General features: G+C 56.4%; 42 protein-coding genes (1 of these 42 running past the window's edge). 16 read left to right on the top strand and 26 right to left on the bottom strand.

Going from position 1 to position 57,671, the window contains the following annotated elements; all coding sequences use genetic code 11:
* Window positions 1–366: 366 nt before the first annotated feature.
* Both VGM48_RS10550 and VGM48_RS10555 read right to left on the bottom strand, forming a co-directional pair.
* Window positions 367–2,610, bottom strand: a complete 2,244-nt coding sequence (locus VGM48_RS10550; protein WP_331578799.1) for a M1 family metallopeptidase — start codon at window positions 2,608–2,610, stop codon at window positions 367–369.
* 122 nt (window positions 2,611–2,732) lie between these two features.
* The gene (locus VGM48_RS10555) at window positions 2,733–3,992 is read right to left on the bottom strand and encodes a helix-turn-helix domain-containing protein (protein ID WP_331578801.1); all 1,260 of its coding nucleotides are present in this window, start codon (window positions 3,990–3,992) and stop codon (window positions 2,733–2,735) included.
* Window positions 3,993–4,075: 83 nt separating this feature from the next.
* On the opposite strand from VGM48_RS10555, the gene VGM48_RS10560 reads away from it, so the two are divergent.
* The 8 genes from VGM48_RS10560 (at window position 4,076) to VGM48_RS10595 (ending at window position 14,229) form a co-directional block, all read left to right on the top strand.
* Window positions 4,076–4,822, top strand: a complete 747-nt coding sequence (locus tag VGM48_RS10560) for a hypothetical protein (RefSeq protein WP_331578803.1) — start codon at window positions 4,076–4,078, stop codon at window positions 4,820–4,822.
* Window positions 4,806–7,583 carry a TonB-dependent receptor gene (locus VGM48_RS10565; RefSeq protein WP_331578805.1) on the top strand — a complete coding sequence of 926 codons (2,778 nt, stop codon included), beginning with the start codon at window positions 4,806–4,808 and terminating at the stop codon, window positions 7,581–7,583. Before VGM48_RS10560 ends, VGM48_RS10565 begins: the two co-directional genes overlap by 17 nt.
* Before the next feature lie 30 nt (window positions 7,584–7,613).
* Complete coding sequence (locus tag VGM48_RS10570; protein WP_331578807.1) at window positions 7,614–8,798, top strand: DUF4249 domain-containing protein; 1,185 nt, start codon at window positions 7,614–7,616, stop codon at window positions 8,796–8,798.
* A 24-nt stretch (window positions 8,799–8,822) separates the two neighbouring features.
* Window positions 8,823–11,201 (top strand): hypothetical protein, encoded by a 2,379-nt coding sequence (locus VGM48_RS10575; RefSeq protein WP_331578809.1) that lies wholly within the window; start codon window positions 8,823–8,825, stop codon window positions 11,199–11,201.
* A 153-nt stretch (window positions 11,202–11,354) separates the two neighbouring features.
* On the top strand, window positions 11,355–11,870 hold the full coding sequence (locus VGM48_RS10580; protein WP_331578811.1) for an RNA polymerase sigma factor: 516 nt from the start codon (window positions 11,355–11,357) through the stop codon (window positions 11,868–11,870).
* 9 nt (window positions 11,871–11,879) lie between these two features.
* Window positions 11,880–12,713, top strand: coding sequence for a zf-HC2 domain-containing protein (locus tag VGM48_RS10585; RefSeq protein WP_331578813.1), 834 nt, complete (start codon window positions 11,880–11,882; stop codon window positions 12,711–12,713).
* A gap of 37 nt (window positions 12,714–12,750) precedes the next feature.
* Entirely contained in the window at window positions 12,751–13,521 is a 771-nt protein-coding gene (locus VGM48_RS10590; RefSeq protein WP_331578815.1) for a DUF4097 family beta strand repeat-containing protein, read from the top strand.
* Between the two features lie 18 nt (window positions 13,522–13,539).
* Window positions 13,540–14,229 carry a hypothetical protein gene (locus VGM48_RS10595; RefSeq protein ID WP_331578817.1) on the top strand — a complete coding sequence of 230 codons (690 nt, stop codon included), beginning with the start codon at window positions 13,540–13,542 and terminating at the stop codon, window positions 14,227–14,229.
* A 90-nt stretch (window positions 14,230–14,319) separates the two neighbouring features.
* On the opposite strand, the gene VGM48_RS10600 is transcribed toward VGM48_RS10595, so the two are convergent.
* The 3 genes from VGM48_RS10600 to VGM48_RS10610 are packed head-to-tail and all read right to left on the bottom strand — an operon-like array spanning window position 14,320 to window position 18,595.
* Window positions 14,320–16,233, bottom strand: coding sequence for a DUF3857 domain-containing protein (locus VGM48_RS10600; protein ID WP_331578819.1), 1,914 nt, complete (start codon window positions 16,231–16,233; stop codon window positions 14,320–14,322).
* 1 nt (window position 16,234) lies between these two features.
* Entirely contained in the window at window positions 16,235–18,244 is a 2,010-nt protein-coding gene (locus tag VGM48_RS10605; protein WP_331578821.1) for a DUF3857 domain-containing protein, read from the bottom strand.
* Between the two features lie 12 nt (window positions 18,245–18,256).
* Window positions 18,257–18,595: a metalloregulator ArsR/SmtB family transcription factor gene (locus tag VGM48_RS10610; protein ID WP_331578823.1), complete on the bottom strand. Its 339-nt coding sequence runs from the start codon at window positions 18,593–18,595 to the stop codon at window positions 18,257–18,259.
* Window positions 18,596–18,695: 100 nt separating this feature from the next.
* Between VGM48_RS10610 and VGM48_RS10615 the strand changes: the two genes are divergently transcribed.
* Entirely contained in the window at window positions 18,696–20,732 is a 2,037-nt protein-coding gene (locus tag VGM48_RS10615) for an AAA domain-containing protein (protein ID WP_331578825.1), read from the top strand.
* On the opposite strand, the gene VGM48_RS10620 is transcribed toward VGM48_RS10615, so the two are convergent.
* The 13 genes from VGM48_RS10620 to VGM48_RS10680 all read right to left on the bottom strand — a co-directional run bounded on the left by VGM48_RS10620 (window position 20,671) and on the right by VGM48_RS10680 (window position 40,802).
* Window positions 20,671–22,611: a hypothetical protein gene (locus VGM48_RS10620; RefSeq protein WP_331578827.1), complete on the bottom strand. Its 1,941-nt coding sequence runs from the start codon at window positions 22,609–22,611 to the stop codon at window positions 20,671–20,673. The two genes, VGM48_RS10615 and VGM48_RS10620, sit on opposite strands and share 62 nt — an antisense overlap.
* A 63-nt stretch (window positions 22,612–22,674) precedes the next feature.
* Window positions 22,675–23,571 (bottom strand): heme ABC transporter ATP-binding protein, encoded by an 897-nt coding sequence (locus VGM48_RS10625; protein ID WP_331578829.1) that lies wholly within the window; start codon window positions 23,569–23,571, stop codon window positions 22,675–22,677.
* A complete protein-coding gene (locus VGM48_RS10630) occupies window positions 23,564–24,628 on the bottom strand; it encodes an iron ABC transporter permease (RefSeq protein WP_331578831.1) in 1,065 nt (354 codons plus the stop codon). The genes VGM48_RS10625 and VGM48_RS10630 overlap by 8 nt, the downstream gene beginning before the upstream one ends.
* Window positions 24,615–25,484 carry a heme/hemin ABC transporter substrate-binding protein gene (locus VGM48_RS10635; RefSeq protein WP_331578833.1) on the bottom strand — a complete coding sequence of 290 codons (870 nt, stop codon included), beginning with the start codon at window positions 25,482–25,484 and terminating at the stop codon, window positions 24,615–24,617. Before VGM48_RS10635 ends, VGM48_RS10630 begins: the two co-directional genes overlap by 14 nt.
* Window positions 25,485–25,544: 60 nt before the next feature.
* Window positions 25,545–27,680, bottom strand: coding sequence for a TonB-dependent receptor (locus VGM48_RS10640; protein WP_331578834.1), 2,136 nt, complete (start codon window positions 27,678–27,680; stop codon window positions 25,545–25,547).
* 44 nt (window positions 27,681–27,724) lie between these two features.
* Window positions 27,725–28,243, bottom strand: a complete 519-nt coding sequence (locus VGM48_RS10645) for a hypothetical protein (protein ID WP_331578836.1) — start codon at window positions 28,241–28,243, stop codon at window positions 27,725–27,727.
* Window positions 28,240–31,404: a WD40/YVTN/BNR-like repeat-containing protein gene (locus VGM48_RS10650; protein ID WP_331578838.1), complete on the bottom strand. Its 3,165-nt coding sequence runs from the start codon at window positions 31,402–31,404 to the stop codon at window positions 28,240–28,242. The genes VGM48_RS10645 and VGM48_RS10650 overlap by 4 nt, the downstream gene beginning before the upstream one ends.
* Before the next feature lie 187 nt (window positions 31,405–31,591).
* Complete coding sequence (locus VGM48_RS10655; protein WP_331578840.1) at window positions 31,592–32,182, bottom strand: ferric reductase-like transmembrane domain-containing protein; 591 nt, start codon at window positions 32,180–32,182, stop codon at window positions 31,592–31,594.
* On the bottom strand, window positions 32,172–35,345 hold the full coding sequence (locus VGM48_RS10660) for a WD40/YVTN/BNR-like repeat-containing protein (protein ID WP_331578842.1): 3,174 nt from the start codon (window positions 35,343–35,345) through the stop codon (window positions 32,172–32,174). The genes VGM48_RS10655 and VGM48_RS10660 overlap by 11 nt, the downstream gene beginning before the upstream one ends.
* The gene (locus VGM48_RS10665) at window positions 35,342–38,461 is read right to left on the bottom strand and encodes a WD40/YVTN/BNR-like repeat-containing protein (RefSeq protein WP_331578844.1); all 3,120 of its coding nucleotides are present in this window, start codon (window positions 38,459–38,461) and stop codon (window positions 35,342–35,344) included. Before VGM48_RS10665 ends, VGM48_RS10660 begins: the two co-directional genes overlap by 4 nt.
* 174 nt (window positions 38,462–38,635) lie before the next feature.
* On the bottom strand, window positions 38,636–39,904 hold the full coding sequence (locus tag VGM48_RS10670) for a GNAT family N-acetyltransferase (protein WP_331578845.1): 1,269 nt from the start codon (window positions 39,902–39,904) through the stop codon (window positions 38,636–38,638).
* A 75-nt stretch (window positions 39,905–39,979) separates the two neighbouring features.
* Complete coding sequence (locus VGM48_RS10675; protein WP_331578846.1) at window positions 39,980–40,414, bottom strand: sigma factor; 435 nt, start codon at window positions 40,412–40,414, stop codon at window positions 39,980–39,982.
* Between the two features lie 7 nt (window positions 40,415–40,421).
* The gene (locus tag VGM48_RS10680; protein WP_331578847.1) at window positions 40,422–40,802 is read right to left on the bottom strand and encodes a hypothetical protein; all 381 of its coding nucleotides are present in this window, start codon (window positions 40,800–40,802) and stop codon (window positions 40,422–40,424) included.
* A 233-nt stretch (window positions 40,803–41,035) separates the two neighbouring features.
* Between VGM48_RS10680 and VGM48_RS10685 the strand changes: the two genes are divergently transcribed.
* Both VGM48_RS10685 and VGM48_RS10690 read left to right on the top strand, forming a co-directional pair.
* Window positions 41,036–41,647: a response regulator transcription factor gene (locus tag VGM48_RS10685; RefSeq protein WP_331578849.1), complete on the top strand. Its 612-nt coding sequence runs from the start codon at window positions 41,036–41,038 to the stop codon at window positions 41,645–41,647.
* The gene (locus tag VGM48_RS10690) at window positions 41,634–44,687 is read left to right on the top strand and encodes an ATP-binding protein (protein WP_331578851.1); all 3,054 of its coding nucleotides are present in this window, start codon (window positions 41,634–41,636) and stop codon (window positions 44,685–44,687) included. Before VGM48_RS10685 ends, VGM48_RS10690 begins: the two co-directional genes overlap by 14 nt.
* Before the next feature lie 83 nt (window positions 44,688–44,770).
* Here the strand turns inward: VGM48_RS10690 and VGM48_RS10695 are convergent, their stop codons facing one another.
* Genes VGM48_RS10695 through VGM48_RS10710 form a run of 4 tightly spaced genes read right to left on the bottom strand, consistent with a single transcriptional unit; the run spans window position 44,771 to window position 46,861 of the window.
* The gene (locus VGM48_RS10695; protein ID WP_331578853.1) at window positions 44,771–44,914 is read right to left on the bottom strand and encodes a hypothetical protein; all 144 of its coding nucleotides are present in this window, start codon (window positions 44,912–44,914) and stop codon (window positions 44,771–44,773) included.
* A gap of 23 nt (window positions 44,915–44,937) precedes the next feature.
* On the bottom strand, window positions 44,938–46,116 hold the full coding sequence (locus tag VGM48_RS10700) for a murein L,D-transpeptidase catalytic domain family protein (protein ID WP_331578855.1): 1,179 nt from the start codon (window positions 46,114–46,116) through the stop codon (window positions 44,938–44,940).
* Window positions 46,117–46,169: 53 nt separating this feature from the next.
* The gene (locus VGM48_RS10705; protein WP_331578856.1) at window positions 46,170–46,553 is read right to left on the bottom strand and encodes a hypothetical protein; all 384 of its coding nucleotides are present in this window, start codon (window positions 46,551–46,553) and stop codon (window positions 46,170–46,172) included.
* Between the two features lie 29 nt (window positions 46,554–46,582).
* Window positions 46,583–46,861, bottom strand: coding sequence for a hypothetical protein (locus VGM48_RS10710; protein ID WP_331578858.1), 279 nt, complete (start codon window positions 46,859–46,861; stop codon window positions 46,583–46,585).
* Window positions 46,862–47,169: 308 nt separating this feature from the next.
* On the opposite strand from VGM48_RS10710, the gene VGM48_RS10715 reads away from it, so the two are divergent.
* Window positions 47,170–50,223: an ATP-binding protein gene (locus VGM48_RS10715; RefSeq protein WP_331578860.1), complete on the top strand. Its 3,054-nt coding sequence runs from the start codon at window positions 47,170–47,172 to the stop codon at window positions 50,221–50,223.
* Window positions 50,224–50,297: 74 nt separating this feature from the next.
* On the opposite strand, the gene VGM48_RS10720 is transcribed toward VGM48_RS10715, so the two are convergent.
* Both VGM48_RS10720 and VGM48_RS10725 read right to left on the bottom strand, forming a co-directional pair.
* Complete coding sequence (locus VGM48_RS10720; RefSeq protein ID WP_331578862.1) at window positions 50,298–51,215, bottom strand: AraC family transcriptional regulator; 918 nt, start codon at window positions 51,213–51,215, stop codon at window positions 50,298–50,300.
* A 46-nt stretch (window positions 51,216–51,261) separates the two neighbouring features.
* The gene (locus VGM48_RS10725; RefSeq protein ID WP_331578864.1) at window positions 51,262–52,263 is read right to left on the bottom strand and encodes an AraC family transcriptional regulator; all 1,002 of its coding nucleotides are present in this window, start codon (window positions 52,261–52,263) and stop codon (window positions 51,262–51,264) included.
* Window positions 52,264–52,549: 286 nt separating this feature from the next.
* Between VGM48_RS10725 and VGM48_RS10730 the strand changes: the two genes are divergently transcribed.
* From VGM48_RS10730 to VGM48_RS10740, 3 genes are all read left to right on the top strand, one after another.
* Complete coding sequence (locus VGM48_RS10730; protein WP_331578866.1) at window positions 52,550–53,065, top strand: hypothetical protein; 516 nt, start codon at window positions 52,550–52,552, stop codon at window positions 53,063–53,065.
* Window positions 53,056–53,685 carry a hypothetical protein gene (locus VGM48_RS10735; RefSeq protein ID WP_331578868.1) on the top strand — a complete coding sequence of 210 codons (630 nt, stop codon included), beginning with the start codon at window positions 53,056–53,058 and terminating at the stop codon, window positions 53,683–53,685. Before VGM48_RS10730 ends, VGM48_RS10735 begins: the two co-directional genes overlap by 10 nt.
* A 79-nt stretch (window positions 53,686–53,764) precedes the next feature.
* Entirely contained in the window at window positions 53,765–54,394 is a 630-nt protein-coding gene (locus VGM48_RS10740) for a response regulator transcription factor (RefSeq protein ID WP_331578870.1), read from the top strand.
* On the opposite strand, the gene VGM48_RS10745 is transcribed toward VGM48_RS10740, so the two are convergent.
* Window positions 54,387–55,205, bottom strand: coding sequence for a Cof-type HAD-IIB family hydrolase (locus VGM48_RS10745; RefSeq protein WP_331578872.1), 819 nt, complete (start codon window positions 55,203–55,205; stop codon window positions 54,387–54,389). The genes VGM48_RS10740 and VGM48_RS10745 overlap by 8 nt on opposite strands.
* Window positions 55,206–55,238: 33 nt before the next feature.
* On the bottom strand, window positions 55,239–56,381 hold the full coding sequence (locus tag VGM48_RS10750) for a DUF5009 domain-containing protein (RefSeq protein ID WP_331578874.1): 1,143 nt from the start codon (window positions 56,379–56,381) through the stop codon (window positions 55,239–55,241).
* Between the two features lie 116 nt (window positions 56,382–56,497).
* Between VGM48_RS10750 and VGM48_RS10755 the strand changes: the two genes are divergently transcribed.
* On the top strand, window positions 56,498–57,671 hold the start of the coding sequence (locus VGM48_RS10755; protein WP_331578876.1) for a S8 family serine peptidase. 4,157 nt of this gene lie beyond the right edge of the window; only the first 1,174 of its 5,331 coding nucleotides appear in the window; the start codon lies at window positions 56,498–56,500; its stop codon lies off the right edge, out of view.

Consider the following 57,671-nt stretch of genomic DNA (forward strand, 5'->3'; position numbering starts at 1 on the left):
TGCCCCTGATTTTTCGTTCGTCGGGCGGATTTGCCCTTCGTCGGGCGGAACCGAATGTTTGACGAATAAATTCTGAAAACCTCGCGCCGTTTCTCATCTTTGTATCAGCAACGAACGAAATCCAGGTCCTGCAAAACCAAATGTCCAAATCCGAAGCAAGCAACGTCCAAAACCCTTGAAAACTAAATAAAATTAAATCCAGGAAAAACCCCCAAATCCAACCCCAAAAAAACCGTAAAAGTCCCAAACCCTAAAAAAGCCACATCCAATCCTGGAAAAAATCCGAACTGATTGAGCCCTACAAGATTTTTACCGCCCTGCGCAAGCAGGGCGGTTTTTTTTGTCGTAACCCTCCTGGAAAAAATCCTAAAGCCCCCGCACATCGATATAAAAATCCTCCCTGTCCACCGCAAAATCCTTCGGCCCCATTCCCTTTATCTCCATCGTCTGCGGCGTCGTGGTCGGATAGATAAAGGCAAACCCGCCTTTTGAAAGCGTAACTTTCACCGGCATCCGAAAACCGGGAACATCCGCTTCCCATTTATAGCTCACCCGAAGCCCATCGCCTTCCTGCTGAACACTAAGCACCAGCACCGGGATATGCGGATAACGCAGGTATTCATCGAAAAACCAGCTATAATCCTTCCCCGTAGCCGTGTTGAAATAGGCCTCGATCTCTTTCGAACTCACCGGCGTCTGCCGGAATCGCTGCTGGATCCCGCGGAAGATGCTAAACCAGAGGCTATCGTCACCGATGACGCTGCGGAGCGTTTCCAGCATCAACGCCCCCTTCAGATACATATCGCCCATGTGGAAATGGTTGACATTATAAACCCCGATGATCGGTTCCTTATTTTCAGGGTGATCCCGCGTCAGGTCTTTCAGCGCCGCCGCCCGGCCCCGGAGCGATTCCTCGTTCAGGTATTCGGCATAGGTGGCAAACGCCTCATGGATCCACATATCCGCGTAGTCGCTGCAGCCGACGCTGTTGCCCCACCACTCATGCGCACTCTCATGCCAGAGCGTCCGCCGGACATCACCGTCGTATTTATCGCCGTTGAAGGGCGACCGCATCGAGCCGATGCTGACCGCACCCTGGTGGTCCATCGGGTAAATGGATTCCAACGCGGTAAACCCGTCCCGCGGACAAGGGTAAGGCCCGAAAAGCTTTTCGTAAAGGGCGATCATCCGCTTTGCATCGGCAAAAAGCTTCCGGGCGCTGTCCAAATTGTAGGACATACAGTAGAATTTGAGGGCAAGCGTATCACCGCCCTCACGGACATAGCTATCCGAAAAATGCGTATAGTCCCCGATGTTCATGACCACATTATAGGTAACGATCGGATAGTCCACATACCAGTCGAAGCGCGTCTGGCCATCCGAAAGCTCGGTCCTGCCCAGAAGCCGGCCATTGGAGATATCCATCAGTCCATGCGGAACGGTTATACTGATGCTCATGCTGTCCGGCCGGTCGGATAGATGATCCTTACAAGGCCAGTATACGCTCGCGCCGATGCCCTGCGTAACAGATTCGATCCAGATACGCTTATCGCGGTTGGTCAACCAGAAGATCCCACCCTTCAGCGCATCGATATCCGGTTGCAACGGGATGCCGGAATAGTAGATCCGCAGCTGATCGACACTGCCTTCCGGCAATTCAGCGGGCAGGTCGATGTACACCGCATTGCCTTCGCGGGTAAAGTGCAACGGTCTCCCGTGATAGTCGATCGTGTCCACCGCCAGGTTCTCATAAAGATCGACCTGCATCCGCCGAAAAGAATGCACAGTCCGCCACCGGATGAGATTGCTTCCCCGGATGGATCTGGTCTCCGGTAACACGGTGATCGAAAGCCCGTAGAAAAGGACGTCGTAACAAGTTCGCAAAGGTGTCAGCATCCCCTGCACGGTATCGGCATGCGTAAATCCATTGGTCCGGTTCGAGACATGCGGCAACACGGAAGAGATCTTGGTCAGCAGGTACGGATAGGAACCCCGCGCAACCATACTCACGGCCTTACCTGCAACGGTCTTGAACTCCAGCTGATATTTGTTGCCCTCCCGCACAAACTCATATCGCCCCCGGCCAAGCGGCGTCAGCGGCGTCTCGGCCGAATTGCCCGTCTGCCCGATCAGCCGGCCATCCTTCGCCCGGATATGAAACACATGATACGGATTGATTGCCATCCGGTAGGTCCCGGCAAGGGGTCCATCCCCCCCATCCACCCGCTCCCACGTATAAAGCGGCTCCTTCTGGAAAACGCGGCACCCGTCGATCCTGCCAGAGTCGTTTTTCAGAAATTCCATCGTCGCGGCCGGCCGGACACCTTTCATCGCATAGCGGCCGCCTGATTGGGGCGCCAGCACGGTCCTACCCTGCCCCAGGATCTGCACCAACAACTGGTCTCCGTTGCGGGATATTCGTAATTCCAGCGCCGGGTCGAACTTCGCCCGGTAAACCCCGATGCGCTCATCGGAAGTGGGTGCCGCAGAAGGATGTGATCCGCCCGCCGCAGCCGCAGCATTTTGTGCGCTCCCATTATGCGCCGGCAAGAGAAACAACAAAAGAAAAGACAGAGGAAGGATCCGGTAAAAATGGCAAAAATCTCGCATGGTCTTGTTTTTTACAAAACAAGCCGAACGGCGACGCCGCACCTATTCAAATCCGGATTTGATCAGGCTTTATCGGGTTTGATCACGCTTTATCGTGTTCGATCCCGCTTTATCGTGTTTGATCAGGCTTTCTCCTGGCCGGACGGCATCCTGTCAAGCGGAAACCCATTCTTTTGCCAGTATTCCTTTGGCGTAACCCCGGTAAGGGCCTTAAAAGCCCGCTGAAAGGTGGGAAGGGAATTGAAGCCGCATTCATACGCCAGCCCGGCAATGGTCAGCTCCCTGCTGGCAGGCTCCAGCAGCCGGTGCTTAAAAGCGGCCACCCGGTATTCATTGACAAACTCGCTGAAGGTCTTTTCCAGATGCTGGTTCAGCACCGCCGATAGGGTTTTTGGCGTCAGCCCGCAGTGCCGCGCCAGCAACGTTAGGTTCAGGGCCGGATCGAGCCAGAGCGTATCCTGCTCCATAGCCTTCTTCAGGGCCCGCACCGCGGGTTCCGTCACCTCCGGCGCCGGCGGTGTCCTCGGCCCCGCGGCTTTTGCCTGCACCTTCCGGCCACTGATAAAAAATCCTTTCACCCCCAGCCAATAGATTAGAAAGACAATGGGCAGGTACAGCGGATACCAGTCGAAGCGCGCGAGAAGCTTGTCGCTATAGCGCGGGATCTCATAAGGCACCAGAAAGATCAGCCACAACACGGCAAAGGCCGTAAAACCCCGCACCAGCGCCCGGGGCCACGCCAACTCCTCCCGCGACGCCGCCCGCGATGTCCTGGCTGAAGCCTGTCTCTCCCCCGGTGCCACCCCCGAAACCTGTTTCTCCCCCGAAGCCTTTTTCTCGCCCAACGCCAATTTGCGCGCACGCGCCAAAAACCGAACCGCCAGCCAGAGGTAGACCGACAGGGAAATCCAGCGGGGGATATCCGCATACTGTTGATAATAGTCGAGAAAGCTCCCAAACCCATAGTTGTGGTGGGCATCAAGGAGCCCGAAGATCAGCAGAAGAAGGTAGACGAAGGCCGCCGCATGAGGAAACAGATCAAGCCCCACGGAATAGAAATGCGGCCGGTATTTACGGCTTAACCGGAACTCCGGCTCCCCAATGCACCGAACATAAAAATAAAGCAACGGGCCTATCGGCATCACGATGACCATCGGGATAAGAGCACTCAGCAGGTTGCCCACCGGCGTATCCATCAGGGCCGGCGTCTCGAAGAGATAGATGTTCAGACAGGCCATCGCCAGCAAAAGGATCAGAATCGCCAGAAGCCGGTTTTGTCTTGCACTCCCAGGATCACGCCGCGCAGCGGAGAGCAGCAGGGCCACAACGATAAAACCCTGGATGGCGCCCAGCAGGATGATGCTTCTGAGAATACCGACCATTAATACCGTTTTAATGCCCAATTTACCGAAACATCCTCCTAATATAAAAGAGTTTATTTATTTTAAAGGATTAAACTGTGTACATGCGACGAAAGTCCAAAACTATTTGCTTCCTGCTGCTTTTTTATGCCCTATGGGGTCCGGAACTAAAGGCCCAGACCGCGAACAAAGATAGCCCGATCCTGGATTCCGCCTCCGCTTTCGCCCTCCGCCAGTATCATGCCTATGTCGCTCCCGAAACGGATCTGTTCAGAGGCATTGTCTACGTCGATTATGCCTATCAGATAGCGACCGGAGATCCTTATTTCGTCGATTCCACCATCGCGGGCTCGCTCCTGTACAACGGTGTGCTTTACGAACATATCCCCCTGATCTATGATGTCGTACAGGATATCGTCGTGATCCACGACCCTTACGACGTTTGGAAAATAGGCCTCAACCGCCAGCATCTCGACAGCTTTACCATCGAAGACCATTCCTTCATCCGCCTCGGCGACAGTCTCAATCCCACCGCGCCGCGCAACGGCTTTTATGAGCAGCTCTACCGGGGCCGGGTCCGCCTGCTCAAAAGAACGTCCAAAACGATCCAGCAGCAAGCCTCCTTCCTCACGAATGGATTTGAAAAATATACCCTGACGTCCATTTCCTACTACCTGCAGAAGGGATCGGCCTATTACGCCGTAAACAATAAACGCTCACTGCTTTACGCCCTAAAGGACAAAAGCAAACAGGCAAAGAAATTTATCCGCAGCAACCATCTGGGAATACGAAAGGATAAGGAAAACACTCTCATAAAAGTCATAACCTGGTACGATGGCCTTACTCAATAATAAAGGATTTCTTCTCGCCTGTTTGTTACTCGCCGGTATCGCCGTCCGCGCTCAGGACCCTGGGAGCAAGCCCGTCACCGTCCATCTCACCCACGCCTCCTTTGCCGATCTTCTGAATGACCTGGAAAAACAGACCAGCTATCGCTTCTACTACGATACAACGGATCTCGACAGCACGAAGATCGACATCAACGTCAACAACGCCCCATTGGACAAAGTGTTGGAACAGGCATTTGCAGGAACGGAGATCAGCTATTCGATCGACAGCCATCAGCATGTCTTTGTCACAAAGGGCGCGGCGATCCGGACCGATCTGCCGCCCGGCTATTTCGACAAACCCGGCCAAAAAGGGTCTCTCGCCGCCGGGGACAGCGTCAGAGACTACCTGGAAGACGTCGGTAAGCAACAGGTCGCTACACTGGAGAACAAGCTATACCTCATCGGCGACAAGGGCAACTCCAACGCGAACCGCGTCGCCAACCTTGCCGGCTATGCGCGGGACGCCAAATCAGGCGAGCCCATCGTCGGAGCCTCCATCTATGTAGAGAATCCGCGGATCGGGGTCACCTCCGACCAATATGGCTATTTTTCCATCTCCCTGCCAAAAGGCAGACACGTCCTCAATATCCAAAGCATCGGGATGCGGGATACGCGAAGGCTGATCATGGTCTATGGCGACGGCAAACTGAATATCGACCTCCAGACACAGATCGTCACGCTCAAAAAGGTGATCGTCTCCGCAGAGAAGGCCAGCAACGTCAAGCGGACCGAGATGGGTGTGCAAAAGCTGGACATCAAAACGATCAAACAGGTGCCCGTTGTCTTTGGCGAGGCCGATGTCCTCCGGGTGCTGACGACCCTGCCCGGAGTGAAAACGGTCGGCGAAGCAAGCACAGGTCTCAACGTTCGCGGCGGGTCGACCGACCAGAACCTGATCCTGTTCAACGACGCCACCATCTATAATACCGCTCACTTTTTCGGCATGTTCTCGGCCTTTAACCCGGAAGTGGTCAAGGATGTGGAACTGTATAAAAGCAGCATCCCCGCCCGTTTTGGCGGCCGCCTCTCCTCCGTGGTGGACATCACCACGCGGGAAGGAAACAAAAAGAACTTCGAAGGCTCGGCGGGCATCGGCCTGCTGACCAGCCGGCTCAACATCGAAGGGCCGATCGTCAAAGACAAAACCTCCTTTATCCTCGGCGGCAGGAGCACCTATGCCAACTGGCTGCTGGCCCGTCTGCCCGATCAATACAAGAACAGCCGCGCCTCCTTCTATGATATAAACCTGAACATCAGTCACCAGATAAATAAAAAGAACGATCTCTACCTCACCGGCTATCTCAGCCAGGATCACTTCAACCTCAACAACGACACCACCTACGGATACGGCAACCGGAACATTTCCCTGAAGTGGAAGCATATCTACAATAACAAACTCTACAGTCTGATCTCCACCGGGTACGACCGCTACCAGTATTCTATTTCGAGCCGGGATAACCCCGTCAATGCCTATAAGCTCGGCTTCGATATCAACCAGCTCTATTTCAAGACGCATTTCAACTATTTCCTCAGCAGCAGCCATACCCTCGAGTTCGGGGTGAGCACGCTCAAGTATGCGCTGCACCCCGGCGAATACACGCCAAACGGCAAGGCATCCCTCGTCCAGGGCGACACCCTGCAAAAGGAACAGGCCCTCGAAAGCGGCGCCTACCTGAGCGATCGCTATACGATCAATTCTTCCATCTCGCTGGAAGCCGGTGTCCGGTATTCGCTCTACAACTACCTCGGTCCGGCTACCGTCAACCACTATGCGCCGGGTCAGCCCATCACGACGGACAACCAGACCGGCACGACCCAGTATCCGTCAGGCAAGTTCATAAAGACCTATGGCGGCCCCGAGTTTCGCGTGTCTTCGCGCTTCGTGCTGACCGATAATTTCTCGATAAAAGCCGGCTACAACACCCAACGTCAGTATATCCACATGCTGTCGAACACCAGCGCCATGGCGCCGACCGATATCTGGAAGCTCAGCGATCCCAATATCCGGCCGCAATTCGGCGACCAGGTGTCCATGGGTCTCTACCGGAATTTCAAGAACAATACGATCGAGACCTCGCTCGAGGTCTATTACAAACGGATAAAGGATTATCTCGATTACAAGAGCGGCGCGGTGCTGGTGATGAACCACCATATCGAGACCGATGTCCTGGAAACAAAAGGTAAGGCCTACGGTGTCGAACTGCTGATCAAGAAGCTGACCGGAAAGCTCAACGGCTGGTTCAGCTATACCTATTCCCGCATCCTGCTCCGCCAGGACGACCCCACCCTGGGCGAATTGGTGAATGGCGGCCACTTCTATCCCGCCAACTACGACAAACCGCATGACTTCACGCTGGTCAGCAATTACCGGCTCACGCACCGGGTAAGCTGGTCGTTCAACGCGACTTATAGCACGGGAAGGCCCATCACCCTGCCGATCGGCGTCTTCTCGTATGCGGGCTCCCTGCGGACACTGTATGCGGACCGGAACGCCTATCGCATCCCCGACTATTTCCGCGCCGATCTGTCGCTGAACGTGCTGGGGAATCACCGCATCTATCAAAAGACCCATAATTCATGGACCTTTGGCGTGTATAATCTCACGGGCAGAAAGAACCCCTATTCGGTGTACTATGTGTCGGAGAACGGCGCCGTCAATGGATACAAACTTTCCATTTTTGGCAGCGCGATACCCTATATCAACTATAATATCGCCTTTTAAGAACACATGAATGCCGCTATAACAAAAACGATGAAACAAAAGAGAACAACACCGATGAATTCCAGGATAAGAATACTGACCTCCCTGTTCGTGCTGCTATTACTGCTGGGTCAGTGTAAACAGAAATATGACAGCCCATACAGCCCGCCGGTGACCGGCTACCTGGTGGTGGAAGGGTTTATCGCCGGTAATGCGCCCACCCGGTTCACGCTGAGCAGGGTCATCCATCTGCCCGGCGATTCCACGATCCCGGTCGTAAGAGGCGCAAAGGTCCAGGTGGAAGGCACCGACAATTCGGTGTATCCGCTTGCCGAGAGCAGCCCGGGCGTCTACATGGCTAATACCCTTCCCCTGAACGCGACCGTTCGGTACCGCCTGCGTATTGCCTCCGACGGCGATACCTATCTGTCCGATACCGTCGCCTATAAGATCACCCCACCGATAGACAGCCTCACCTGGACCCAGGCTCCGGAAGGAGTGTATATCTACGCCAACACCCACGATCCGGCAAACGCCACCCACTACTATCAATGGCAATTCCAGGAGACCTGGCAGTATACCGCGGCGGAATTCTCCAACTATGCGTTTCGGGAAAAGGGGGGCAGCAACAAACAGGATACGGTAACCATCCGGGACGACTCCGAATACATCTACAACTGCTGGCGGAGCGACGCATCCACACCTTTGCTGCTGGGCAGCAGCGCAAAGCTGGCCCAGGATGTGATCTACCGTCAGAAGCTGCAGTTCATTCCCAGGGCGACCTCCCAGATCAGCGTGCTCTATAGCATGATCGCTCAGCAGTATGCGCTGACGAAGGAGGCCTACGATTTCCTGAGCCTGATGAGATCTAACACCGAGTCGCTGGGCTCCATCTTCGACGCACAGCCTTCCCAATTGCAAGGGAATATTCATAGCCTTACCCACCCCGATGAACAGATCATCGGGTTTGTTTCGGCAGGCACCGTCCAGCAGCAGCGGATCTTCATCAGCCGGACCGACGTGCCGAACTGGGGATATATTTTTGTCTGTGCGGACCCCGATACGCTGGTCTTCCCCAGCAAGATCGACAATTTTTTTTCGGGCGGCGCATACGTCCCGATCGACCGGCAATACGGCGCGTTCGGCTTTCTCGGCTGGAGCGCCAATGGCAACTACTGCGTCGACTGCCGGCTGCAGGGCGGAACGACAAAAAAACCTTCTTTCTGGCCCAATTAAGTATAAAGGCTCAATAAGACACCGATGAATCAAAAGCTAACGATATTTCTTCTTTTCACGCTGTCGCTGACCACGCCGGCGGCCTTTTCCCAGCAATCTGTCCCTGCGACCCTGAAGGAAGACCTCGACCAATACCGGATGAAGCGGCTGCAGGAGAAGCTGTTCGTCCACACCGATAAGGAGGTCTATCTCGCCGGCGAGATCTGCTGGTTCAAGGTCTACGTCGTGGAAGCCGGCACGCATCATCCGCTGGATATGAGCAAGGTCGCCTATCTCGAATGGCTGGACAAGGACAACAAACCGGTCCTCCAGGCGAAGACGGGACTGGACAGCGGTTCGGGCGGCGGCTCCCTCTATCTTCCGCTGACGGTCCGCACCGGGAACTACAAGCTCCGCGCGTACACCTCCTGGATGAAGAACTATGGCGCCGATTGGTTTTTTGAAAAAACGGTAACGATCATCAATTCCCGCAAAAGCGCCGAAACTCCCGTCACTCCGCCGACACTCCAGTATAGCGCATCGTTCTACCCCGAAGGCGGCAACCTCGTGGAGAACCTGGCCGGCAGGATGGCATTCCGCGTGACCGATCAATATGGCCGCGGCATCGAATGCACCGGGGTCATCACCGAGGACGAACAGGATACCCTCGTGCAGGCCAACCCCCATCGTTTCGGGATCGGCAGTTTCAACTATACACCCCGGACAGGACACCATTACCGCGCTATCTTCCGTCTCGAAGATGGCACGGCGATCAATGCCTTACTTCCTACGGCCGCAAAAGAAGGAACGGTAATGACCGTCTCGCCCGAAGGAAAAGATAATTGGCGCGTGAATATCCAATCTACCACCGGCGGCGGCGCCGTCTACCTGCTGGCGCATACCCGCCAGTCCGTACGACAGGCCATGACCGCCACCCTGCAGGGTGGAAAGGCCAGCTTCCTGCTCAGCCGGGACAGCCTGGGCGAAGGCGTTTCGCATCTGACCGTGTTCGATGCCGCCCGGCAGCCGGTTTGCGAAAGACTGGTCTTCCGTCAGCCTTCCCGGCGGTTACAGATCGACGTGCAGGCCGATAAAAGCAGCTATGCCATCCGCGAGAAGATCAACCTCCAGGTGGCTACGCAGGATCAAGGGGGCCAGCCCCTGGCCTCGGACTGCTCCCTTTCGGTGTATCTCGTGGATTCGCTGCAGCCGGTGACGACGGAACATATCCTGCCCTACCTGCTGCTGGCGTCCGATCTGCACGGAAAGGTCGAATCGCCCGATTATTATTTCAGCCACCCCGAAGACGAAGAGGCCATGGACAACCTGATGCTGACCCATGGCTGGCGAAAGTTCCGGTGGGAGGATGTCTTACGGCATAAGGCGCCCTCCTTCGACTATCCCCTCGAATACAACGGATCTATCGTTTCGGGAAGGCTCGTCGATGTCCATACCGGTGCGCCGGCGCCCAGGATGCTCCTCGCCTATCTCTCCATTCCGGGCACCCGGACCCAGTTCACCGCGGCCCGCAGCAACGAGGACGGGGATTTGCGATTCGAAATGAAAGATCTTTATGGCAACCAGGAGCTCATCGCCCAGACCAGCCCGCTCGACAGCCAGTATAAGGTGGATATCAGCAATCCCTTTTCCGAGGAATACAGCACGGCGACCTTTGCACCCTTCATCGTTCCGCAGACCTATACCTCCCTGCTCACCGACAGGAATATCTCGTCCCAGGTCCTCAACCGGTATGCCGGGCTGCGGCTAAAACAATTCAGGGTCCCCATCGCCGATACGGGAGCCTTCTTCTACCGGCCCGACTATACCTATCTGCTGGACGACTTTGTTCGCTTCACCACCATGGAAGAAGTAATGCGGGAATATGTCACCCTGATGTATGTCAGAAAACGGGAGGGCCATTTCCACCTGCCGCTTTTCAACCTCTCCTACGCGGCGCAATCCTTTGAAAATGATCCCCTGATCCTGCTCGACGGCGTTCCGATCTTCGATATCGACAAGCTGATGGCACTCGATCCGCTAAAGATCCGCAAGCTGGAGACCCTGCAACACCTTTTCTTCCTGGGTGGGGCCAATTTCGAAGGCATCATGAACTGGACCAGCTATAAAGGCGACCTCGCCGGCTATATCCTCGATCCCCGCGCCGTCGTCGTCGACTACGCCGGGCTCGAACTGGAGCGGGAATTCGATTCTCCCTCCTATGCGACGCCCGAAGAAGCCGCAAGCCACCTGCCCGACTTCCGCAATGTCCTCCTCTGGTCCCCCTCGGTGACCACGGACGGCAAAAGCCGGAAACCCCTCAGCTTCTATTCCTCCGATATCCCCGGAAAATATATCGTAGTAGTGGAAGGACTGGCCGCCGACGGCACGCCCGGCACCGGAATAGCAGGTTTTGCCGTAAAATAGGAGCATCCGGGGCCCGGAAAGCCCCGAAACCAGCGAAAAGCCGCCCCCTGAAAAAAACTTCCCTCCGGGCTGTAACCCTTTTGCCCTTTCGCAGTAATCCATATAGAAACCTAAAAGTTATCCCGGGTGCCTGAACTATCTGATGAAAAAATAATGCTGCTGGTAAAAGACGGCCACTTGTCCGAGCTGACGGCGCTATTCGACCGGTACCAGGTGCCCTTATATAACTTTTTCCTTCGGCTGACGACAGATAAAGCAACCAGTGAAGACCTGACGCAGAACCTGTTCCTCCGGGTCATCCGCTACCGCCAGAGCTATGACCCCTCACACGGCAGCTTTCGGAGCTGGGTCTACCGGATGGCTCGCAACGTTCATTATGACTTCTGCAAACAGGAGCAAAAGATGCCGGGCCGGCTGACGGACCCCAACGACGCGGAAGATCGGCTGGCAGACGGCTCGACAGGATACACGGAGGATCAGTTTCAGCGGCTGGACGAGGCGCTGGGCCGGCTCTCCCCCGAACAAAAGGAGATCCTGGTGCTCAGCCGCTACCAGGGCCTCAAATACGAGGAGATCTCGCGGATCAAGGATATCTCGGTGGCAGCCATAAAAGTGCAGGTGTACCGGGCCCTCAAACAGCTCAGGACCCTATATTTTAATAAAAATTAAGCAGTGAACATGAATTGTAAGGAAGTACAGGCAGCAATGATCGATCATCTGGACCAGGCACTCCCTGCCGCCATCGAAGCGCAGATAAAAGAACACCTGGACACCTGTGCCGATTGCCGCCGGGAAGCGGAAGAACTGCGGGAACTGCTGACGACCATCAAGAATAACGAGCAGGAAATGCCCTCGCCTACCCTCCGCGAAAATTTCAACACCATGCTCCAGTCCGAACTGAACATGGCGGCGATGGCCAACCTCCTGCAAAACCCGGCAAACGAAGAAAAGCCGCGCGGAAAGCTGATCTCTCTTTTCTCTTCGGCCGCAGGCCGGGCCGCCGCCGCTGTGATCCTGGTCGCCGGCGGGGTCGCCCTCGGGATGGCCATCAAATCCGGGCCGGAGTCCGGCCCGACCAAAGAGATCGCAACGCTGAGATCCGAAGTGCAGGATATCACCAAAAAGATGAAAGAGCAGGAGTTGCTGAACTTAATTGATGATGAATCCGCGAGCGAACGGATAAAAGCCGTCAGCTATGCCGAAGAGATGAACAGTCCCGACCAGAAGGTGATCGACGCCCTCTTCAACTCGCTCAACAACGATAAGAACGTCAACGTCCGGCTGGCCGCCCTCTATTCCCTGGCCCGTTTCGCGGACCTGCATATCGTCCGGGACTCGCTGGTATCCTCCCTCGGCCTCCAGAGCGAACCGATCATCCAGGTGGTGCTGATCAACCTCCTGGCCGAAAAGCGGGAGAGAAAGGCGATCGCACCGATCAAAGAGATCATGACCAACAAAAAGACCCTCAAAGAAGTAAAAGACGCCGCACAAAAAAGCCTCAGGGTTCTCTAAGCGGCAACCCTGATCATAATCAGTAAAAATAAAAAACATGAAACAAATGAAGTATAGCTTCCTCCTCATCGCGTCCCTATGTATCGGTTTTCTCACCAGGGCACAGGATTACAAGATCTCCGTCGGGGATATGAAAGACGCCAAGCTCATTCTCGAAGATTTTACCGGCGAACTGCCCATCGAAGGATATGCCGGCAACGAGATCATCGTCAGCGGCGGCGTGCACCAAAACTTTGATCGGGCAAAAGGACTAAAGGCCATCTACGCCGCAGGAACCGATAACACCGGCGTCGCCCTCTACATGGAAAAAAGCGGCAACCACATCCTCCTGCGCTGTCTGCTGCCCATCACCCAAAGCGCGGAATACCGCCTCAAAGTCCCCGAGAGCCTGGCCCTCGAGATCACCCGGGATTGTGCAAAAAGCGGCACCACCACCATCACCAACATCAGGAACGAGGTCGAATTCAAAGGCTGCCATGATATCACGCTCAGCAAAGTGACCGGCCCGATCGTCGTCTCCACCATCAGCGGAAATGTGAATGTGGCCTTTACCGAGATCGCCAGGGACAAACCGATCTCCATCTCTTCGGTCAGCGGGGAAGTGGACGTAACCCTGCCGGCAAAAACACCCTTCAGCGTCGAGATGGGTACGGTCTCCGGTAATATGTTCTCGGATTTCGATTTCCCTCCCAATGACAAAGATATGCGCCGGGTAGGCGGCGGCAAGCTCCGCGCCGACTTCAACGGCGGCGGAACGGCGGTAAGACTGAATAGTGTCAGCGGGAATGTCTATCTGCGTAAAGGTTAACCATAAAAAACCAAGCATATGAAGAATTGCATACTCATCGCCCTGCTTTTTATCGGGCTGGTCCCCACGCAGGCGCAAAAGATCGTCGAAAAGCATCTGACCTTCGCCCCCAACGGCTTTGTTGCGATGAATTTCCAGATCTCCGATTCCATCCGCATCATCACCTGGAAGAAGAATGAGGTCTATGTGAAGAGTTCGATCGATGTCAACGACAACCAGAACAACGACGACTACAACATGGTCTTCGATGAAACGGGCGGCACCGTCAATATCCAGGGCAAGCTGGAGACGGATAAGATACGCCGCCGCCAGGATTCGGCCGACAAGAACAATAAAAACAAAAATAACAACTGTTGCTGCTGCTGCAACTATAACAGCACGATCATCCACGAAGTATATCTCCCCGAGAACGCGGATTTCTCCGTGGAGACCATCAACGGGAATATCGTCATCACCGGTAACACCGCCGAGATCAAGGCCCACACCATCAGCGGCTACATCGACCTGGCTATCGCACCGGATCGCAAGGCCGGGGTAAAGATGCATACCATCAGCGGCACGATGTACAGCAATATCGAATTAAACAGCGCCAGCCGGGGTGTCAGACATGTCGGCGGAGGATCGGTCACCGCCGATCTCAATGGCGGTGGAAAAAGTATCGATTTGCAAACGATCAGCGGGAATATATTCTTCCGCAAAGAAGGTTGACACGTTAGTTCTTATTTTTTGAATGGTTGAAGGCCGGTCCGGTACAGCGGAGCGGCCTTTTTCATGGGTGCTTCGCCAACCTTGATGAGATCACTGTTTCACAAACACGATCTGCTGATTCCCCTCGCTCCAGGTATAATCGAAAAACCTTGCCATCCGCTCGAAGTTGGCGGGAGAATAGACGCCTTTCTGCTCGGTATAATGACAGGTCATCGTCAGCACGCCCTGGTCGAAGCTGCTGTGGATGCTATAGCTGCCGAAGGGAAAGGACAGACGACCCGATGGAAGGCGTTCCGGCGCATAACCCGGGGGCATCTGCAGGACGAGGGTATCGGATTCGTCGATGGATAGTCGCAGCTCGATAGCCGTCTGGCGGGCGGGCCCGTTGGTTCGCATCCTGCCGGTCCGGCGCAGAAACCTCCCCGGCAAAACGATCAGCCGGTTACCGGTGACGGTCGCAAAATGTTGCGCATACAGCCGCATCGTCTCCTCCAGCGAGGGAATAGCCGTTCGCGCCGCGGTATAATTCCAGTCGCTGATGACGCAGTCGGTCAGGCCAAGCGAATGCTGTTCGGCCGCGAGCAGGTCCTTCTTCGAAAGCCGGTCGATCATCGAATGGGGTGCATCCTGTTGCAACCCGGTATACTCCACCTGCAGGCTTGCCTCGAGATCGCCGCTGCCGGTGACGCTTCCTTTTACATTCCGGGTGAGCCGGTTCTCCCGGACGCCGTAGACGGGCGTATGAACAAGCCGGCCGCCCGGATCATCGATGAGCAGCCCCTGCCGGTCGGCGGTGAAACTGCTGAGATAACCGGGCGCCAGAAGGTTGCTGGTACATTCCAGCCAGACCGAATCCTTCCCGGCAAGCGCCACGGCGATACAGTGATTAAACTGCGCGCACGCAAATCCCGTGTCGATCACCGGCGGTTCCGGGCCGCCATAGATCAATACCGGCCAGGCGCGGATACCCGCTTCCTTCAACAGCGCGACCATGTAGTTGGCAAGCGCCTTGCAGTCCCCATATTTCCGCGTGTATACATAGGTGGCGTCGAAAGGCTGCCAGCCGCCGATCCCCAACTCGATGCCGACATAATGGGTGTTCTGTTGCAGCCAGGAATACAACGCCGCGATCTTCGCCGTGTCCGTGAGCCCGTCCGTAAGGGCATGCACTTTCTTGCGGGCCTCCTCGGGCAGCTGTCCCCGCCCCCGGAAAAGATCGCCGGTAAACTTCGCCAGGTTGGTCCAGGTATCCGCCGACCCCTTGTAACCGCTGACCTCGAAGCTGCCGGGGGAAAGCCGTACACAGGGTTCGCGTCGGCCCCAGACCACCGCGTACTCCTCGGCAGCCCGCGCCGGCCGGTTGTTCACCTCCCAGACATAGGTCTTTACGCCCTTTTTCTCCGTGACCTGCGCCGCCGTGGGAAGATCATACTCGCGGGTTCGCAGCGGGTAGCCATCCGGGACATGCACGATCAGCGTGCTGCTGACGACGGCGATATTCTCCGCAGGCTGCGGAAACCACTGCGACGGCAACACGAAAAGGTTATCCAGCACCTGCTCCTCTTCATAGCTGATCGTATAGGGATAGGTTCGATTCACGAACTGGTAATATTTCACCCGCGTATCCATCGCGAGCATCCCCATCCCGCTGATCGGCGCGTCCTCGAGATCGCTTTTCCTGATCTTCCGCATCAGCTTCCCGTCGCCGTCGTACATCATCGCCGTTACACCGGACAACTCGCGAAACCTGTCATAGAAGGTATAGATAAGGCCGTACCGGTCGCCGTTGCTGTTGAGGATCGTGCTCACCCATTTGCGATGGACGCGGGCCCTGTGCGCCGACTCGATGGTTATTTCCACCTGGTCGAGCCTGCGGACCATGACGGCGCCCTGCCGGAGGCTATCGGGCAACGGCGCCAACAGCGGGTCCTGCGCCCGGCCGGCCAGGGCAGGCAGGCTCAGGGCAAGCCAGTAAAGCAGTGTCCTGACGGGAAGCACACGCATATCAATTCGATTTTTTGAAGATGATCTGCTCTTTCTCCTTTTCCACGATGAGCGAATAAAAGTCGCGCAATCCCTTGCAATCCGACACGGGATAGTTGGTGCGGTTCAGCTGCAGCCGCATCCGGAAATTGATGGCCTTGCCGTCCGACTCGAGGAGATATTCATAATAGCCGCCGCCGTCCTCCAGCGCAAAACGCGCCGATCTGGGAAGCTGATCGACGACATACCCCCGCGGGATCTCCATCCGCATCACATAGCTGTTGTCCACCCGGAACGGCATCTCCACAGGGTAATGCCGGTCGGCTCCGGGCAGCGGATTGCTGCTGATCCGTTCGTGGAGAACCGGGTAGAAATAAAGCGTCTTCTGCGTAAAATGAAAGCTCATGTCGTAATGCCAGCCCAACGGCTCTTCCAACCGGGAAAGCGAGTCGAAGCCATGCGCCAGCAGTTGCTTGGAGCCGCCCATCGTCTTGCGCAGGTTGTCAAAGAATTCCTCGGGACCCGTCTTTTTCAACCGCCGCCGCTCGTTCATGGATTCGAAGACGCCCATCGTCCGGCGATAGGTTCCGGAATACCCGCCGTTCTCGTCATTGCCAAGCATCAGCGAGGTCACGCGGTGCTCCGTGACCGAATCCGGCAGCAGCGGGTAGACCCGATGGCTGGCGTCAATAGCATGTGCATTACCGTTATAGCATGGTTCCGGCAATTGGCCAAAGCCATTCGTATTGACGGTGGCATCCAGCAGATAGTCGGTTCCGTTCAGCCGGAGGGCCGTGATCACATAGTTGTAGTCGCTGAGCATCGGGAAGGCATCCAGCGGGTATCCATGCTCACGGGTACTCAGGATCACCGGGCTGGCGTCAAAACCCTGGTGCCGGTAGACGGCCGCCAGCAACAGGTTGATATCGGCGACGTTGCCCTTCTTCTCCGCCCAGGTCTTCTTCATCGGCTGCGACAGACCAAGCCCGGCCTGCCCCGTGCATGCATACTGGTCCCGGACAAAGGCATATAGTTTTTGCGCGGCGCCAGGCGAGACATCGCCCTTCGGCGATACCTTGCTCAGTTGCTCATCCATCCAGTGGGCCCGGTCACCCAGCGATTCCCCGAAGTTTTCGCTCTTCAGCAGTTCGTCGGTCAGCTGCTCCCAATTGCTGTGATAGGTCTTTTGATAGCCGTCCATCCGGACGGAAGACAGCTGGAACTGCACTTTTTGGATATGATTCTGCAGGGTGGTCGTATACGGCTCACGCTTCTCCATCGCCGTTGCATCCTCCAAAGCCCAGATACGATGGAGGACCGGGCCCTCCCAGGTGCCCCGCATCACCCCAAAGGCTACCGGAAAAGAAGTTTGCGAATACATCGTCGTGTCGACGGTGAAATGCCGGTATCCCTGCGACTTTACAAAATAATCATAGAGCGCGGGGATCGTTACCTCGTATTGGCTCCAGAGCACCGGGTATTCCCCCTGGAAATCCCAGTTGGGGATAAAGCCAAAGCCCGGATAGACGATGCGATAACTGTATTCGATGATCGAGCCCACTTTTACATTGGGAAACGCGATCTTGTCGATGACGAAATGCCCGCTCTTGTCCTTGAAGATGCCGCTCTTGTCCAGTTTGGTGGCGACAACCTTCCCATCCTCCAGGTTATAGACCGTGCCCTGGATATCTTCGACAGAAGTCTCATAGCCGCTGCGATGGACCAGCGAGAGCCCCATCGTGGCCAGGTGAAGTCCGCCGGCATTGACGATGCGCAGCCGGGTATGCCGTTCGTAAATGGTGGTATAGACGCGGCTGCTGGTATAGCTGGCGTCAAAGTTCACCTCGCCGCGATCGAAAAAATAGATCGCGTTGGCATTGCTGTCTAGGTCATATACGACAGGAGCAAATGTCTCCGGCACTACGGCGCCGAAGAGCTCGCCGGGACGATCCGGCGGTTGAGCGAACAAGGTAGAAGAGAACGGATTGAAGGTCAGTCCCAGGGCCAGGAGGAGGCCGAGAGGATACTTCATTGGTTAATGATATTACCGCAATTTATCCTTTTTTTTATTCTTCGATTGCATTTGGTTGAGGTAATTTTCGAGGGCGTCGAAGCGGGCGGTCCAGAACTGGCGGTATTGTTCCACCCAGTCCGAGATCTCATGCAGCTTCTCGAGCTTGGCCTCGTAAAACCGTTCACGCCCCTGCTGCTTGACGACGATCAGCCCGCATTCCGTCAGGATCTTCACATGCTTGTAAATTGCAGTCCGGCTGACATCGAAATTACCGGCAACGGCATTTACATTCAGGGACTGATGGGCGATCATGTTGATGATCTCCCTGCGGGTGGGGTCGGCGATCGCCTGGAATACATCTCTTCGCATTAAAGGAAACCTTTTGGTTGCAAATTAGTCGATGCCGCCGGGATTAACAAATTTTTCCAGCGGTCCCGGCGGCCCGGAAGCCGTGGCTTATCTTTGCCCGATGGATTATTTCAAGGAGCTGACCGACCTTTTGAAAGCAGAACAGGCGGAAGACCGCCGCGCCTACCAGGAACTGACGGGATCGACATCGGTAGCCCAGCGCCGCGATGCCGGACTGGCCTGGTTTCCCATCGCCATCCGCGATACCGAACTGGGCCGCGGCGATTACCTCACCGTAGAGGTCGAACGCACCACCCATACCGACCTCCCGCATCAGCTTCGCTTCGGCGCCCAGGCCGTGCTGTTCTCCAACCACGACGCCGCCAACGACCGCGTCGAGGGAACCATCTCCTTCCAGGGCGGCAACCGCCTCAAGCTGACCCTCCGCACCGATGAGTTGCCTGACTGGTCGCGCAACGGAAAACTCGGGGTCGATCTGCTTTTTGACGATAACAGCTACACTGAAATGTTCTCCGCACTCCGCCACGCCGCCACCCTCGCCGCCAAGGCCGAAGAAGGCCGGCTCGTCCGCGTCCTCACCGGCCAGCAGGCCCCACGCTTCCAGACGATCCCGCCTCCCCCGTCGCCAGGTGCCCCGCAGCCGAATGCCCCGCAGCAAAGTGCCCCGTCGCCAGGTGCCCCGCAGCAAACTACCTCGCAGCTCAACGCCTCCCAGCAATCCGCCATTGAGAAGATCCTCGCCGCCGAAGACCTCGCCATCGTCCACGGACCGCCCGGAACGGGCAAGACGACGACCCTCGTCCGGGCGATAAACGCCCTCGTCACCCGCGACAAAGGCCCGGTCCTGGTCGTAGCCCCCAGCAACACCGCCGTCGATCTGCTGAGCGAAAGACTCGCCGATACCGGTCTGAACGTCCTGCGGGTAGGCAACCCGGCCAAGGTGTCCGAACAGCTGCAGTCGCTGACGCTCGACAGCCGGATGACGGAACATCCCGCCCTGAAGGAGATAAAAAAACTGAAGAAGAAAGCCGCGGAGTTCCGCGATATGGCCCATAAATACAAACGCAGTTTCGGCTCCGCGGAGCGCGAGCAGCGGAAGGCCCTCTTCAACGAAGCCCACGCGATCCTCAAAGAGGTGGAACGGACCGAGCAATATATCATCGATGATATCGTCTCGCACGCGCAGGTGGTCACCGCCACCCTGGTAGGCTCCAATCATTATACCGTTCGCAGTCTTCGATACCAGACCGCAGTCATCGATGAGGCCGGCCAGGCCCTCGAGCCCGCCTGCTGGATACCTGCGCTGAAGGCGCAACGCCTCGTCCTCGCCGGCGATCACTGCCAACTGCCTCCAACCATCAAGTCGGAAACCGCACCCAAGGCACCCGCTGGCATGGCCGGAATGTCCACGGATGCGCCCGGTGGGTCCGGGAGCCCGGCAGCGGCCGGTCTCGCCCAAACCCTCCTGGAAAAGCTCGTAGCCCGATACCCCGAAGCCGTCGTCCTGCTGGAACAGCAGTACCGCATGCACGAACAGATCATGGGCTATTCCTCGGAAGTCTTCTACCGTCACCAGCTGAAAGCACACCCTAGCGTCGCCGGTCATACGCTCTTCGACGGCGCATCCCCGCTGACCTTTATCGACACCGCGGGCTGCGGCTATGACGAACGCTCGGAAGGAAAAGGGATCACCAATCCCGAAGAAGCCGCATTCCTCGTAAGACATGTCACGCGGCTGGTGGAAGAGCTGTCCGCGCACTATCCCGCCGGCGACCTCCCCACCCTCGCCATCATCTCCCCCTATCGCAGCCAGGTACAGCTGTTGCAGGACCTGGTCAGGCAGACCGGCGCGTTAAAGCCCTATGCCGGCCGGATCACGGTAAACACGATCGACGGGTTCCAGGGTCAGGAACGCGATATCGTCTATCTCGGCATGACACGAAGCAACGCCGACAGCCGCATCGGATTCCTCTCGGAGATCCGCCGCATGAACGTAGCCATGACAAGAGCCCGAAAGAAACTCGTCGTCATCGGCGACAGCGCCACGCTCTCACGGCTGCCCTTCTATGCCGGGTTTATTGCTTATGCGGAGCGGCACTCGGCGTATCAGAGTGCGTGGGAGTTTGCGGATTTGTAAGCCGGAAAGCCCCGATTTTTGTGGTATAGTTCTTTGCATCCTTCTTCAGATAGTCGCCGACATACCAGAAGGTAGCGTCGTCGGAAGGATCGATCACCGTATACGTGTAGTCTTCCCAGCGCAGGGTGTTGGTCTGCGCCGCCTGCCCCTCGGCAAGGATGCCCTCCCCAAAACCCATCGTGCCCAGCGGATCGCCGGCAAGCCGGCCGGTGAAACGCTGACCCGCAAAATGCTCCCGGCCACCATAGGAGTAGCCGATGCCGATATCTCCGTTCTTGTCGGTGGCGATACCCGGCAGCCAGCGCCAATCCCCATCGGGAGCATAGGTCCCCTGCTGATAAAGATGCAGGCGCTGATGACGGCCGCTGCGGAACTCATACCAGCGGATCCCGCTGCCGCCCGCCGCCGTCTTCACCGCATTCGCCACGACAAACGATTCCTGTTTGCCGATACGCCGGTACACAAGCCGGCCGTGCAGCTTGTCCCCCTGGGTGTCGAGACCCATATCCGTACCCGGCTGCGGCACCGATTTCTTCAGCTGTCCATCACCGGCATAGTGATAGGGTGCCACCTGGAGCTTGATGGGTCCTTCGATCTTCGTCTTCGTCGTATCCTTCCAGTCGACATGGAATTTCCAGTAGTAGATGCCGTCGTCCTCGAATTGATTGTGCAGCTGTGCGCCGCCATTGGTCACCATGATATTGGGCATACCCTTGCCCGGCAGTTGCTGTCCTTCCACATCCGCGTTGAGCAGGAAGTTGACGTCGTTGATGATAAACGATTGCTCCGTGGCGGGTTCGCCTTTCAGCATCTTCTCGCGGTCGACGACAAAGGCCTGCCGCTGGATGAGGTTATCGCTGGTGCTGCTGGTGGTATAATAGCCGTCGGGCCAGATGACCGGGCGGGGATAGTCGGGAAATAACGGCCGGTCGAACTCATAACGGTAATAAGGTCCCAGTGGGTCCGGACCCGTGCTGACGGCATAACACATGCAAAAGGTTCCTGTCGTGTCGACGCGCGTCCTTGCTGGGCGCACCCCGCCGCCGCCCGCGGGCCGTTCCTCGACAAAGGTGGCCGGCGCCTGGTAGATCATCTCGGCCTTGCCGGGCTGCGCAGGATAAGGGACCATGCCATGCGCGGAGTCCAGCTCCTGCGTACGGGGAATGCCGCGCCGGAAGGTCGGCATGACGATGAGCCAGCGGTTGGCCAGCTGGTCATAACGAACAACCGCATCGCCGTTGTTCAGCCGTTCGCAGGGCCCGCCGAATCCGCGGAATACGCTGCGGGTCTCGGCCGGGCCGAGGAGGACGCGGCCGGTGCTGTCGAATCGCTTGCCTTTTTTAGTATAGATCGCCATCCGGCTGTTGACGATCTGAAAGATATGATCGGGGCCTACAGCCAGCGCATTGTCGGAAGGGTTGCGGTAGAGCGCCGTGCCCTGCGGACCCCGGAACCCCTCACCCAGCCCATCGAAGCTGGCCACCAGCTCCGGCGCAGGCCGGTCACCGGTATGGGTTTGTTCGATCGCCGCGGCCTTCCGCGCATTTTCGAGGGTGTCCTGCGCCTGCACGCGCCATTTGCCAAGCCCGCGCGCCATCCTGCCGTTACGCCGTTCGCTGCGTTCTTCCGCTTCCTCCTCTTCTTCGTCATCGACATCGGGACTCAGCCGTTTGCCGGTGTCGGCGACGAGCGCAAAATGATCGCAACCCGTGGCATGATCGCAACCAGCGGCATGATCGCAACCCGCGGCATGATCGCATCCAGCGACGGAAACAGGCCGAAACTCGACTGGGCGCACCCAAGCCGTGGCCGGATTGCTACCACGGCCCACCCAGGCGGTGGCCGCAAATCCAACAAAAAGCAGGAGGAAGTTTCTCATCCCTAAATTTCCCGATTCCAGTCGGAACCCGCTATCCTAAAATTATCCACTCTCCGTTGAAAATTAACCGGTTTCATAAACGATCACCGGCCGGCTGCCAAAAGGGTTTTGCAGCAGATGCGCCGCCACTCCAAACACCTCCCGGATCAGCTCCGGGCTCACAATCTCCGGCGCCTGCCCCGCCGCAACCACCCGCCCTTCTTTTAGAAAAAGCATCCGGTCGGCATACTCCAGCGCGAGGTTAAGATCATGAAGCACCGCTATAAGTACTATCCCCTCACCCGCCAGCGAACGCGCCAACGCCAGGAACTCGTGCTGATAGTGGATGTCCAGGCTCGACACCGGCTCGTCGAGAAAAAGATACCGGCTGCCCGTGACCGGTGGTTCCCAGATCTGGGCAAGCGCGCGGGCAAACTGGACACGTTGCCGCTCCCCGCCGGAAAGCGAAAGATAATCCCGGTCGGCCAACGACAGGACGCTGAGCCGGGCCATCGCCTCGCGGCAGATATCCGCATCGTGACGGCCAGGCCGGTAGTTGAAATGCGGATAGCGCCCCATCATAACGATATCGTCCACCCTAACCGGGAAATGCAATTCGGGCAGCTGGCTCATCACCGCCCGACGTTTCGCCAGCTGGAGCTTATCGGCCGCGACCGACATACCAGCGGCAGTTCCCCCCTTACCGTCGTCTGTCACCCTCTTACCAGCGGCTACCGGCTTATCGGCCGCAACCGGCTTACCGACGACTACCGGCTTACCAGCGGCTACCGGCTGACCGTCGTAGTAGACCGCACCCGCCTCGATCGGCCATTCCCCGCTAAATGCTTTTAGAAAAGTGGATTTGCCGCTGCCGTTAGGCCCGACGATGACATGCAGCAACCCGGCCTGAAATTCCGCGCTGATGCCCCGGATCACCGGCCTTCCGCCCGCGCGGCATTGCAGTCCCTCGACGCTAAGCATAAAACCCTCCTTGTTGCTGCCGCCGGCCCGCGCGGATGAGCAGATAGAGAAAGACCGGCGCCCCGGCAAAAGCCGTCAGCACACCGATCGGAAACTCCGAAGGCGCCACGATCACCCGCGCCAGCATATCGGCCGCATTGAGAAGGATGGCTCCCAACAACGCCGAGGCGATGATAAGGAACCGGTTGTCGGTGCTCTTCAGCAACCGCAGGATATGCGGCACGACAAGCCCGACAAAGCCGATGACGCCGACGACCGAAGTGGCGACGGCCACCATCAGCGTATTGATCAGCAGGATCCGGCTCTTCAGCCGCGCCGTACGGACGCCGAGATAGCCCGCCTCCGTCTCGCCCAGCATCAGCGCGTTCAACGCCTTGGCATAACGCAGCGAGAGCCCGATGCCGATGATCGTAGAGGCCGATACGATGCCCGTGTTCGACCAGTCGGCGCCCGAAAGGGTCCCCAGATTCCAAAAGACGATACTGCGCGCCTGCGGGTCCCGCGCGACATAAGAGAAGAAACCCGTGCCGCCCGCGGCCAGCGCATTCACCGCGATACCCGCGAGCAACAGAGTGTTGACATTTACTTTTCCAAAGACATTGGAGAGCCGGTAGACCAGCCAGGTGGCCGCCCCGCCGCCCGCAAAGGCAAACAGGGGCAGCAGAAAAGGACCCGCAACATCCACCCAGGTTCCGCTCAGACTCTTGCCCATGACAAAGACAAAGGCCGCGCCAAACGCCGCCCCCGACGAAGTGCCCACCAGCCCCGGCTCGACGATAGGATTCCGGAACAGGGCCTGCATCAGCGCACCGGAGACCGCCAGGGCCGCACCCGTGACCGCACAAAGCAACACCCGCGGCAGCCGGATCTCCAGAAACAGCCGCTCTTCAATAGTGGCATTGGCGTTGCCCCCGGTAATCGCATGCCGCAGAAAAAGAAAGATCCGCTCATACGAAATAGACACCGCCCCTACCCTCGCCGATACGAGCAGGCAGAGCAACAGCAGCACGCCGAGCACCCAATAATAAAGCCCAAACCCTCGATTAGCGTTGTCCATGGATCAGCCGGATAAGATTATATACATTCTCACCCGTCCTCGGCCCAAGATACACCAGGTCATGTTCTTCGATCCGGTAGATCCGATTGTTCTTCGCCGCGGGGGAAAGCGAGACCCCCGGCAGCTGCTTGAACTTCTCCAGGCTGCCCTGCAGATCGAAGCCATAGTCCGTGGCCAGGATAACATCCGGCTGCTCCTGGGCGATCACCTCCGCGCTGAGGTTCTTCCATTTCTGCGCGGTGTCCGCGACATTGATGGCGCCCGCCCAGTCCAGCATCTGCTGCTGCGTACCGCGATGGTTGAGGACAAAATACTGGTTGGCAGCCTGGCCGAAGTGGATGACCATCACCCTTATCGGCGACTGCCCGGCATAGGTCTTCCGCAACGAGTCGGCCCGCGCCATATCCCTGTCGAGCCGGTCGCAGAGGGAATCCCCAGCTTTCTCATTGCGAAACTCCGCCGCGACAAGCCGGATCAGCCGTTTGGTGCTGTCGATCGAATTGCCGCCATCAAACTGACGCAGCGGGATACCCACCTTTTTCAATTGATCGATAGTCGGCTGCGGCCCCCAGTTGCCGTCATTCCATACCGCGGTCGGGTTCAGCGAGATGATCCCCTCGGGAGCCAGCGCCCGGTGATAGCCCACCGCCGTGACCTTTTTTGCCTCGGGCGGCCAGGTACTCGAAATATCGCGCCCGACCAGCGCCGTGTCCCCACCCACCGCGAAGATGATCTCGGTCAGCTGCTTGCTGACACTCACGATCCGCAGGCCCTGCTTGTCGTTATGCTTGTCGCCAAACTGGCTGCACGCGGCAAACAGGAAACTCACCGCCAGAAAATAAGTTATCTTTCTCATTGCATTCATACGTTAAAAGGTATAAGCCGGTCTCGCTCATCCATTACCCGGTCTCGCTCATTAAAAGATATAAGCCAGTTTCGCTCCGCCATACCAGGCCGCATTGTAGGGCATCGGCAGGAAATGCGGATCGGTCGTTCCGGCGAGTGTACCGGAAAAAAACAGAAAACTATAATAGGTGCTGTTCGTCAGGTTATCCACTCCCGCATAAAGATCCACCGAGAAATGATTCCCCAGCTGGCTGCGATAGCCGACCTTCCCGTTGACCAGGTCAAAAGCCCGGGCGTAGTTCTTGTTGTCAAACGTATAAGGAACCGCATCGACATGCCGGTAAGTAAGATAGGCATAAAAACCCATCTTCGTCTGCAGATCGATCCCCACATTGACCACACTCGGCGCAACCCCCGCGACCTTGTTGTCCGAGAAATTAAGCGTGGCGGCATTATGGTTGTTGTCGCTGTAGAAATTCTTGTACTTGAAATCGGAATAGGTATACGTCACAAACGGCCGCAACAGGGAGATCCCGGCGTTGGGGTTGTTCAGGATCGCATAGCTGAGCGACAGCTCGGCCCCCAGGTTCTGCTGCTCACCGGCATTCACAAACGTGGTATAGGTCGGGGTGCTTCCGCTAGCCGGAACCTGTTGCGCCACGATCTTGTTGTGCACGTCCAGGTCGAAGAGCGCCAGCTGATAAGACAGTCTGCCGTCCGCGAGGTCCCCTTTCGACCCGATCTCGTACTGGATACCCGATTCGGGTTTCAGACTCTTGTTGGCCGTTCCCAGCACGGCATTGATGACGTCGGCCGTCGGCGGCGGCGTATACCCGCGGCTGACATCGGCATAGAGGGAAAGATGTTCGTTCACCAGCTTCAGCAGCGAGATCCTCGGCATGAACACAGGGGTAAAGCTTTTGTCACCCGATTGATTGGCATGGGTAGGATTGGCGGTATTGGCCAGCATATCCGTGATGGCATACTCGGTGAAGTCGAGGCTGCCGCCCGCCGTCAGGATGAACTGGGAGGGCAGGCTGAACTTCCATTCCGTAAAGAGATTGTAGCCCTGCGAAGCGTTCTGCAGATCGCCCTTGATGCCACCCGTTACGTTGTTGGTGAGATTATAGGATTTGTTGAAGGCGATGGTCTTCTGAAATTGGGCCCCAAGGATCGCGTGAACGGTAACCGCACCCGTGTCGGAGGTATAGACAAACCCCGTCCTGCCCCCAAAGGTAAAGGCCTGGTTGTCCGTCAGCCCGTGTGCAAACGGCTGATTCAGGGTATAGCTGTTGGTATAGACCGTCGTCTGATTGCTGAAATGCGCGTCGATCTTATAGTTGTCCGTCACGCCCGCCCGAAAGCTTTCGATCACGGTCTTGCTGCCGTTGACCAGATAGGCCGGGTCGCTCCACACGATGCGGTGGTACATGATACTGTCCGTCATTTCTCCCGCCAGCTGCTCCAGCGAATGCGCATAGGCGAAATACGCGGAGAGGGTGTTCTTGTCGCTGACATAGAAATCCCCGCTGAACTGGGCATAGTCTTTCCGCGATGCGCTGTTGGTCCGCCAGCCTTCCTGCTCCTGGTGGCCATAGTTAAAGAGTAGGGCCGAGTGTTCGTTGGCCGTTTCGAGCCGGGTATTGGTCCGCCAAAGCCCGTTGCTTCCGCCCGTGTTCTCTTCCACGAGCCGCGTCTGGTTGGGTTGCGGCTTCATCGTAAACAGGTTGACGACACCCGCAATGCCGCCGCCATAAAGACTCGAAGCGGGTCCCTTGATGACTTCCACCTTCCCCAGCGTGGCGAAGTCGATATCGTCCATGATGGTGGTGCCCGTGGCATCGGTGATCGGGATATTGTTCAACAACACCTGAACACCCTGGCCATTGAAATTGGTATTGTTGCCATAGCCGCGGATGATGATCCGCTCACCGCCAAAAGTTGTTCTCGAGCCCATACTGACGCCGGGCATCAGGTTAAGCGAGTTCTCCAGCGAGAGTCCGCTGTTGCGATGAAGATCTTCTGCGCTGAGCACCCCTATCGATCGGGGTACGTCAAGCTGGTTGTCCTTTTTACCCGCCGACCAGCTGCTTACCTGTACGGTGTTGAGGGTCTGGGTCCGCGTGGTGTCTTTTGGCGCCTCCTGGGCAAATACGGTCGATACGATAGGAATAGACAATAGGAATAGTCCTGTATTTTTCAACATGCTAATGTGTTTTGGTAAAGATTGGATGTAATGAAAAAAACAGCCTATGCCCTGGGTGGAGGGAGCAGGATCTCGCTATACCGGATGGGCAGTTGTTCGCAGCCCCCGGAAATATAGTGCGGCAGATCGGGTGCAACGGATGGGATCCGCCACAGAACCGTTTCGCAAACGAGGTCACCCGTGGAGATCGAAAGGGAATGCCCGGCACGCTTGTCGGGATGATCAAGATTGGCCCTGGTCACCTCCCCCGACTGCCGGATCAGCTTTTCTTCGTTATCGTCATCGAGGCAGAACAACCAGGTCGTATCGCCGGCATTGCGCTGACGGATGATATCATAGAGATGTTCCTTATACCAGCATTCCTTTCCGGCCTCTTCCCACCTGCCATGCGCGTTGATCTCGGCAAGGCTCACCCGCAGAAAGGCGTCGTCGGGAAGCGATGCGACCCAGGCTTCCCGGGCCGCTTCCTTCATCCGCCATTGAAGAATTATAAATTGGCTGTAATAGCCCCATTGGGTGTAGCCGATGATCAGCAGTAGTAATATGGCTCCCGCTTTCTTCAATTCTTCTCGTTGGGTTTATCCAGTTTCTCCTTCGGCAGCAGCCCTGCCGGCAACGGCGCGGGGAAGCTCTTCAGGGTCGATTCGTATTTCGACCGGGCCGTGACAAGCCGCCCGCTGAGCAGCGAATATACTTCCCGATGCTGATCCGTCGGCCGGAAATCTGAGCCGCCGGAAATACTTTCCTTCGAGATCGTCAGAAACCGTTCGAGCAACTGTGCCGGATTCCGGAAGATATCCTCACGGGCGCCCGTCTGGTGCACATCATGCAGCAGGCTCTCCACCGCATAAAGCTGTTTCTCCCAGGCCGCCAGTTTTGCCTTCTGCTTCTTGTTGTCCATCTTCGCGCCGATGGAATCCGCCTTCCCCCGAAGGATCTCGAGGGTGTCGATCATATGCAACATGCTTTGTATCGACTGGTAGATCTCCGTCCCAAAGGTATATTGTTGCCGGATATCGTCATCGGTGCCGCCCGTATTCGGATCCCGCAACACCTGTACCGGCTGCCGGAACTCCTTCTGCCCCACCTTCAACACGACGGTATATTCGCCGGGTAATACTTTCGTGGTAGGCAGTCCCGGGCCGATGTCCAGGTCATAGATCACCATCGCCCGTTCGCCGGTGGAATCCAGCTTTACCCAATCGGCATCCTCCGGCCGGGTGCGCAACGGCGGCAGCACATAGGGTTGAAGCCCCAGATCCCACCAGACCCGGTTGATTCCGCGGTGGTTCGTTCCTTTTATCTGCTGGACGGTATTACCCGACCCGTCCTGGATCAGCACTTTCACCGTATCCTTTACATCGGTCCGCAGGTAGTAGTTGATATCCGCGCCATAAGGCGGGTTCTGGCCGGTGTTGCCCGACCGTTCGGCATGAATGCTGATCTTCGGCCGGAATCGGTAGGCCTTCCGCAACGGGAAGAGCCAGGCTTCGGACGCCTGCACCTGCGCACTGAATTCCCTGATCGGCGTGATATCATCCAGGATATAAAAGCCCCGGCCATAAGTGCCCAGTACCAGGTCCCTGAAGTTGGGCTGGATGGTGATGCCGTAGACAGGCACGGGAGGCAGGTTATTCTTCAGATGGATCCAGTTGGTCCCGTCGTCGGGGGAGAAATACAACCCGTTATCGGTACCGGCCCACAGCAGTCCCTTCTTACCCGGGTCTTCCTTTATCTGGTGGACAAACGAGGAATTGCTTTTGGGGAAGCTGCGGCTGATCAGTGTCCAGGTCTTGCCAAAGTCCGTCGTCTTATAGATATAGGGATTAAAGTCCCCGATAAACTGGCAGTCGGCGGAGAGATAACAGGTGCCCGCATCAAAATGGGAAGCATCGATGTCCCGGATCGTCGACCACTTCGGCAGGCCGGGAATATTGGCGGTGACATCCTCCCAGTGCTTCCCATCATCGCGGGTGAGATGCACGAGCCCGTCATTGCTGCCCGTCCAGAGCAGCCCGTCCTGAACGGGGGATTCGGCGATGGCATACAGCGTACAGCCGTCAAAGGTGAAGAGGTTATCCGTGCTGACGCCGCCGGAGCTTTGCTGATGGGATTTGTCGTTGGTCGTCAGATCGGGACTGATGACCGTCCAGCTCTGTCCTTCGTTCGTGGTGACATGGACATACTGGCTGCCGATATACACTTTGTTGTGATTGTGCCGGGAGATCGTCATCGGGTAGTTCCAATGCCAGCGGTAGCGCATCTCCGCGGGCGGATAGCCATAGCCGGCTTCGGGCCAGGCGCGGACGTCCCGGATACGCCCGGTGCGCAGATCGGTGCGGTCGAGGCCGCCGTCGTAGCAGCCCGACCAGATGATATTGTTGTCCACCGGATCGGGTTGGGCAAAGCCGCTCTCACAGCCGCCCACCGTCGTCCAGAGCGAGGTGGGGATCCCGCCTTGCAGGCTGTTGCTGGGTCCCCGGTAGCTGCTGCCGTCCTGTTTGTTGCCGTATACAAAATAAGGCACCTGGTTGTCCACCGCCACATGATACATCTGGGCGATGGGGAGATTGACGTTCTGCCAGGACTTCCCGCCGGTGAAGGTCATATTCATGCAACCGTCGTGCGCGACCATCGCCCGGTTGGGATCCTTGGGATCGAACCACATATCATGCGTGTCCCCGCCGGGCCGGTAATCGCCGTTCTCGTTGTTGCCGTTAAAGGATTTGCCTCCGTTCTTCGACTCCATAACGGTGACGCATATCGTGAAGACATCGTTCGGGTCGCCCGTGGACACCCGGACACGGGTATAATAGCTTGCCCGCTGAGCCATCGAGTGACTGGTGAACATCCGCTTCCATGTAACCCCTGCATCTTCGCTGCGGTAAAGCCCCGGGTCCTTGTCTTCGATCAGCGCATAGACGATATTGGGATTGCTATAGGCAACATCCACCGAGGTCTTGCCCACCGGATGATCGGCTCCGCCCGGCAGACCGTTGCTGAGCCGGGCCCAGGTCTTGCCCCCGTCGGTGGATTTGAAGATGCCGCTGCCTGGGCCGCCGCTGTTCAACTGCCAGGTATTAAAAGTGATCTGCCACATCGCGGCGTAGAGGGTATTGGGGTGCTGCGGGTCGATGGAGAGATCGGAGCAGCCGGTAAATTCGTTGACAAAGAAAACACGTTCCCAGGTCTTGCCGCCGTCCGTCGTCTTGTACACTCCGCGCTCCTGTTGCGGGGCATGCGTATTTCCAAGTGCGGCGACATAAACGATATTGGGGTCGTTGGGGTCTACGATGACGCGGCTGATGCGGCCCGTTGCCGCAAGACCCATATTGGTCCAGGTCTTTCCGGCGTTGGTCGACTTGTACACACCGTTACCCATGGCTTCCGCCGGCCGGATCAGAAAGGTCTCGCCGGTGCCCGCCCATACCTGTTTCGGATCGGAGGGCGCAATGGCGAGCGCGCCAACCGAAGAATTATCCGTGCTGTCGAAGATCGGCCGCCACGTGATGCCCGCATCCTCCGTTTTGAAGATGCCGCCCGAAGCAGCGCCGACATAAGCGACGTTCCGGTCGCCGGGAACCCCGGCCACGGCGATCGCACGATTGCCGTCAGGACCGATAAAGCGGAAACGCAGTTGGCGAAAAAGACTGCTGTCCAACTGCTGGGCCGAGGCATCCATCAGGAGGCATCCCAACAACAACCCAAGTAATGCTTTTTTCATAAGCAAGATAATTTTAGGAAAATTACCTTAGGATCGGCATGAAAAATGTCCCGCGTTCAAATCGAAGAAGCATTGGTTAAAATCAGGCCACTCCCTGCCGCCGCCGGCCTCTCTCAAGCCCCGCCACCGCCGCCTCCTCCGCTCAAGCCACCGCCGGCCGACCTCAAGCCGCCGCCGCCGGCTTCTCTCAGGCCACCCGCCGCTGATGCCGCTGATAATACCGCCACCGGATAACCGTCGCAACCACCAGCACCAACCCGCAAACCTCCGAAACCATCTTCTCCGCATCGAGCCAATCGATGGGCCGGTCCTTCAACAGGGGGTCCATGACGATCCCATGGATAACAAACAACAGCGCCGTCCCGTAAGAGATCAGATGAATATTCTTCCAGGCCCGGAAACCCAGCCGGTTCTTGATCACCTTCTGCGTCGTGATGATCACCACCACGAGCGCATAAAAAGCCAATGTCCCCAGGATGGTCCAAAAAGCCTGGTGCGGCGCCGCGACAGGCAACAGGATATCGACGATCCGGTATTTCAGCGTCGCATCGGGCAACAGCAGGATCGGATGTGCCAGCGCCAGCACGAGGGCCACATAGGCCGTCCAGTTATGCACGTCGTCGAGACTGATCTTCTTAATCCATCCCGGCATACGCTTCCACAGCGGACTCCGGCGATAGGCGGTGCTGAGCAGGATACCCAGCAGGAGATTAACCGTCAGTACGCAAGTGGCGATAAGACCCAGGGTCGAGGAAACATCCAGCCAGCTATTCTCCATGGTTATCGTTCTTTTCTTTTACGCTGATGACAGGGATCTGTTTTTCATAGATCATCCGGTTGATCGCCGGCAGCCCCGACTGAACAACCTGTTGCAACCGCGCAAGCTGCCGGTCGGCCTGGGCACGCAGGGACTCGAACACCTCCCGCACCTGTTTGCTGGGCACCGCATTGCCGCCAGAGGCGATCCCGTATACGCCGGACAATTTATCATTGAGGCGGATCGGGAAATTGAGCATATCCTGGCTACTCTTGGACTTCGTCTGATAAAGCGCTTCCTCGATGGACGTCAGCTCCCGGATAAGGCTATCCGACAACTTGCGGACCGGTTTTTCGGTGCTGTCCATTCGTCCGTTCAGCTCCTGCAGCTGCGTCCTGAGATCCCGCAGCCGGAGGATCGCCTTCTGCACGTCATTGTATTTGTTGCGGATCTCCAGCAGGAATCCCACCTGCGCATCATAGTCCGCTTCCGTCATCGGATAGTTGGGATCGCCCTTGATGGTAAAGCCCACATCCGCCGAATCGTGTCCATAACGGAATCGCGCCGTATACTTTCCGGGCGCAGCCTTGGGCGTACCCGCACCGCCGGTCCAGAGCAACATGCCGGGGATCTTTTCCGCCGGCGGGTAGAGCATATCCCATACAAAGCTATTCATTCCCGTACTGCATTCCAGTCTTGCGGTCTCATCCTTCGCTTTCGTACCAAAGGTACGGATCAGCTGATGCTGTTTGTCATAGATCGTGATAGACACCTTCGGCGAATCGGGCGCATCCTTCAGCCAGTAGTAAAAGACAACTCCATTGGGCGGGTTCTGTCCCGCGTTGCGGCTCATCCCTCCCCGGTTGCGTCTTCCCCCGCCGCCTTCCATGCGCCAGGCATCGTCGACGGAAAAGACATGCAACCTCTCCTGTTCGATCTGCGCCGAATGCTGCTGCAAAAGGCTCAGGTCATCGAGGGCCCAGAAAGCACGGCCCTGCGTGGCCAGGATGAGACTGTTGTCCTTGATGGTGAGATCGGTGACGGGAACGACGGGCAGATTCTGCTGGAAGGGCGCCCAGCTGTCGCCGCCGTCAAAGCTGACATACATCCCGTATTCGGTCCCGGCATACAGCAGGCCGGGGCGCCGGTGGTCGGCGCGAACGACGCGCGCAAAATGCATGGGGTCGATCCCCTTCGTCACGAGCTTCCAGGTCTTGCCATAGTCTTCCGTCCGGAAGATATAAGGCGTATAATCATCGAGACGGAAACGGGTGCCCACAACCCACGCCGCTCCTTTTTTGAAGGGGTCGGTCTCGATACAATTCCAGAGCGTCCATTTACCGGCGGCGGGGGGCGTGATATTCTCCCAATGGCCGCCGCCGTCGCGGCTCACATGCACGAGCCCGTCATCGCTGCCCGTATAGAGCAGGTCCTTCTCCAGCGGCGACTCGGTCGCGGTAAAGATCGTACAATAGTATTCAGCCGAAGTATTGTCCTTGGTGATGGGGCCGCCGCTGGGGCCCTGCTTCGACTTGTCGTTCGTCGTCAGGTCGGGGCTGATCGCGGTCCAGCTCTGTCCCTCATTCTCGGTCATGAACAGTTGGTTGCCGGCTGCATAGAGGCGATGGGGATTATGCGGCGAGAAGAAGATCGGATAGTTCCACTGGAACCGGTATCGCAGGGAATCGGCGCCGGAACCCGTGGGGTTATCGGGCCAGACATCGATCGCCCGGCTCTCGCCGGTGCGGTGATTGAGGCGGCCGAGATAACCGTCATAGTTGCCGCCATAAACGATGTCCGGGTTGAGCGGGTCAGCCACGATATATCCGCTTTCAAAACCCGCGGTGGGTTCCCAATCCTTATCGGTGATAGCCGCGCCGGCAGTCCGGCTCTTGATCCGCACACTGGAATTGTCCTGCTGCGCCCCGAGGATATGCCAGGGGAAGGCGTTATCGGTAGAGACGCGATAGATCTGCCCCGTGGGCTGGTTGTCCACCGAGCTCCAGTCCCCTCCGCCGTTATAGCTCACCTGCGCGCCGCCGTCATCGGCAAGGATCAGGCGATGGCCATCCGAAGGGTCGATCCACAGGTCGTGATGATCGCTATGCGGTGAGGACACACGGGTAAAAGTCTTGCCGCCGTCCAGGCTGCGCATGAACTCGACGTTTAGCACATAAACGGTATTCTCATTGGTGGGATCGACATAGACCCGGTTATAATACCAGGCGCGCTGGCGGATCTCGTTCTCGCTGTTGAGCTTCGTCCAGCTGTCACCCCGGTCGGTGCTGACATACAGCCCGCCCTGTGCATTCTCGATCATCGCATAGACCTTGTCGGGGTTGGTCGCGGCGACGGCGACGTTTACCACCCCCCAGACGCCCTTGGGGAGGCCCTTGTGTTTGGATAGTTCGACCCAGGTTTCACCACCGTCGGTGCTTTTGTACAGGCCGCTGCCTTCGCCGCCGCTCTCCATGCTATAAGGCGTGCGTTTCACATGCCACATCCCGGCGTAGAGGACCGATGGGTTCCCCGGCTCCATCACCACATCGGAGCAGCCCGTCTGGTCGTTGACGAAGAGCACCCGGCGCCAGGTCTTTCCGCCGTCGGTGGTCTTATAGACGCCGCGTTCGGTATTGGGACCGAAGAGGTGACCCAGCACGGCAACCCACACGATATCGGGATTTTTGGGATGAACGACGATCCGGGAGATATGCCGGCTGTCTTTCAGTCCGAGATTATGCCAGCTTCTGCCGCCGTTGTCACTGCGCCAGAGGCCGCCGAGGTCCTCGGAAACGTTGTTGCGCAGCGTACTCTCACCCTGGCCGGCATAGACGACAGACTCGTCAGAAGGCGCTACGGCCACGGCGCCCACGCCACCCCCGAAAGAGCCGTCGGAGACGTTCTTCCAGTTGCTGCCGCCATCGGTCGTCTTCCAGAGACCGCCACCGGTGGCGCCGAAATAAAAGGTATGTTTATTGGTCAGGCTGCCCGAAACGGCATCGGCTCGGCCACCGCGAAAAGGGCCGATCAGCCGGTATTTCAACGGGGAATAAAAGGCGGAGTCACTAAGAGCCGGTGCAGCGCCTGCCGGTTTCTTCTGCGCGGAGCAAAGGACAGGCATGCAAAGGACGGGAATGCAGAGGGCGGGCATCAGCAGCGAAAAGGCGATCGATCGAAAGTTCATAAGGCGATATTTAAAGCCATGGCATCTTTATCAAGTTTGGACAGGGCGACACCGCTCGTGCGTGCGGCTGCGCCGGTCTCCTGCATCGAGGTCTGGACCTGAAGGGTAGGCTCCAGGTCAGCCTCTTCGAGAATGCCGAAAAGGGTTGCGTATTCATTCTGCAGCTGGGAGAAGCTGCGGGGGCCGTTTTCCACAGACGCGGCGCCTCCCCTGCCCCGGCGGGCGACACCTTCCAATGCGGCGGCCTTGGCATCCAGTTGCTGAAGGGCCCCCAGTTGGTCCCCCGTAGCGGATGCTTCCGCCGTCGCGATATGCGCCCGGACGCGATGGATCTTCGCCACCGCATTCATCGCGCGTTGCCTGCCGTTATAGGCTTCCTTCGCGAGGCTATGCTGCAGCGCCAGGGCCGCAGGTGGGGTCTTCACCCTCGGATCAATACGCACCGTCAGCTGTTGCGTATAGACCTTACCGTTGGCCGAGAACCTGACCGTATAGGTCCCGGGCATCGCCCAGGGGGACGTTGCCGCGGGCGCCGTATTGCCGTAGACGGCGCTGATCGGGTAAGAAGCCGGCACGTTCAGCGGCTGGTAATGGAGGTCCCAGATAAACCGATGGGGACCCGCCTGCGCAGATAGGATCTGCTGCGGCCGGATCCAGTAGCTCGGAATATTGACATCGGGGACGGTATAAGGGGTATCCGTGCTGGAATAATGCCGCACAAGCTTGCCCGCGGCATCGTAGATGTCCAGCGCCACCGGCGAGGTCGCGTCTGCCTTCAGCTGATAATCGATGATCGCACCGTCAGGGGGATTCTCGCCCGCGGGCTCCTCCTGCGGCAGCGGGGTGTCGCTATTCATATCCCAACGGACACGGATAGCCGGTTCTGGTTTGTACAGCACATCGGCCTTTGCGGCGGTCAGTTGCCGCAGCGGAGCGATGTCATCGAGTATCCAAAAAGAACGGCCATGCGTTCCCACCACGACATCCGCGTCTTTGAACACGAGGTCACGGATGGAGGTGGCGGGCATGTTCAGCCGCAGGGACTGCCAGTGGTCGCCGTCGTCGAAAGAGACATAGACACAGCGTTCGGAACCGGCCATCAGCAGGCCCTTATGATGCGGATCCTCCCGTACGACATTGATAGGTTCGTCGGCCAGGCCGGCCACGATGGCCTTCCAGGTCTTGCCGCCGTCATGGGTCCTGAAGATATGCGGATGCAGATCGTCGATGCGGATGCCGTTGACGGCCGCATACGCGGTGTTGGCATCGAAATATCCCGCGTCGATGAGGCTGATCTTCGTCCAGTCGGGGATACCCGGCGGCGTGACATTGTTCCAGGTCTTTCCGCCATCCCGCGTGAGATGGATAAGTCCATCATCGGTGCCCGCCCAGATCGTCATCCCGTCCACGGGGGAAGGCGCGACGGTATAGATGACACCCCTGCGGGGCATCTTCTTCAGGGCTTCGCTGTTATAGATACCGACACTCGCCGGAACCTCCCAGCTGCTGCGGCTCAGATCGGGGCTGATCACCTGCCAGGAATGACCGCCGTTGTTGGTCTTGAAAAGCACGTTGCCCGCAAAATAAAGCGTATGCGGGTCCGTCGGCGAGAAGAGCACCGGCGCCGTACGCAAAAACCGGTACTTTCCGCTGCGGACCGCTTCCGGTCCGACGTTCTGCACCTGTCCCGTACGTTTGTCATACCGCGTGACCTTGCCGCCATAGATGATGTTCGGGTCCAGCGGGTCGGCCGCGACATAGCCATATTCCTCCACGCCTACAGGATGCCATTCCCGGAACGTCACTTCCCCGTCATTGCCGCGGGAAGCGATGCCGACGGAACCACTTTCCTGCTGACCGCCATAAACATTATACGGGAACGCGTTGTCGGTGCTCACGTGATAGAATTGCGCCGTCGGCTGGTTGTACCACGACGAAAAGGTCTTGCCGCCGTTGACGGTGACGATCGCGCCCTGGTCACAGGCGATGAGCAGGATATCGGGGAGATCGGGGTTGATCCAGAGGCGGTGATAGTCATCCCCACCGGGCGCACCCCGGAAGGCATTCCAGGAACCGCCGCCATCCGTGGATTTCCAGACGACGACATCGGCGGTATAGACAATATCTTTATTCTTCGGGTCGGCCTTGACCTCGGCAAAGTCATCGCCGCGGCCCCAGAATCGCTGATCGGCGTTCATCTTCTTCCAGGATTCGCCGGCATCGTCGCTGCGGTAGATGCCGCCATGCGCGCCCGCCTCAACGGTGGCGTATAACCGCGATGGATCGGAAGGCGCCACGCAGAAGCCGATGCGGCTGAGTCCCTCGGCGGGGGTAGGCAGTCCTTGCGTCAGCTGACGCCAGGTCGTACCGCCGTCGGTGGACTTGAAAAGACCGCTGTTAGGCCCGTTCCACGCGCCGTTCTCCCACGGTCCTTGCCGTCCCGCCCACAGATCGGCGTAGACGACCTGCGGGTTCACCGGGTCGATGGTCACCTGAACGGCGCCGGTATTCTCATCTTTATATAAGACTTTTTCCCAATGCTGCCCGCCGTCCGTGCTGCGGTAAACGCCCCGTTCGGGGTTGGGGCCGTAGGGATGGCCCAACACCGCCACGAAGACCCGGTTGGGATCGTGCGGATCGATGGCCAGTCCACCCATCTGCTGGCCCGCGTCGAGGCCAAGATGCGTCCAGGTCTTGCCCGCATCCGTGGATTTATAGATCCCGTTGCCGACCGAAAGGTCCGGGCGCTGGATGCCTTCGCCGCTGGCGACATAAACGATGTTGGGGTCCGAAGGAGCCACGGCCACATCGCCGATCGAGCCCGTCGGCTGGCTATCGAAGATCGGGTCCCAGGTCCGGCCGAAGTCGGTGGTCTTCCACACGCCGCCGTTGTTGACGCCGATATAGAACACATTGGGTTGCTGCGGCACCCCGCAGCCGCCGACCGTCCGGCCGCCACGATGCGGCCCGATCATCCGCCACCGGAGATTGCCGAATAGCGCCGTGTCCGGAGTTTGGGCTTGAGAAGTTGCAAATAGGCCAAGAAAAAGGAGGTAGGGGAGCCCTTTAGTAAGGAAGAGGGGCCCGTTGATAAGGCAGGTAAGCCGTTCTTTCATGTGCAGGAAGTTTGTAGAAGGTTGGAAAGTAACGACAAATCGCGAAATCCGATTCACTAATTTTAACCTTATCACAATTCTGAACGAAATCTGCATTCCATGATCCACTCATCAGCCCGCTGTATTTCGATCGTCCCCCGTCAATGCCGGCGCGTTTGATCGCTCACTCGCCCCTCAACGCATGTGTGTCTCGATCATTCCGGCGATGTTTCGATGTCCCAGGTGCTGCGCCCACCCAAGAGCGGTACCCTGGTACAGTTTATCTTTCAGCTGCAGATCGGGACCCGCGGAAAGCGCGACCTGCGCCAGCTCTTCATCGTTGCGCTCAGCGGCAAAATGCAGCAGGGTCTTATTCCATTCTCCATAAAGTTGATTCACCGCCGCCGGATCCGTCGCCAGCAGTTGCCGGGCGCGATCCTTCCATTCCAGGTCCCAGGCATCCAGCACCGAACAGGCAGCGCCGCCGGCGATAAGCCATTCGGCGGCCGCAGACTGCCGGCAATGCACAGCCAGCTGCATCATCGTCATCGCATTCGTCATCGGCCGGTTGAGGTCGGCCGGTCCGTACAAAGAACGCAGCCGGTCGAGCGCAGCCGCATCGCCACGCCCGACGGCTTCGGCGAGTTCCACTTCCCGCGGAGCGGGCGGATGCGCCAGCAGCCGGTCGGTGACAAGCCACCAGGTCCACCCCTCGCCCACCGTGACAAAGCCCAGCCGCTCGTAGGCATGCCGGCCGATATCTGTGGAATTCAGAACGGCATAGCGATACTTTTTCTCCCGCGCATAAAGACAGGCGGCAAGGGTCACCGCCTTGCCGATGCCGAGGCCCCGGGCACGGGGTACGACCCCGACATGATAGATGCCCGCGGCGCCATATGGCCCGGTTGAAAGAAAGACGACGCTGTGACCAACGATCTTTCCCTTCCATCGCGCGATGAAACGCATCCACTGACCCGGTATCTCGGCTTTTTGCGGGGAAGGCATGACCACCTGGGCATAGGGCAGTCCCTTGATATGGTCAAGCGAAAGCGTGTTGTCGATCTCGATCTCCAGTCCTTTGGGCGCCGGATGATCGGATAGCACCTGTTGCAAATCGAGTCCCATCCAACGGGGCCGCCAGCCGGGTTGAAAGCCCCGCGCCAGCAGCCTGACCCCCAGGTCGGCGGGCGACGCCGGGTCCAGCGACCAGCAACCCGCCCCCTTTGGCGGATATTGCAGATAGAAGGCGATCAGTTCATCCAGCCGGCGCCCGGCATCATCAGGTTGCAATTCGGGGAACGGCACCATCGAAGGACTGTGCGGCGTTCCGCTCGTCCAGGACAGACCGCCCCTCGAGAGGACGCTGCCGCCAAGCGCCTCGGCTTCCTGCCCGAATAAGGTGGTGTGGTTGAAAGCAGCCGCCTGTTCCAGTTGTCGTGGAGCGGCATCATCTTGCAATAACATGAACTGAAAATAAGGAAAAAAATTCGGATGCCTCCCGGCGGGGACCGCCTAAGGCAAGCACGGCGGACGCCTGTGCTAAACCGCCGTCGCGGCAAAAGCAAAAAGCTCCCGCAACAACTCGGGAGGCAACGACGCAGCAACCGCCTCCACCGCCGGAGTTTCTCCCGTTCCATTGACGGAAGCCCTCCCAGCAACCTCCCCCACCGCCGGAGTTTCTCCCGTTCCATTGACGGGTGCCCTCAGCTGCTGTATACATTTATTGCGAACGGCCAGATACAAAAACGCCTTGATCTTTTTGGCGCTGTCAAAGTCCGTACGCCGGTCCCAGAGCAAAAAAAACGCATCCATCGTCACTTTCCGCGCGATGCCCCGCCGCTGCAACAACATCTGCGCAAAAGAGAACAGCTCTGAATAATATTCAAAAAAGAAAACTTTGAACGCCTCGGGGATACCATGGCGCAGATACAGGATGGGGTAGTCCCGCTCCTCTGCCTGGGTCGTCGTGCTCATGATCCGGTTAGTTTAAGATATGAGTGTCCCAGTAAGGGTTGGAGTTGCCTTCGCCAAAACTGCCCGACCAGGGCAGATAGCATTCGGAATAGTAGTTCTCGATGGCCGCACCTACCGCCTCCGTGAGACCCGTTGATTCTTTTTCGATATCGGCCCAGGTGTCTTTTTTATTATACACCAATGCCAACGGCTCGGAACCGTCTTCGGGGAAACTCACGAGAAAAACGGCAACGGTGTTGACCAGGATGGGCTTGACGAAGACAAGGTTCCAGGATCCCTCGAAGAAATACTCCACTTCAAAACTCTTTTCGAAGGGTAGATGTTCCTGGATCGTTGACGCGTACGCGATATTTTTTAACCTGTTGAGTTTTAGGCGAAAACCTGACATAGTTATAAATTATTTTGTTAGGCCGTTTGTTCGGTCAAGGAGCTTCAGGTCTTGTGCGATGGATCAAATCACGTTGGATAGGCTAAACAGGACATGTAGGACAGGATCCTTAAGGATCGTATAGCGTTAGCAAATTAGTAGCTTTACGTTATCAAAAAGTAGAATTAATTCTACAGGAGGTTGTTTTTTAATAATGAATTTAGCATCATCCCCGGTCTTACGAGTAAACACTTATGCAACCACAGATACTATTGGCAGATGACCACAGCATGATCCGTAAGGGTCTGAAACTTCTTTTGCAGTTGCATCTTGGGTTTACCGAAGTATCCGAGGTCATCAGCTGTAATCAGCTGATGAAAGAACTCGGCAAAAAGAAATATTCCCACCTGGTATTGGACATTATTTTGTCCGATGGGAGCACGCTTGAGATCCTGCCCAATATCCGCAGCTTGTATCCCGAGATGCGCATCATGGTCTTCTCCATGCAACCCGCGGAAGTATACGGCAAGGCCCTTCGCCAGTACGGCATCGAACATTACCTGCCGAAGACCACGCCCGAAGAAGAGACCATCCTGCTGCTCCGCCGCTTCCTGCTGAACGAACAGCCCCCAAGGGAAAATGCCGGCGCACGCTACCCCAACAATCCTTTTTCGGCCCTGGCGCCCCGCGAGCTGGAGATCCTCCACTATGTGCTGAAAGGATTCGGTACAAAAGAGATCGCCGAAACGCTGAATGTAAAAATGAATACGGTCTCCACCGTGAAGAACCGCATCTTCGAGAAAACCCTCACGACGAATCTGAAAGAATTGATAGAATTGGCTACCTTGTATAATGTTAATTACTAAGATAACAGGTTTATCTTTTTGGCTGTCGAGCTTTTGTCTTTTTCTGAACGCACAGCCTAATTATCAGAAAGCCCCCTCCCCGTATACCATTCAGCGATTTTCCACCGACAACGGTCTTCCCTCCAACGGGATAAAAGGATTACAATGGGACCAAAAGACCGGTTTCCTCTGGATTGCCACGGAGGCCGGGATCGCCCGCTACAACGGCGCCGATTTCCGGGTCTTCAACAGGAATAGCTCGCCGGAGATGTATTCCGAACGCATGCTGTTTTTACTTCGGACCCGTGACGGCCGGATCTTCAGCTCCGACGAGACAGGAGATCTTTTCGTCGTCATCGGGAACAAGCTGGAATTCGTCGGCCAGGCAAAAGTCGACACCCGCCCCACCTCCTTCAAGCTGACAGGCCTGGCCGCCTCCAGCCGGATGTTCCGCCAGTCCTCCCGGCAGCCGCCGCCCGACTTCGGGTTCAGCTGGGGCCGCGAGCAGTTGGTGCCGCTGAGCGACGACAGGCTCCTGATGACCCACAACGATACCCTTTATGATTATCTCGCCGGCCGGCCGGCGCCGGCGTTTATCACTACCCTCGAACCCGAATCGCGGATCTTCTACCTCGATCACCAACTCTTCCTCTTCCAGCACGGACAGGGTTTTTACCGGCTGGACCCCGATAGCCCGCAGAAAAAGGCCATCGGCATCGAAGGCTGGGAACACTCCACCGATAAACCCCTTTTATTCTGGGAACACGGTATGCGGCAGCCGTTGCTGGTGGACGGCAGCAAGGTATGGACACTGGGCTATTCGGCCGAAAAATTGCAGGCGCGGCTCATCTGTTCCGTGCTGCCGCGGGATGCGCTTCTCTCTTTTCTCAAATACGATAGCGCCGCGGGAATGCTTTTCGTGGGGACGCAATCCAAAGGGATCATCATTATCCGCAGAAACGAGATAAGAACCGTACGAAAGACGCAGCCTACCCCCGATCAGCCCACCGCCTACTACAGCCAGATAGCCCTTCCCGCGGGCTCTTTTCTTGCCGGCAAGGGGGACGTACTCGGCGGCGGGACCGGCCCTTCGGTGCTGGCCATGCCGGGGAGATTCAACAACTTTGTCTACACCGACCCCGACAGTACTTTTTGGTACAGCGCAAACGACACTGCCTATGGCTTCTCGTACCGCACTCACCGGACAAAGGCGATCTATGCGGGCGCCGGCTCCATTACCAGCGGTTATACCTGGTCGGAAGGTCATCTCTATATCGCCAACGCCATCGGCATCGGCGAACTGAAAGGCGATAATATCGACTACCAATTTCGTTATCCGCAGGCCAATATCAACAGTAACGTCCCATTCTCGATGCTCGGGATCGATAACGGCCATCTCGCGGTTGCGACCTGCAACGGACTGTTTCGCTACGATCTCCTCATGCACCGCCTGGATACCCTCCTGCATATTCCCGGCATCTGCGTACGCGCCCTTTGGCTGTACAAAGGGTATCTTTTCGTGGGGACCTATGGCCGCGGTATCTGGCTCTACCGGAATGATGTCATCCGGCGGATCCCGCTGGATAAGAACGGCTATGGGCAATATGCCCACTGTTTTGTGCCCGACCGGTTGGGCTATTGCTGGATCAGCACCAACCACGGACTGCTAAGGGCCCGGCCCGACGATATGACCGAAGCCTTTGAAAGGGAGAACAAGGAGGTCTATTATCATTATTACGGGCGGGAAGAAGGAATGGATATGACGGAGCTCAACGGCGGCTGTACCCCCTGCGCACTGGCCTTGAACGATACCACCCTCTCTTTTCCCACGATGGACGGACTGGTATGGGTCAATCCCCAGGGCTCCATCCCCACCCTGCCGGATGGTTCCATCTATATCGATTCCTTTGTCGCCGACAGCCAGCGGATCAATATCGCCGGCCTCGTCAAACCGCAACTCCCCGCCAATACCCGCGACCTGAGTTTCAACCTGGCCTTCCCCGCCTGGGCAAACCGGGCGAACCTCGCTATCGAATACAAATTAGAACCCTGGTCCACCGATTGGGAGACCCTCGATCTGACCCGTAGCCCAGATCTGCATTTCAGCAATCTGCCTTATGGCGACTACCGCCTGATGGTCCGAAAAGCCAACGGCTTCGGAAGCCCCCGTTTCGCGCTTGCCGTCAGCAGCTTTTCGATCCAACCGCATTGGTATCAACAACCGTGGAGCTGGGTACTCAATTTCTGTCTGTTCAGCGCCCTGGTCATCGCCCTCGTCCGCTGGCGGACCCGCCGGTTCCAGGTACGCCAGCACAACCTGGAGAAACAGATCGCCCAAAAAACCCATGAATTAAAGGTCAAGAATGACGAACTCGAAAGGACCGATCTCATCAAGACCCGGCTTATCTCCATCATCAGCCACGACCTCGTGACCCCCCTGCGCTTCCTGCATCTCACCGGCAAGAACCTGATCGAAAAAAAGGACGGCCTCACCGAGAGTCTGCTGCAGGAGGCTATCTCCGAGATGGCTTCCACCTCCAAAGAGCTCGAACTGCTCTCGACGAATATCCTCAACTGGATCAAATACCGCAATGAGGACCGCCGGCTGGCGAAGGAAACCTTCGATCTGTATGAAATGGTGACCCAGCTGTGCGGCATTTTCAGTAGCCCCGCACGCCAAAAGCAGATCCGGTTGATCAACTCGGTGGAAGACCCGCTCGTCCTCTATCAGTATATCGAACCGGTGAAGATCGTCTTATACAACCTGATCCTCAACGGCATCAATTTCACCAGCGAGGGCTATATCCGGATCAGCAGCATCCGCAGCCGCGAAGGCCTGGCCCTCCAGATCCAGGACACGGGCGTCGGCATGACCCAGGAACAGATCAATAATATCATGGCCGATCAGATGATCATCTCCTCCGCCAATGTCGACAACCGCAAAGGCAACGGGCTTGGCTACCTGATCATAAAAGATCTGCTCAAGATCCTCCGCGGCAACCTGACCATCCGCAGCGAAAAAGAAAAAGGTACGACGGTGACGGTCTGGTTACCCGCCTAAACGCAGCACGAACCCCGCCCCTAAAAAGAGGAAGCCCACCTTCTGGATGGGCCTCTGGGTTGCGACGGCTGTATGTAATAGATTTATACCAGGGTGTAGATCAGCAGGGCCGCGGCCGCCACGCCGATCAGAAAGCAGATCAGCAGGGCGAGACCACCTCTCATCGAAAGCGAAAGCGGCCGGCGCACTTTGTGCTTATTTGAGTCCTCAACGATCGGTCGCATCATTTCCTGCATTTTCGATACTGTTTTTATCCGTGAAGGATCGCCGAATGATCCAGGTATTGCTGGGTCGGGTGATATATAAATAAACAGCTTCCATTCTTTACCGTCCGGATGATCCGGCTGCTCACGCTAAGCGGAAGCGCCGGGCATCCCAGGCTGGTCCCGAGGTTGCCGTAATCCTGCATATATTTCTCGCCGACATAGGAAGACCCATGCAGCACGATCTTTCTTTTCATCGCCATATCATTATAGCCGGAATCTACTCCATTCAACCGCAGGGAGATCCCGTTGCGGCCCATATAGGTCCTTTGGGTGATATAGAAACCAAGGCTGCTCTTATAGGAATCGTTCTCGTTTGAGAAACTCGTGGCATATTCATCCCCGGAGTTCTGTCCATGGGCGACATAGGTCCGGTACAGCAGACGTTTATGCTGAACATCGATGACATACATTCTTTTGCTGCGCGATGACTGACTGAAATCGCAGATCGACAGCACGGCCTTTTTGTGGAGGAGCCCTTTTTTCACGAGGTTGTGGTAACCGCGCCAGGCATATTCAAAAGCCTTGGGATCGAGCCCGCAGTCCTGCAAGTCCATCGAAGTGTAGATCATCGACGCCTGGTTGATCACCATCCGCAACTCGGCAGCTTTCGCATCGGCCGAACTGGCTGCAGCCGCCGAAGCCGCTACCGGAGATTCCGCCGGAGCCGCAAGCCGCGAAGCCGTAGCAACCGAAGTCGTCGAAGCCGAAGTCGTTGTAGCCGGAGCGGCAACCCGCGAAGCCGTGGCAGCCGAAGTCGTCGAAGCCGGAGTCACCGAAGTCGCGGCAACCGAATTCGTGGCCGCCGAAGTCGTCGAAGTCGAAGCCGTCGAAGCCGCCGAAGTCGTCGAAGCCGTGGCAGCAGACTCCGCCGACGAACCCACCACAGACCCCGCAAGCGAAGCCTCCGCAGCCAGGGACGGCGAACTGGCAGGCGGCGCCGTAACGGCAGCAAACACAGCCGTCGTAGCGCGCATCGCGATCACCGTCGGGTGGTCGACAAATCGTTTAATAACTGTGGCGGTGAAAAAAGGGATCGGCCCTTCCTTTTTGCGTGAAAAGGCATTGGCGGCATCATAGTTGGTGTTACCCGTTATCATGGCCGGCGCGGTCAGGATCATGGAGGACAGGGTAACCTTGGTCAGTAGGTTGGTTAATAGTCGCATCGGAATTGGATTTACGGCGGCATGGTGTTCCGCCTATTAGGGTTAAGGATTAACTAGGAACCGATCTGAAAACTCGCTCTTTCGACCAGTCCGTTGTCCCGGTACAATTCGTACAGGAAGCGGCCGGCATGACCGAAATTGTATTTTTCGATGATCAGGAGGGGATCGCGGATCTGGCGTATCTCGAACAGCAGGGCTTCTTTGTCATCAAAAAACCGAACGCGATAGCGCCCTTCGGCGCCCGCCGGTAAAGCGATGACGATATCTCCATTTCTTTCGTGACGGATAATTCCCGTATGGCGGTATAGCCGGGCCGTATCCCTTATACATAACGCATTTTTCGCAGCTAAATTGCTGGCTTGTACCCCCATTGCAAGCAATAGAAGGACGATGCCGGGAATGAGGGCTTTCACCGGTTGGGTAATCGGATAAGACATTGGTCTACAGTTTATTGGGGTTCAGCCGCCTAGTCCGTACCGGTCGGCCGGTTGTTCTCTTCGTGCTTGTTGCTCTTCATCGAGATCACCGGATTGGAAACGTTTTGCATCCGGGCCTCCAGCCGGCAATATTCACGCTGGCTTTCCAGGATCTCGGCATGCGCCTGCACCATCTCTCTTTCGAGTTCGGCGATCTTGCGCTGCTTACGGGCCATCTGCTTTTTTCTGGGTAAACATCCCACCCCGAACGCACAGGCGATCAGCAGCAGGATCAAATACACATTTAGGGTAATGTCGAAATTCGGCATAGTAGGATCATTTTGTTTCAAAATGGAATACCTGAAATCCTCTGATGACCGCTAACTTCGACCGTGTTGTAAATTGAAAAGATGGCGTAAACCGCCGGAAGTGTAATGCTTATTCATAAGAAACGGATTTTGCTTATATAAAAGTACCCTCCTGCGCTACCGGCCTTTACTCATCCCTTGAAAAAGTATCACGCAATGGGACAAACGATCGGATAATCATTCGTTTATAACTAATAATGATCCGCTGCACCCAACCCTCTTTGCTCGATCGTATAATTTCCGCTATATTTAACGCTCAAGGTTACGGCATGTTAAACACCTTTATCAGGTTTTCAATCGTTGCTATCCTTCTTTTCATCGTAACACCTGTACTGTCTCAACCCGAATCGGTCAACGGCTACTCCGTCCAACACTTTACCGATGAGAACGGCCTCCCGCAGAACAGCATCAACGATCTCCTTTTTGATAAAGACGGTTATCTATGGCTCGCCTCACAGGTGGGACTCGTTCGTTTCAACGGCAGCTCGTTCAAGCTGTACTATCCCAATGACAAGCCGATGATGGAATCCAATATCATCAGCCTGGGGAAGAATGAAAAAGGGCTTATCTATTTTCAAACCCAGGACCATCACCTGTATTGCTATGCCGGTAACAACGGCCAGTTCCTGAGCCCGGTGAACACGCCCGCTACCCAACAACCCTGGCTGCTCAACACCTGCAAACAGGTTTTCAATTTCAGTCGTTTTCTCGGCGATACCCATTCGCCCGAAGAGGCGCTCAAGCGCAGATCCATCTTTCAACGACTTTTTACCGCGCCTGGGAATTTTTTTGTTGCCGACTCCGGACATCTTTACTTTATCGACCGGGACAGCCTTTATTATTATGACGGCGGGCTGCATCTTCTCTCCCCGACGGAAGCGCATGCGGCCAGATGTCTCATCTTCGAACACCGGCTCTATGTTCTCCACCGGGACACGGTCGCGGCAATGTACGCCGATGGCGAAAAGCTCGCCGGGAATACACGCATCGACGGGGATATCCGGACCGCCGGACCCGCAACTGCGGATAGACAACCCCGTTCTTACCGGCTTTACTCCTGTGGCCGCATGCAGCATCTGCTCGTGAACGGCCGGCTTTACCGGCTTTTTCCCGGCAGGGACGGACAGATCCACAGCCGCTTTCTCGTCAATCTGGATTTTATTCCCAGCATTTCCTCGATAGAGTACAACGCCGGGCTGGACCTGCTGCTCATCAGCACCAACACGGAAGGTTTCTTTTTCCTGCGCCGGAACCATTTCCGCATCGCCGGCTGGCCGGCCGGTCTGCAAAACCAACTGAACCGCCATCGTTTCGGCCCGATGGCGCTGTATGCTGACCGGGAGATACTCACGGACAAATTCATTTTTACGCCGGCTGGCGGATTTACGCCCGTAAAAGGAAGCGGCCCCGTCTGGCAGCGTTGTCTCTTCCTCGATAAAAAGAACGAGGTCTGGGCCGCCCGCTACCATATCCCGCGAAAGCTTACATCCGGCATGGATTCGCTGGCGGAATTTCCAGCCCTCGATGCCAATATCGTAGACTATGCCGCGGACAGCAGCGGTCTGCTGTATTGCCTGACGGAACACTCGCTCTGGCGGCTGGACTCCAATGGTTTCAAACGGCAGTTTGTGCCCGACCGGAAGGATGAACAACAGGTGAACGAGGCAGTGGCCTTTGTCGATCCGCACCGGTTGTTCATCGCCGCCACCAATGGGTTGATCGAATACGACCCGGAAAAACGAACGGCGCATGCCATTCCTGAGCTCGCCGGCACGCATGTCCGGGCGATTCATATCTGTCGCGACGGTTCGATCCTCATCGGGACCTATGGCGATGGCTATTATTATTATTTTCACCAGCGGTTCTTTCGGATGCCGTTGGATAAGAATGGGTTCCTCGTAACCGCGCATTGCTTCCTCGAAGACCGCAAAGGGTTTATCTGGATCCCCTGCAATAAAGGGCTGTTCAAAGTACCAAAAGCGGATATGGACGCCTGGTGCACAGGGGACAACGATCAGCTCTATTACTATTATTATGGGCGCCAGGACGGTCTGCGGACAAACGAATTCAACGGCGGGTTCAACGCCAGCGGCGTGATCACCAAGGAGGGATTCATCTCGCTCCTTTCCATGGAAGGAATCGTCTGTTTCTACACCGATTCACTGGAAACCGATTTCCCGGACGGCGCCATCGTCATGGCCCATCTGGAGATAGACGGGAAACCCGCTCCGCGGACCGACACCATCCATCTGGCCGCGGCGTACAACAGCCTGACACTCGAGGTTTCCTGCCCCTATCTCGGCAACCGCAACAATCTTTATCTCCAATACAATCTTTTGGGGCTCAACGGAGAATGGAAACAGATGCCCGAGGACGGCGTCCTCAACCTCAGCCGGCTCGCGGCCGGGCATTATACCCTCCGGGTCCGGAAGGTGAACGGCTTTGGAAAGAACAACTACCAATACCGCCAGTGGAGCCTGATCGTACCCCTGAATTTCTACCGGACCACTTCGTTCCAGCTACTGATGGGACTCGTAGTGCTGGGCCTGCTCCTCCTGCTGATACAACTGCGGCTGAAGCTGGTCGAGAAGAAAAAGAAGCTGCAAGCCTCCGAGCAGGCGCTGCAGCGGACCAACCGCCAGCGCGAAAAGCTGATCTCGCTCGTCATCCATGATCTTCGCTCGCCCCTGCGCTTCCTGACGATGCTCGCCGGCGACCTGCACGACAACCAGGAAACCCTGTCCGCCGCCGAATTGAAAGAACGGGCCTATTGGGTAAAAAAGGGCTCCCAGGATATCTATCATTTCTCCGAAGATTTCCTGCTCTGGGTGACCAGTCAAAAGGATAATTTCAAGGTGAGTAAACGGTTGTTCTTCATCCGCCCCCTGTTACAGGAGATCTATGAGTTCTACCTCGAACAGGCGCTGCAGAAGGGAAACCGGCTTTCCTATACCGCTGACCAGCGGCTACAGGTCTGGTCCGACCCCCATCTCATGATCACCATCATCCGCAACCTCACCGACAATGCCAATAAATATACCCACCAGGGCGAGATCCGCATCGAAGCGCGGCAGGAGGGAAAGCAGCTGCTTGTTCTCGTGGCGGATACCGGCCGGGGAATGAGTCCCGAACAGGCCGCAGCCTTTCTCGGTGAAGGCAGTCTGGATGGCGCAAACCGGGGAAGCCAGCTCGGTCATAAGTTTATCGTCGATCTCACCCACCGCCTCAACGGTACACTATCCGTAGAGACGGCGGAACAGACGGGTACAACCGTGATCCTGCGGATCCCGATGGAGCCCGATCCCGAAACCGGCAAGGCCTGATCCGGCCAACCTGTGCAGCCATCCTGTGCAGCCGTCTGACGGTCCTGACACGGCCGCTCTATGCAGCCGGCCGCTCACGCCATACTATCCATTTGTTTTTTGTATTTCCCCGGCGTGATCCGGTAAACCTTCTTGAAGGCCAGAATATAATTGCTGATGCTGGAATACCCGATCTCATAGGCGATCTGGCTGATCGACTTGACGTTGTCGGCGATCATCTCCTTCGACCGCTCGATCCGTTTGTTGCGGATATATTCCGAGATGGTCATGCCATGGATCGACTTGAAGAGAAAGTTCAGCCGGTGGTAACTGGTATAGGTCTTTTTCAGAATAGAATCAACGGTAAACGTATCGGAACAATAGTATTCCGAGATATAGGACTCGACTTCCCGGATCAGGCTCAGATCATCCTCGTTATCGATATCGGAAGTGGGACTCACGCCCAGCAGGCTCCGGTGCCGGTTGCAAAGGAAATATTCCAGCAGGGCGAGGGTACTGTTCTGAAGAGGCAGAAGGGGAGGCTCTTTTTCGCTAAGGACACCCAGTGCCGAGGAGAGCTGGGACAGCTGTCTTCTTCCCAGGCGGCAGGTGACGATATTGGTCTCTTCCTCCAGCAACTGCTCGATCTTCCGGAACTGCGGATTGGCCCCCAGAAACAGATCGACCCAACCGGTGGGAATGAACATCGTCAAGGCGGCAAAAGGGACCGCGGCGGCCGTCCGGAAGCTCATGGGTCGGCCGGCGACGCTCATCAGTCCGAGTCCTGGACTGGCGGCCTGCTCTTTGTCTTCGGGCCGGAGCTTGATCCGCACATCGCCTTTATAGTTGACCAGGCTGAGCGTGTACCCTTTTTCGAGGAAGTCGGGAAGGGCAATAGCCGATCGGTCTGCGGTTCCTTTCATCATGGCGACCCGGAGGCCGACCGGTAAGGACAATACCTGCCAATGTAAGACCTTGAGGGTCTTTTCCTGGTCAGGATCCTGGGATTTCATAGTCATGTATTTCGGGGTTAGAGTTAAGGGTCAGGTAAGGGTCTCCTCAATGAGGATTCAGATAGTGCCAGGGCGAAAAACCATATTCTTTTTTAAAGGCCAGGGTGAAATGGGAAGGGTTGGAATAACCGATCTCCGTCGCTACGACTTTTACCGGGATCTTATTATCCAGCAGCTTCCGGGCATGTTCCAGTTTGTTCTTCTGATAATAACCAAACAGGGTCTCGCCGTAATATCGCTTGAATTTCGTCTTCAGACTGGTGGGGCTCATGGCCGAGATCCGCGACAGTTTCTCGATGCCGGGAAACTCCGTTTTATAATGCAGACAAAGATGCTGCTCCACCCGGGACAGGCTGCGGGTGTCCTGGACGCTGAGTCCATTGCCGTCCTTGCCGAGCTTTTGCATGACAAAGAATTGCTGCAGCAGATATTCGACAAGCATCGAGACATTCCGGATGGTGAACAGCTCGCGAAATGGGTGTTGGACGATCTCGTTCATGAAATCGTTCAACAGGAGCCGGTATTTGAAATTGATGGGCCAGCTGAGGGCCGACGCTCCATCGGGGGAGTCGAGAATCGTGGCGATCGTGCCGGCGTCGAAATCCTTCACCAGGTGATCCAGGCTGGATTTTCGAACCCGGATGATCAGGCTCCGGATGATCTTTTCCGGATGATAGGTGATCGTCCTTCCCTTTGTCGCGTCGGCGATGGACACGGCTGAATGACCTTTTTCGGCCGGGCCATGCACAGGACTGAACGACAGCTCGTTATCCGGCTTGGGGGGAACTTCTATCTCGTCAAAATGTAAGATGTAGGAAGTGGCGTCGGGAGCGGGCTGAAAACGGATGGTAAGATCCTCCGCCAGCATGGAAACATTGATAGCCAGTACTTCTATGCCGGTAGAGATGCCGGCGACCGTTATGAAGCCTTTACCTGTTTTCCCGGAAAAATAAAGCACCGAATCAGAAACGATACAAGATTTGTCTTCTGCGATCACCTCAAAACACTTCAGAAAGGAATCTGAATTTTCAAGAGATACATAGCTCATTGAGTTAATTTTATTCGCCTGTCAATAACCAATCTCTTCCGGCCACTAATCCGCGACAAGGTATACAATTCGGCCTTTTCTCGGTTATAGTAAAAGCATGAATTGCCGGTAGTTTTTTTACTACACTCCCGTCTGTAAAAACACTTAGTGGATTCTTTCCCGGCCGCGGTTTATACCATTTGGCTGTCTTTTTACGTTATTGATTCACGCAGTGCAGTTATCCTATGTGGTGATTTTTGAACAGATTTACGCCCTAATCCGTTTATGCCTAAAATCCATACCCAATATGAACAATTCTACCCGCAAGGACGGCCCTGATACAGATCTGCGGTCCTTATTAAAGCACCAACACAAAAGGGTGTATTCCATCTGCCGCCTTTTTGCCCACAATTACAAAGAACACCAGCATCTCTTTACCAACATTATTGCAGCCGCTTCCCAGAACATTCGCACCCGGAAGGACAATACCGACGACAAGCAGACCATGCTCCTGCGGGCCTGTATAAATATGGCGGCGCTGCATTCCATCAGTCTCGAACTGGATTCCGCGGTGGACCGGACCATCCAATTTAAATCTCCTGACTTTCAGCGGAGTATGAGTAATTTCCGGGAAGCCATGGGCGGCATCTCCGACCTCGAGAAATTCCGGCTTTTCCTGGAATTCGAAAAGGTCTCCGCCGACGAAATGCTCAGCCTGACCGGTATCCCCGCCAACAGCAGGGCGACCCAACGGAAGAAGGAAGCGGAAACCGCCAGAAAGAACTTCATTCCCTACATAAAGGAAAAACTGATATGGAGCTAAAGAAACTGCTGCAACAATGGAACAGTTTTCCCGAGGTCTCCATGGAAGAACGGCCGGTACTTTCTTCCGATCTGGAAAAGATCGTAGTGAAGAACCCCCTTTCCGATGCCTTCTATCTCCGGAAAAAGCTTGTCCTGCGTATCGCCGTTATATCGGTCTTATGGCTGATCAACAGCTGGCAATTCCGGCATGAATGGATAACCCAGGGCAATGAGCTCTACCCACAGGGGGCACTTTTTGTGCTGCTTGCCTATTCCCTTTATTTTCATGTCCGGCTGCTCTTTTTCGCTGATTACCCTACCCTTCTGGCACTGCCGCTGATCAATTTTTTAAACAAACTGGAAACGATCCTTGACAAGTACATCCTGTCCTTTAAATTCGTGAGCGCGCTGGCCGGTTTCTACCTGCTTTTCGGAGTGGAGAAACTGCTGGCCCGGGCGAGTGCCGGCGCCTACGAGACCTTAAGCCGTAATGATTGGTATAAATGGTTGATCCTTATCTTTCTTTCGATATCGGTCGATATTCTCCTGCTCAATACCATCATTCCCCGCTATCGCAAACTGATGGCCACGGTCAAAAAATACCGGGACGGGATCCATAGTAAGGCCCAAAATAAATAAAATCCCGAATCGGAATTCCCACTTCCCAATATAGTTATTATCCTCTATATTTGGGTCGAGTTCGCTTTAATACAAGAACATGCAGAATATCTTAATCGCGGATGACCATTCCATCGTTAGGGCAGGATTAAAGTTGCTGATCAACAGTTGCATCAGGGATGTGACCATTGATGAAGCCGAAGACGGAGAAGCAGTCATCAAGAAAATGAAATCCGCGCATTTCGAACTGCTGATCCTGGATATCAATATGCCGCATACGGAATCTTTCAGCCTGACGGCTTATCTGCTGAAAGAATACCCGGGTTTGAAGATCATCATCTTCACGATGAATCAGGAAGTCTTTTTTGCTAAAAGGTTTTTGAAGATCGGCGCACACGGCTATCTGAACAAATACTCCAAAGAATCGGAGATCAAATACGCCATTCAGAAAGTATTGGGTGGAAAACGGTATATCAGCGACAACCTGGCCGAGATACTCTCCGGCGAACTGACCAAGAAGCTCAAGGATAACCCCTTCGAGGATTTATCCGACCGGGAATTCGAGGTGGTGTTGCAGATGTTGAAGGGAAGCTCGGTTTCGGAGATCGCCAACACCCTCAGCCTCCACAAGTCGACGGTTGGAACGCACAAGACGCGGATTCTCGACAAACTGAAGATATCGAATACCGTAGAGCTGATCAACCTGGCCAGGCTCTACGAGATCATCTAGCGGGCAGGCTGAAGAATTTTTCCATCGCTTTTCTTACTCCATCGTTGTTATTCGTGTCGGTGACATGATCGGCCAGCGCCTTGATGTCATCCGGGGCATTCCCCATGGCGACGCCTACGCCCGCATACTGGATCATTTCGATATCGTTGTAATTGTCGCCCATCGCGACAATCTCCGCCCGGTCGATGCCAAGCCGTTTGCTGACGAATTTGACCGCATTGGATTTGGAGCCATGGCAGTCCATTACTTCGAGATAGGTGGCCTTGGAAGGGTAAATATTCAACTGGCCGTTATAAAGCCCCCGCAGATGGCGCTGGATAAGGGCAATATTATCCGGCTCACTCATGACCATCATCTTATTGGGGCCGATCTTCCGCTCATCCCACTCCTTTACCAGGCTGCCGATGGGCGCCACGCCAAGGGGCACATCCATAATCTTTTGTTCATGATCGGTCCAGGCATCCTTCACCTCCGAATACCATTCCCGTTGCAGATAATAGGCGATCGTCGCCTTGAAGGGCTTCACCTCTTCGGTTATGCGGGCGGTCATCTCCAGATCGATCATCGCCTGGAAGATCGGCTCGCCGTTTTCCACGATATAGCTCCCGTTCAAAGAGATCACGGGATTGCCCGCAGGAAGGCCGATCCGCCGGAAGGTAGGCAACACGGCGTTGATGGGTCTTGCGGAGACCAGGATGACCGCGATGCCTTTATCCGTAAGGGTTTTGATGGTTTGGACGGTTTCTTCACTGACGGAATGATCTGATCTCAACAGAGTTCCGTCCATATCGAGGAATACAGCTTTGTACATGCCTGCGCAATTGGTTCGGGGCGCAAGATACAGCTACACCCGGATATAAATTTTCTTTTTATCCAATATCCAACCGACTGTCCAGCAAATCATCATGAAGGTCAGAGAGTAAAGTAGGGAGCCGAAGGCGCCGGGGAACCATTGCTGATAAAAGGCGCTGTTCACCCATTCCTTTACGTCCTGATCGCCATTTGCAGACAGGATGGACAGGGTTTCAGCCAGCAGTTCCGACAGAAGGTAGATGAACAGGGAGTTTCGTCCGAAGACCGTGAAGAAATACGTCCAGGATCTTTTCTCCCGGAATTCGATCACATAGATCAGGAAGGATAACAAAATGAGGTCCAGGCCGACCGTGATGAACACGAAGGAATCGGTCCACAGCTTTTTATTGACCGGAAACCAGAAGTTCAGGACATAGGCCACGAACAGACAGCCTGACCCCCAAAGCAACAGTTTCGTCAGCCCTTCATAGGTCTTCCCCTTCTGAGCGATAAAGACCCCGGCATAATAGCCCGCAACGACATTCACGATGCCGGGCAGGGTGCTCAGGAATCCTTCCGGCTCAAAGGCCACGCCTTCGCCGTGGTACATATGTCTCTCACCCAGTAGCCAAAAGTCGAGCCGGAAGCCGGCATTCCCCGTCATGCTGAAGGGATCGGCGCCGGGAGCGTGCGCCAGCACCAGGATGATCCAGTACCCGATGAGAAGAAGCGCGGAAACGACCAGCACCGTGCGGGTTGAAGTAAAATAAATAAGCAGGGAGGCGATGCCATAACAAAGCGCAATTCGCTGGAGCACACCCATGACGCGGGTAGCGGCAATAGGGTTGAGCCCCCAGCCGTCCGCAGTATGATGGAAGAAGGGGAACCAGTACATCAGGTAACCCAGCAAAAAAATGAGAAAGGTGCGCCGCACGATCTTGCTTACAACGGCGCCTGTCGACATGGTTCCGAATTTCTTCATGGCAAAGCTCATGGCGTTGCCGACGGCAAACAGGAAAGACGGGAATACAAGGTCGGTTGGCGTAAACCCATGCCACCGGGCATGGAGCAAGGGCGAATAGGCCAGTTCTTCGCTGCCGGCATTATTGACGATGATCATGAAGCAGATGGTCATTCCGCGGAAGATATCCAGGGCCAATGACCTTGTGGACGAGGAGGCTGTGGGTTGATTCATTTTGGGCAAAAAGGAAGGAATTTAGGGATTTTCCGGGGGATAGAAAATTTATTTCTATCGTTTTGCGTTTTATACCCATGCCGGACCCAACTCCCTAAAAATTCATTCCGAACAAATTGATAACCAAAACTATAAATACTGGGCTCCGATCCTTCCTCCTTGTTTCCCTCGTCTTCACGGTATTCGTTTCGCATGCTCAGCGGGTGCCCGCCGACATTCATTTCAGGAATGGCCTGTTAAAGACCCGGCGGAATCTCACCGACGGTTCCTTTCGCCGCGACTCGCTCCGTGCCGCCCATTTTCAACAACGATATTACCTGCTGGCCCAGTTTGACCGCCTCCCCGATTCGACGCTTCGCTCGGAAATGGCCCGTTCGGGCCTGCGGCTTTATGATTATATCGGCGACCGGTCCTACCTGGCGGAAGTGGGCGACAGCTTTTCCGCCGATGCGCTGAAACGCTTTGCCGTCAGCGGCGTTTTCCGCCTGCCCGCTTCATTAAAGATCTCCCGCCGGCTCCAGGAGCACGAGGAAGAGCTCCACAACCCGGACAGGCTGGTCGCTATAGCCTGGTTTGGCACGCTGAGTGAGGTGGACCTTCGAAAAGAGATCACCGCCACCGGCGCGACCATCGAACCCACTAAGATGAAGCCGCCCCGGATGCTTTTTGTTCGGGCCGCCAACGCCGCCATCCTGCACAGGCTGGCTGATCTTCCTTTTGTAAGCTCCCTGACGATACAACCGATGAAGCCCATCCCGTTAAACTATCGGAACCGGGCGGCTCATGGGGCTGACGCGCTCGGCTTCCCCGCGGAACGCGGACTGCTGGGCGACGGGGTAGTCATAGGAGTGGGCGATGATTCCGATCCCTCCACACATATCGATATTGCCGGCCACCTGATCGGCCGGACTGCCCAGCCGCCGGGCGATCATGCCACCCATGTCACCGGTACGGTCACCGGCGGCGGCATCATCAACCCCTACACCCGGGGGATGGCGCCCCACTCGACCGTCATCAGCCAGTTTTACGACGATGTCCTGCACAATACCCCCGCCTATATCAATGACTATGATATGGTGCTGACCAACAACTCCTACACCTTTTACCCGGGCGACTGTATCTACAACGGGGAATACGATGCCCTGGCCTACTATGCCGACGCGCTTTCCTATCAATACCCGCAGGTGCTGCACAGCTTTGCCTCGGGAAATGACGGCAGTTCGGTCTGCACTCCCTTTCCACAACAGTACGCAACCGTCAAATCGGGTTACCAGTCGGCAAAAAATATTC

The organism is Puia sp. (assembly GCF_036500295.1).
Taxonomy (GTDB): Bacteria; Bacteroidota; Bacteroidia; order Chitinophagales; family Chitinophagaceae; genus Puia.

What these genes read in the sequence shown, in the direction of transcription:
- VGM48_RS10550 (WP_331578799.1), bottom strand. Translation starts at nt 2,610, where the DNA reads ATGCGAGATTTTTGCCATTTTTACCGGATCCTTCCTCTGTCTTTTCTT.
- VGM48_RS10555 (WP_331578801.1), bottom strand. Translation starts at nt 3,992, where the DNA reads ATGGTCGGTATTCTCAGAAGCATCATCCTGCTGGGCGCCATCCAGGGT.
- VGM48_RS10560 (WP_331578803.1), top strand. Translation starts at nt 4,076, where the DNA reads ATGCGACGAAAGTCCAAAACTATTTGCTTCCTGCTGCTTTTTTATGCC.
- VGM48_RS10565 (WP_331578805.1), top strand. Translation starts at nt 4,806, where the DNA reads ATGGCCTTACTCAATAATAAAGGATTTCTTCTCGCCTGTTTGTTACTC.
- VGM48_RS10570 (WP_331578807.1), top strand. Translation starts at nt 7,614, where the DNA reads ATGAAACAAAAGAGAACAACACCGATGAATTCCAGGATAAGAATACTG.
- VGM48_RS10575 (WP_331578809.1), top strand. Translation starts at nt 8,823, where the DNA reads ATGAATCAAAAGCTAACGATATTTCTTCTTTTCACGCTGTCGCTGACC.
- VGM48_RS10580 (WP_331578811.1), top strand. Translation starts at nt 11,355, where the DNA reads ATGCTGCTGGTAAAAGACGGCCACTTGTCCGAGCTGACGGCGCTATTC.
- VGM48_RS10585 (WP_331578813.1), top strand. Translation starts at nt 11,880, where the DNA reads ATGAATTGTAAGGAAGTACAGGCAGCAATGATCGATCATCTGGACCAG.
- VGM48_RS10590 (WP_331578815.1), top strand. Translation starts at nt 12,751, where the DNA reads ATGAAACAAATGAAGTATAGCTTCCTCCTCATCGCGTCCCTATGTATC.
- VGM48_RS10595 (WP_331578817.1), top strand. Translation starts at nt 13,540, where the DNA reads ATGAAGAATTGCATACTCATCGCCCTGCTTTTTATCGGGCTGGTCCCC.
- VGM48_RS10600 (WP_331578819.1), bottom strand. Translation starts at nt 16,233, where the DNA reads ATGCGTGTGCTTCCCGTCAGGACACTGCTTTACTGGCTTGCCCTGAGC.
- VGM48_RS10605 (WP_331578821.1), bottom strand. Translation starts at nt 18,244, where the DNA reads ATGAAGTATCCTCTCGGCCTCCTCCTGGCCCTGGGACTGACCTTCAAT.
- VGM48_RS10610 (WP_331578823.1), bottom strand. Translation starts at nt 18,595, where the DNA reads ATGCGAAGAGATGTATTCCAGGCGATCGCCGACCCCACCCGCAGGGAG.
- VGM48_RS10615 (WP_331578825.1), top strand. Translation starts at nt 18,696, where the DNA reads ATGGATTATTTCAAGGAGCTGACCGACCTTTTGAAAGCAGAACAGGCG.
- VGM48_RS10620 (WP_331578827.1), bottom strand. Translation starts at nt 22,611, where the DNA reads ATGAGAAACTTCCTCCTGCTTTTTGTTGGATTTGCGGCCACCGCCTGG.
- VGM48_RS10625 (WP_331578829.1), bottom strand. Translation starts at nt 23,571, where the DNA reads ATGCTTAGCGTCGAGGGACTGCAATGCCGCGCGGGCGGAAGGCCGGTG.
- VGM48_RS10630 (WP_331578831.1), bottom strand. Translation starts at nt 24,628, where the DNA reads ATGGACAACGCTAATCGAGGGTTTGGGCTTTATTATTGGGTGCTCGGC.
- VGM48_RS10635 (WP_331578833.1), bottom strand. Translation starts at nt 25,484, where the DNA reads ATGAGAAAGATAACTTATTTTCTGGCGGTGAGTTTCCTGTTTGCCGCG.
- VGM48_RS10640 (WP_331578834.1), bottom strand. Translation starts at nt 27,680, where the DNA reads ATGTTGAAAAATACAGGACTATTCCTATTGTCTATTCCTATCGTATCG.
- VGM48_RS10650 (WP_331578838.1), bottom strand. Translation starts at nt 31,404, where the DNA reads ATGAAAAAAGCATTACTTGGGTTGTTGTTGGGATGCCTCCTGATGGAT.
- VGM48_RS10655 (WP_331578840.1), bottom strand. Translation starts at nt 32,182, where the DNA reads ATGGAGAATAGCTGGCTGGATGTTTCCTCGACCCTGGGTCTTATCGCC.
- VGM48_RS10660 (WP_331578842.1), bottom strand. Translation starts at nt 35,345, where the DNA reads ATGAACTTTCGATCGATCGCCTTTTCGCTGCTGATGCCCGCCCTCTGC.
- VGM48_RS10665 (WP_331578844.1), bottom strand. Translation starts at nt 38,461, where the DNA reads ATGAAAGAACGGCTTACCTGCCTTATCAACGGGCCCCTCTTCCTTACT.
- VGM48_RS10670 (WP_331578845.1), bottom strand. Translation starts at nt 39,904, where the DNA reads ATGTTATTGCAAGATGATGCCGCTCCACGACAACTGGAACAGGCGGCT.
- VGM48_RS10675 (WP_331578846.1), bottom strand. Translation starts at nt 40,414, where the DNA reads ATGAGCACGACGACCCAGGCAGAGGAGCGGGACTACCCCATCCTGTAT.
- VGM48_RS10680 (WP_331578847.1), bottom strand. Translation starts at nt 40,802, where the DNA reads ATGTCAGGTTTTCGCCTAAAACTCAACAGGTTAAAAAATATCGCGTAC.
- VGM48_RS10685 (WP_331578849.1), top strand. Translation starts at nt 41,036, where the DNA reads ATGCAACCACAGATACTATTGGCAGATGACCACAGCATGATCCGTAAG.
- VGM48_RS10690 (WP_331578851.1), top strand. Translation starts at nt 41,634, where the DNA reads ATGTTAATTACTAAGATAACAGGTTTATCTTTTTGGCTGTCGAGCTTT.
- VGM48_RS10695 (WP_331578853.1), bottom strand. Translation starts at nt 44,914, where the DNA reads ATGATGCGACCGATCGTTGAGGACTCAAATAAGCACAAAGTGCGCCGG.
- VGM48_RS10700 (WP_331578855.1), bottom strand. Translation starts at nt 46,116, where the DNA reads ATGCGACTATTAACCAACCTACTGACCAAGGTTACCCTGTCCTCCATG.
- VGM48_RS10705 (WP_331578856.1), bottom strand. Translation starts at nt 46,553, where the DNA reads ATGTCTTATCCGATTACCCAACCGGTGAAAGCCCTCATTCCCGGCATC.
- VGM48_RS10710 (WP_331578858.1), bottom strand. Translation starts at nt 46,861, where the DNA reads ATGCCGAATTTCGACATTACCCTAAATGTGTATTTGATCCTGCTGCTG.
- VGM48_RS10715 (WP_331578860.1), top strand. Translation starts at nt 47,170, where the DNA reads ATGTTAAACACCTTTATCAGGTTTTCAATCGTTGCTATCCTTCTTTTC.
- VGM48_RS10720 (WP_331578862.1), bottom strand. Translation starts at nt 51,215, where the DNA reads ATGAAATCCCAGGATCCTGACCAGGAAAAGACCCTCAAGGTCTTACAT.
- VGM48_RS10725 (WP_331578864.1), bottom strand. Translation starts at nt 52,263, where the DNA reads ATGAGCTATGTATCTCTTGAAAATTCAGATTCCTTTCTGAAGTGTTTT.
- VGM48_RS10730 (WP_331578866.1), top strand. Translation starts at nt 52,550, where the DNA reads ATGAACAATTCTACCCGCAAGGACGGCCCTGATACAGATCTGCGGTCC.
- VGM48_RS10735 (WP_331578868.1), top strand. Translation starts at nt 53,056, where the DNA reads ATGGAGCTAAAGAAACTGCTGCAACAATGGAACAGTTTTCCCGAGGTC.
- VGM48_RS10740 (WP_331578870.1), top strand. Translation starts at nt 53,765, where the DNA reads ATGCAGAATATCTTAATCGCGGATGACCATTCCATCGTTAGGGCAGGA.
- VGM48_RS10745 (WP_331578872.1), bottom strand. Translation starts at nt 55,205, where the DNA reads ATGTACAAAGCTGTATTCCTCGATATGGACGGAACTCTGTTGAGATCA.
- VGM48_RS10750 (WP_331578874.1), bottom strand. Translation starts at nt 56,381, where the DNA reads ATGAATCAACCCACAGCCTCCTCGTCCACAAGGTCATTGGCCCTGGAT.